We start from the raw sequence: 57,671 nt of genomic DNA, 5'->3' as shown, positions 1-57,671 counted from the left end.
GATTATTTGAGAGTGTTCTTTCTGCTTCATAGTCGAGATAAAGTACTTTTATCCCGAATGCAAGCTTTAATTCAGTTGAACACAGGTCTGGATTTACAGCAAAGCACAACTTATATATCTGGTACTGCGTCAACCTCCATTCGATTATGGTTTTTACCAGGACTTATGAATCAATTGGGGAAAGCAGGTTTGAATGCTTGCCAAGTTAAGCTGGGTAGATGCCAGATCACGAAAACGGGAGTGATGGCGTACTGAAAAATGTTAATAAGCGAACGGTGCGGTTCATCCGGAGTAACAGAATCATGGCACGTGATCAGGGGGGCGGGATTGTGCTGGAGGCTGCACTCGTCCTTCCCTTATTTTTATCTTTTATATTGGTGTTAATTGCTTTTATCCAAATATCTCTTGCCGAGATGGCTTTACAGTCGGCTGTATCCGATACGACCAAAGTTATTGCGGCTAATATGTACCCGGTCGATTTGTTATACAAGCAAGCGAGAAGCAAATGGAATCAAAGTGCACCAAGCGGCTGGATCAATAGTGTGATTGATCAAATAGAGTCTGCCAAGCAGAAAGCTGTGGATACAGAACAGTTTGTCGAGGAATACGAACGATGGATACCAGATCCTGTGGTTCATTTAATCGGTTGGGAACAAACCTACAGAGAACATTTCGAGGCATTGGGTCAAGCCAAAACAGAAGAGGCTAAGCAGAAGCTTGAAGCAGCGTATAAACCACTATTGAACAGCGCTATTACGCCTGTTGTAGCTCTATATGCCAACCAGACCAGGTTGAAAAAGGAGCGATTGAAGGTGACGAATGTCATTTTGCCGGATCTGGAGCATAAAGAGAACGCGTTTATCGGCATTGAGGCCCAGTATGAGGTTCCTCTTGCAATTCCATTTTTCCATAGGGTCATAATTATTCGAAAACAGGCTTATGAGCGTGCATGGGTTGGAGGGATCGGGTGATCTTCACGATTTTAACGATAAGCATCATTATCGCCGCATTTGCGACGGATGTAACACATCGACTAATTCCAAACTGGTTAACTCTTTCAGGTTGGATTGCTGGAATGGCACTTCATATTGTTTATTCCGGTAGCTCGGGCGTTCTTTATGCTCTTATAGGCACGGCTTTAGGATTTATCCCTATGTTTGGACTTTATCTTATTAGAGCAGTAGGCGCTGGAGATGTGAAATTGTTTGGAGCTTTAGGGGCTTTGGCCGGAGGAGAAATTGTGCTTCAATGCATGATGTACTCCTTATTGTATGCAGCATTGGTTGGCTGCCTTATTTTATTATGGCGTCGGCAGTGGAAGCAGACAGGACAGAGGCTGGTGTCGATGCTGTTTCATTTTCTGACTTTGAAGGATGTTGCACAATGGAAGCCTTATATGAAATCCAATCATCATGTACGGTTTCCGTTTATGTGGGCGGTGCTCCCAGCGGTTGTGAGTGTTTATTTTTTTGACTATAAGCTTTTGTAGGGAAAGGGGGAATGAAGTTGAATCAGACAATATACGGTTTACAGGTGGACTATCAAAATCAACAAGGTCATTTTATGGTGCTGTATAAAGAAAATGGTTTGCAAAAAGAGGAACTCTCTCCATTTCAACTGAACATGCTATTAATGAACCGTATTCCCCGGCTCTTGGAGCTCCACGTAGAGGAAGTAGACCAAAATATAAAGCTATATTATACCATTACGGATAAACGAATGCTGTCCCATTGGCTTCGTCTTGGTAGTCTTTCGATCAAACAATTTTTTACTCTTCTGTATACGATAGTGGATGTATTGACGGAAAGTGGCGTTTATATGCTTCAGGAAGGAAGATACCTTCTAAAGGAAGATTATATTTATTGTGGGAGCGATCTAACCGATATAAATATTACATACCTTCCTATGGAAACATTAACGGACAAAAATACGGTTTCCGTCGATCTACAGCATTTGGCCTCCAGACTGGTACATAAGGTTACGGAGCTAAGCGGGAGCGGTTATCAGGAGCTGATGAATTATCTCATGGATGAGTCATTTCATTTGGCTGCACTGAAGCAGCTCCTCCTAAAACATATGAACCAGGTTGGAAATGAAACAAGCGCAGCTATTCCAAAGGAGAAATCATTTTCTCAAGAGGTTGTTCAAGGGAATTCCACTGATGTCCATGAACCACCAATTCATAGAGCATCCGCAGACCTATCGATGAAGGAAACAGCAGCCTCGACGCCATCTTGGAGTCCTTTGATACCGCCTGCGTCTGCTCATGCAATGCAACCGAACAAGGATAGCGTTCAAGGCTCGGTTCGATTGCCGTTTCCTTCGTCCTTTTCTTTGGCAGAAGGTATGGATTCGGAGCATTCCCTATCTCCAAATAAGCTAAAGCTTCCTGTGATGTTAATCGGATTTTTGTTGGTTTGTTTAGTTTGGAAACTGTATTTGGATCATCCAGTGGAACCGTGGGTGTATATATGCACTGGCTTGTCCTTGTTAATTGCCGATCTTGTCTTTGTTATTTTATGGATCTGGAAACCGACAGGTAGAAATCAGTATCACGATAGGAAAGAAGAAGAGGCGGATTTGAAACAGCCATCAGAGCATTCTCTTCCGGAAGCCATAGTTTCCAGACTTTCGTCACAACAGACAAATTTGGAACAGAGCTCGAGATTGGCTGCATTCTTAAAGGGGGAGCAGAAAGCTCCTGAGGGTAGAGAACCCACCTTGCAGCCTTCGGTAACACAAGTCACTTTACAACCGAATACCACTAATGACACGGACAAACATTCCGAGGAATATTATAGGGGATTGGAGCTCCATACTACTCTGCTGCCGAAGTCTGATGCTACGGTGCTGCTTCAGAGCTCTATGAAACCTCCGGCGACTAATTATCCGTACCTGGAAACAAATCATGAGGGCCGTGTATCGAAAATAAGTCTTATTAAGCCTTGCTTTGTTATCGGGCGGGCAGGGGACGGTGTTGATTATGAGCACAAGGAAACGGGTGTTTCGAGGCTGCATGCGGAGATTGTTCGGGAAAATGGCGTACATGGAGTGAAGGACTTGGGTTCGCGCAATGGAACTTATGTGAATGATGAATTATTAGCTCCTTACCGGGTGTATTGTCTGAACGATGGTGATATAGTTAGAATTATTAATACCGAATTTATTTTTAAAATGGGGTTGTAGCGGTTGAGAACAACTTTTGCCGTCCATTGGCACTATGGGGTAGCCACACATTCTGGTTGGTTTCGGATGATGAATGATGATCGGTCTTTGCTTAGGATCGGTACTACCGATCAAGGAGATCCGTATGCAATTGCTGTAATTGCCGACGGTGTTGGTGGAATCGGGGATGGAAGCCGAGCGAGCGATACGGCAATGGAGCATGTAAGAAAATGGCTGGATGTGAAGCTTCCCAAGCTGTTGAAGGTAGAGTCGTTACGATCAGCATTTACGCATTCCACTAGGCTTTTATTTCAAGAAATAAATGAAGCTTTGATACTACAGGGAAAAGATGCAGGCTGTCAGATGAGCACCACTCTGACCCTGCTTTTTCTGCTGAATGAAACCTACTTTCTGTGCCATATCGGGGACTGCCGTATTTATTACTTTAATCGATACCGATTAAAGCAGCTGACCAATGACCATTCATGGGCAGCAGAGCAGGTACGCAAAAGGAAAATGACGCTTCAGCAAGCTCGCAAGCACCCTAATAGGCATGTACTTCTTCACTGTCTTGGCACGCAAAAGGAGCTTCAAATGGAGTTCAAGAGCGGGTTCTATAACCCAAACAGCCTTTTTATCATGTGCAGCGACGGCTTGTACGATCGTTTGCCTAACAAGGGAATTGAGCATGTCTTAATAGAAAATGAGACCGCGGAGAAAAATCTTCAGCAAATCAGTGACCAGTTGGTGGATAAAGCTCTGGATCAGCGTTCACATGACAATATTAGCGTTCTGCTTCTCCGACCTTTAAGCAGGTCTCTCAATCTGCTGCAAAGAGCCAGATACAGGATGAAAAATATACATTACCTATTCCCTGTAGATTGGAGAAAGTGATATAATAAACCGTCATGATGCATTGTAGTTCCGATCATCAACGAATATTATTTACTTAGACAGGAGAAGTTCGAACAACAATGAGCTTGTTGACAGTTGAAGGTTTAAGCCATAGCTTTGGCGGAAGAGTGTTGTTTAAGGATGTCTCATTTAGATTGCTGGCAGGAGAGCATGTTGGTCTGGTGGGAGCAAATGGTGTAGGGAAATCGACCTTGATGAATATACTAACTGGCCAACAGCTGAAGGATGAAGGTCGAGTGGAATGGACGCCCCGTGTTCATTACAGCTACTTGGATCAGCATACAAAGCTGACTCCTGGTAAAACGATCCGTGATGTGTTGAAGGATGCATTTCTTCCTCTTTATGAGCAGGAAAAGGAAATGATGCACATTACAGACCAAATGGCCGATGCAGATCCGGATAAGCTCGAAGTTTTGTTGGAGCAGATGGGTGAGATTCAGGATCGATTGGAAAATAGCGGTTTTTATTTGCTGGATGTGAAAGTTGAAGAGATGGCTAACGGTCTTGGCTTGAATGCCATTGGACTGGATCGGGATGTGTCTCAGTTGAGCGGTGGCCAGCGTACCAAAGTATTATTGGGTAAGCTGCTGCTGGAACAGCCTACCGTTTTGCTGCTGGACGAGCCAACGAACTATTTGGATGTGGAGCATATTGAATGGCTGACGAATTATTTGCAAAATTATCCTTATGCCTTTATGTTAATTTCGCATGATACGGATTTTATGAATCGGGTTGTCAATGTTATATATCATTTGGAGTTTTCTAAGCTGACGAGATACAGCGCTAATTATGAAAAATTTCTGCTTATGGCAGATATCAATAAACAGCAGCATCTGGATGCATATGAGAAGCAGCAGGAGTATATTAAGAAGCAAGAAGACTTCATTCAACGGAACAAAGCCCGTTATTCAACGTCCAGTAGGGCCAAAAGCCGTGAGAAGCAGCTGGAGCGGGTAGAGAGGATTGATCGACCGGAAACGGCTGTCAAGCCCACCTTCAAGTTTAAGGACGCCCGGACGAGCGGGAAAACCGTTTTTGAAGGCAAGGCTATGGTCATCGGCTATGACAGACCTTTGCTGCCTATGATGAATGTGACTATCGAGCGTGGAGACAAAATCGCTATCGTGGGCTGTAACGGCGTAGGGAAATCAACGCTATTGAAATCTATTATGGGAAAAGTTCCTCTCTATAGCGGTACAACCTATTTGGGAGACTTTTTGTATCCTGCTTATTTTGAACAAGAAGTGAAAGCGCCGAACCTGACACCGATTGATGATGTGTGGAATGAATTTTCCGGTATGAATCAGCATGAAGTTAGGGCTGCACTGGCCCGATGCGGACTTACCAACGAGCACATAACAAGACCGATCAGCATGTTAAGCGGCGGTGAGCAGGCCAAAGTACGTTTATGCAAACTATTGATGAGAGAAAGCAATTGGATATTATTCGACGAACCGACGAATCACTTGGATATAGCGGCAAAGGAAGAGCTAAAGCGAGCTCTTAAGGAGTTCAAAGGCACGATCCTGCTGGTATGCCATGAGCCTGATTTTTACGAGGATTGGGTAACGAAAATTTGGGATGTCGAAGAATGGTCCAATCAACAGCTGACTCCACAATCATAATTACTATTACGTGGCCAAGAGAGGGAGTTTATTACTATGCTTACACATATCGTATTTTTTAAATTAAAGGATCGCAGTCCTGAGTCGATTCAAGTAACCGTAAATGTATTGAAAAATATGGAGGGTAAAATTCCAGTGTTAAGATCCATTGAAGTAGGTACGGATGTACTCCACTCGGAAAGATCCTACGATATCGCGCTAATCACGAAGTTGGATTCCCTGGAAGATTTGAATATCTATGACAATCATCCTGTCCATGTTGAAGTCAAAGCACATATGAAACAAGTACTTGATGGTACAAGTGTTTGTGTTGATTTCGTATCCTAATATTATAAGTGAAACTAAAAAACCGGTTCGGGTGAAATACTTCACCACAGAGCCGGTTTCATTATCATAAGCCACAGCATTATGAACAAGACGAACATATAAATGTATAGGGAGCGGGTCAGCTTGTTGACCAGCTTGACTCTATCGTGATCCGGCTGACGCAGTCGGCGAATGGTCGGAGAAAAGGCACGAGCCATAAACAGAAGAGATGCGAATAAAACGACGAAGGTAGCGGCTATGTAAGGAGTAGTCCAGGGCCAGCCGCCAAGCCACAGCAGCAATAGACCAGAAAATACAAGAACATGACCCGAATGCTTAGATAGTCGAACAACAAACAGAAATGAATCAAGATAGGAGGACAATAAAGGTTCTTCGGTCTTGCGAAGTTTACCCAGCATGGGGATGAGAACAAAAAAAGGTCCAATGGAAATCATTGCGCTTACGGCATGGATAAAGACAAGCCAAAGATACAAAGGAAGAGCCTCCAAACTTGAAAAGGTGAATAAAACAGTGTAGCATTCATTTATTGATGTCTACACTGTTTTTGTATGAAAGATTACTTTAAACTATTGAACGGCACGGAATTCGTGAACCCATACCTTCATTTGTGGCAGCCAAGGCATCCCGGCATGCATGGACATAATGTAGTTTTTATATTCTTCTACATTTTTGTATCCTTCGGACTGAACTCCTTCATCCGTGAGTTCTCCAAGGGATTGCTGATATACTTTATATACCTCGAATTTATGGCCATTCAATTCCATAATTTCGCCCGGATCAGCATAACGACCATTACGACGAGTTGCTGTTTTCTCGCCGCGAATTACTTTTTCCACATCATCAGCAACAGTAACTAGGCGTTCGATAGAACAGGTTTTTGGTGGCAGTGTTTCAGACATTAGGTTTATTCCTCCCTGATTTTATTCATTTGTTAGCTTACATGAAAATTTTGCCGATAGCAAATGGTTATCGGAAATTGATACCAAACAAGGAGTTGGATTAGATGAAGTCCAAAATCAATCGTGAATATGTTTTAGAGCTTTTGGAGCGGCTGCTGCTGACACCGAGTCCTAGTGGATTTTGCCAAGGCATTATGAAGCTTGTGGCGGAAGAGGTTGAAAAGCTAGGTTATACCGTTTCTTATACGAAAAAAGGTGGAGGCATCATTACAGTCCCAGGTCAACACAATGATAAAGTAGTTGGTTTGTCGGCGCATGTAGATACCCTGGGGGCTATGGTTCGGTCTATTAAAAAAGATGGAAAGCTTCGTTTTACCTCCGTAGGTGGCTTTATGATGGGAGCCGTGGAAAATGAGTATTGCCGCGTACATACTCGTGACGGAAGAGTCTATGAAGGGACTATTTTGACCACTAGGCCGTCAGTGCACGTGTACCCTGACGCGAGAGATTTTAAGCGGGAAGAAGCTTCAATGGAGATCAGACTCGATGAAGTAGTTCATTCCGATGAAGATGTTAAGAAGCTGGGAATCAGTGTTGGGGATTTCGTATCCTTTGATCCTCGTGCGAGGTTCTTGGATAGTGGCTATATTAAGTCACGTCATCTGGACGATAAAGCGGGTGTAGCCTCCTTATTCGGAATGCTGGAGCTGATGAAACGAGAAAATCTCGTTCCTACGCACACACTTAAGCTTGTTATTAGTACTTACGAAGAAGTGGGGCATGGTGCGGCTTACTTGCCTCCCGAGATTGACGAGCTTCTTGCAGTCGATATGGGTGCAATGGGAGATGATCTATCCTGCACCGAGCATGATGTATCGATCTGCGCCAAGGATTCATCTGGGCCTTACGATTATAATATGACTTCTAAGCTTATTGAACTTGCCAAACGCGAAGGCTTGCAATACGCGGTTGATATATATCCGCAGTACGGATCAGATGCTTCTGCAGCGCTAAGGGGTGGCAGCAACATCCGTGCAGCTTTGATCGGGCCAGGGGTTCATGCATCACATAGCATGGAGAGGACTCATAGTGAGGCCATTTGGAATACTATTGCGCTGTTAACAGGTTATGTGACAGAGGCATAGGAGCTTGTTCGAACCCATACGAAATTCGTATGGATTTATAGGCTTCAGCGCAACCAACGGATGATAGAAGGGGCTGTTTGTATTGAATATTTTAACGGTAGAACATTTAAATAAAAGCTACGGCGAGAAAATATTATTCGATGATATTTCATTTCAAATTAACGAAAAGCAAAGAATTGGGCTTGTAGGTGTCAATGGGACGGGCAAGTCGTCATTACTTAAAGCAATGGCAGGATTGGAGCCGGTCGATTCCGGTAAGCTTATTCATGCCAACCATTTTCGGGTAGAGTATCTGCCGCAAAATCCAGAATTTGATTCTGAATCGACTGTTCTGGAGCAGGTTTTTTATGGAGAAACACCGTTAATGAAGGTGCTTCGGGATTATGAAGCGGCTCTGTCTTCACTACAGGAAGCTCCTGAGGATGAGAAAAGACAAGCACGATTGTTCGCCGTTCAGCAGCAAATGGATAGCTTGAATGCCTGGGAAGCGAGCACCACGGCCAAGACCGTTCTAACCAAGCTTGGGATTCACGATTTCTCTCAAAAAGTTGGTGTTCTATCAGGTGGACAGCGCAAGCGTGTTGCTATGGCACGGGTCCTTATTCAACCAGCCGAGCTGCTTATATTGGATGAGCCTACGAACCATATTGATCATGATACGGTAGAATGGCTGGAGGAATTCCTTGCAAAATGGAAGGGAGCTCTGCTGCTCGTTACCCACGATAGGTATTTCCTTGATCGGGTCACTAATCGAATTATGGAATTGGACCGCGGCAATCTGTACAGCTATGAAGGTAACTATGAAGCGTTTCTGGAGAAAAAAGCAGAGCGTCTCGATCGAGAAGCGGCAGAAGAGGATAAACGGCAAAATATGCTGCGCCGTGAGCTGGCATGGCTGCGCCGCGGAGCTAAGGCTCGGACAACGAAGCAGAAGGCAAGGATCGACCGAGTCGTCGAGCTGCGCGATCGAAAAGTAGATGGTCCTGGTGATAAGCTCGATATGGCGCTCGGTGCAAGCCGATTGGGCAAAAAAGTAATTGAGCTAGAAGAAGTAGGGAAATCTTTCGACGGCCGTAAAATGATCGAGGACTTTAGTTATATCGTACTGCCGGATGATAGAATTGGGATAATTGGACCCAACGGCAGCGGAAAGTCGACTCTGCTTAATATGCTGGCGGGAAGGCTGCAGCCTGACGAAGGAATAATCGATGTCGGAACAACAGTGAAGCTCGCTTATTACACACAAGAAAATGTGGAAATGGATCCTAAGCAGCGTGTAATAGAATACATTAAGGAAGTCGCTGAAGTGATAAGATTGGCTAATGGGGAATCCATAACGGCAGCTCAAATGCTTGAGCGGTTTTTATTTTCTCCATCACTGCAATGGACGCCAATCGGTAAGCTGTCCGGTGGCGAGAAACGCAGGCTATACTTACTCCGGACCTTAATGGGTGAGCCGAACGTTCTATTGCTGGATGAGCCAACCAATGACTTGGATATTCAAACGTTGACGATCTTAGAAGAGTATCTGGATGATTTCCCGGGCGCTGTCATTACCGTTTCTCATGATAGATATTTTTTGGATCGAACATCGGATCATTTGTTTGCTTTTGAAGGAAATGCGCGAATTAACCATTTTTATGGTAATTATACGGAGTACATGGAAGCTGTTCGCCAAGAAGAGCAGGCGGAAGTAAATGACCGCAAAAATCAAAAGGGCTCTAATCCATCCGTTGTTGAAGCCAAGGCAGGGGAGAAAAGGGAAACCGAACGGGCCCGAAAGCTGTCCTTCAAGGAACAAAAAGAATGGGATGAGATTGAGGGCAAAATTGCCTCCCTTGAGGACAAACTGGAAGTTGTGAAGAAGTCGATTGAACAAGCTGGCAGTGACTACGGCAAGGTTCAGGATTTGTATGCGGAAGAGCAGCTGCTTAATCAGCAGCTAGAGCAGGCTATGGATCGATGGGCAGAGCTGTCAGAATTGGTAGAACAAATTGCCACAAACAAATAAAGCTGGGAGTGTAGCACTATGAAGGAAGGCAGGAACCGGGCAGTATGGGGGAAAACGGCTTTGGCATGCATTGCGACGCTATCATTAGGCTATGTGCTGATTAAGGAAGTATCGGCAGTCCATCATCCGACTGTTTCGGCAAATCCGGCAGCCGTACTTCATACTGCTCAGCTAAATTTCGCTAATACAAGCTTCACTACCCATAATGAAGATCAAGAAATGAAAATTCCTGAGGCGAATATAGAGCAATATCCTTTCCGACTGTATCAACAAGACCGGTATGTTCATGCTTATGCAAGCTATTCTGAAGCCGTCAGTGAAGCAAAAGGGTTGTCCAACACCTCTCTATATTTCAAATCAAAGGACAAACTTATATGGGCATCAGACAAGCCTCTTGCGTCGGATGCTCAGGTAGATGCACCTTTGATTTATCAAATGCCAGAGCTGCAGCGTGGATGTGAGGTTACAAGCTTAGCCATGCTGCTGCAATCTGCAGGTGTCGATGTTGATAAAATGACATTAGCTGATGATATTATTAAGGATGCTAGCCCTTTTGAAATTATCGATCATGAAATTCATTTCGGCAATCCGAATGATGGCTTCGTTGGAGATATTGTTTCCTTTGATAACCCTGGATACGGTGTGTACCACGGTCCTATCATGAGCCTTGCTGAGCAATATTTACCTAGAAAAATAATTGATGCCACGGGTGGTAATTTTGATGATATTTTAAGGTTTGTAGAGATGGGGGCTCCGGTCTGGGTCATCACGAATATGGAGTATCAAACTCTTGACGACGATGCTTTTGAGACATGGGAAACCGAAGAGGGTGGAATCGACATCACCTATAAGGAGCACTCCGTTCTTATAACTGGTTTTGATGAAGATACGATTTATATTCATGATCCATTAGGAGAAGAGGAACAAGTGAATAGGGATGATTTTGCTGCTGCTTGGGAGCAGATGGGGCAGCAAGCCATTTCTTATGTTCGTTAATTTTTGATTTTTTACGCAATATTATTGGGAAAGAACCGCTATTTTGTGGTATAATTTGTGATTGGAAGCTTAACGGGCTTTAGAGCACTAATCAAAGAGAGTAGGTACTATGAATGATTACAGTTAATAATGTTACATTACGATACGGTAAAAGAGCGTTGTTTGAGGATGTTAACATCAAGTTCACTCCAGGCAACTGCTACGGTTTGATCGGCGCGAACGGTGCAGGTAAATCGACATTTCTGAAAATATTATCCGGCGAGATGGAACCGAACAAAGGTGAGGTCAGTATCACTCCAGGTGAGCGGATGGCCGTATTGAAACAGAACCATTTCGAATACGACGAAGTGGAAGTATTGAGGACTGTTATGATGGGCCACGCTCGTTTGTTTGAAATTATGGAAGAGAAAAACGCATTGTATGCGAAAGCGGATTTTTCTGAAGAAGATGGCATGCGTGCAGCTGAGCTTGAGGGCGAGTTTCAAGAGCTGGACGGATGGCAGGCAGAGTCTGATGCTGCAGAGCTATTGATCGGTCTTGGCATTTCGAAAGATATGCACGAACAAAAGATGAAGGATTTGAGCGGTAACGAAAAGGTCCGCGTTCTCCTTGCCCAAGCGTTGTTCGGTAATCCGAACATTCTGCTTCTCGATGAGCCTACGAACCATTTGGACATCGAATCCATCAACTGGCTGGAAAACTTCCTTGCTAAATATGAAGGCACTGTTATTGTCGTATCCCATGACCGTCACTTCCTGAACCAAGTGTGTACGCATATTGCGGATATCGATTTCAGCAAAATCCAGTTGTATGTAGGTAACTATGATTTCTGGTATGAATCCAGTCAATTGGCCTTGAAGCTGACTCGCGAGTCTAACAAGAAAGTCGATGAGAAGCGTAAAGAGCTGGAAGCGTTTATTCAACGTTTTAGCGCGAATGCTTCCAAATCCAAGCAAGCTACATCACGTAAAAAGCAGCTGGAGAAGCTGACTTTAGAAGATATCAAGCCTTCGACACGGAAATATCCGTTTATTAAGTTCCAACCGGAGCGCGAAGCGGGCAAACAGCTGTTAACCGTTGAAAAATTGTCCAAAACCATCGATGGAGAAACTGTATTTAACAATGTTAGCTTCACTCTGAATAAAGGGGATAAAGTAGCGTTGGTTGGTCCTAACGGTCATGCCAAAACAACCTTGTTCCAAATCTTGATGGGTGAGCTGGAAGCGGATTCCGGTGAGTACACTTGGGGTGTTACTACATCGCAAGCTTACTTCCCTAAAGAAAACTCGGCTTATTTCAATTCGGATATCAACTTGGTTGATTGGCTGCGCCAATACTCCAAGGATCAGGATGAATCTTATCTCCGTGGCTTCTTAGGACGAATGCTGTTCTCAGGTGAAGAAGCTCTGAAGAAAGCAAGTGTTCTTTCAGGGGGAGAGAAAGTGCGTTGCATGCTTTCCAAAATGATGATGAGTGGCGCCAACGTTTTGATTTTGGATGAGCCTACGAACCATTTGGATTTGGAATCCATTACGGCTCTGAACAACGGAATGGTAGATTTCGACGGTACAATGCTGTTCGTATCCCATGACCATCAGTTCATTCAAACAGTAGCAAACCGTATTATTGAAATTACGCCGAATGGTATGATCGATAAGATGATTACCTACGACGAATATCTTGAGAACGAAGATATTAAGAAGCAGCGCGAGCAGCTGTACGTTTAAGTGTGAGAATGGAAAAAGGATGAGCCTGAATAACAAGCTCATCCTTCTTTTTAACGCAATGAAACTAAATCGATGGAACTAACTTCAGTAGACGGTCGCTTATGATAAACGAAAGTAAGTGATATATTAGCTTCCACCGGTACGACGACGTTGGTTGTTCGGTTTCTTGTTGTTTTGACTTCTCATTACCGCACTGTTACCGCCGCGGAGCTGAGTTCCCGATTTGGCGTCGTTTTGCGCTTGCTTTTTCTGGGCAAGCTTGTTTTTAATAGCGTCAGCAAGGCTGACTTTCTTCGGTTCTTGTCCGGATTCGTTGGTTTGATTCTCGTCCGACATGGTGTACACCTTCCTTGATTTGGATGATATCATTGTACTGATTTGTCCACGAGGAAGCAAGTGAAAAAATAAATATACGAGAAAGAAGATTAGAGGATTATGTTTGACCCTACGATATTTGATAATTTGAAGGTTGTTTTTGAAGGGGCCATGTACGACATGGATTTGGCAGGAGATGTTCAAATACTGAACCGAACCGACCGGGTAGAGCTGTCGACGATGTCCCGAAGTTTTGGAATGGAAGCAATACGACGTCCCCATGGCTTCGTAAAGGGCAGCTTCGAACTGAAAGCATCGCTTGCCGATTTGTCAGCTGAATTGTTGTCCGAGCAAGGGAAGCAGCCAGGTTGCAGCCTTGAGCTTCATTTTGCCTTTCCGGTCAAGGATATGCAGCAGGATTGCGCTATAGCGGAGAAGCTGATGCGTTCTATATGGGGTGAAGGCCCAGCGATAAGCCAAAGAGTACATTGGGTCTACGGTGAAGACCAGACGGTATTGAAAAATGAGCTCACCCTTCAATTCATTCGAAAGCTGGATGAAAGACAAATTGATGATATCCCAAGCTTAATGGATCATCTGGTTTTAAGTATGGAGCGGCTGGATCAGCAGTATTTTCACAAATAATGACATATTGACGCTTGAGAAGCGGTTGTTAAGCAAGTCTTTACTTTGTTCACCGAAAGGGGATTGCCAAGTTGGAGGAATGGTCGGAGAAGCAGATCCAGCAATGGTGTGCTGAATCGGATGATAGCCTGTTTGTTTATTTTTACACTCCGATATGTGGTACCTGCAAAGTGACGGAAAAAATGCTTCAGGTTATTGTCGCGATGGAAAAAGATTTACCGTTGGTCAAATGCAACGTTAACTTTTGTCCGGAACTGGCACAAAGCTGGAAGCTGGAAAGCGTTCCGTGTATTGTAAGCATCGAACAACGGCAGCTTACACGCAAAAGATACCGAATGCAGGCTGTGGATGATCTTTTACGGTGGTTTCAGCATACAGGCTGAACTTATGCCTATGTTCCAATTATTGCAACGCAAATGCCGTATGGGAGGAATATAATATGAATGAAGCACTGGAAATTGGAAGTATTGTCGCAGCTGAATACAAAACCGGAGAGTACATCGGTGAGATTGTTGAAATGTCATCGGCTCCCAAAGCGGCAGTGAAAATATTAGCTGTGGTTAAGCATCCGACTCAAGGCGATTTGCACAACCCGATGAACCCCAATGTGGCTTTCTTTCATCAACGCAGGGCATTGGCTTATCAGGAGATTGCCTTAATGCCACTATACACTGTAAAGCCATACCGCGGCACCGTTCCTGAATATACGGTCTCACTTCAAAGAGCACTCCAATCAGAGCTTCAAACACTGCAGCAAACCGTTCAGTGGGCTCAGCGCTGCATCGAAGAGCTTGAGCAATTAAAGAAGGATTATTCTGTTTAGTCAATACCACAATGGGAAACTGGAGTGTCGGATTCGATGTTGTTTGTACTAATAGGATTATGGACCATCGGCCTGCTGCTTCTTGTTACGGATCCTAAGAGGCTGACTACCCGTTGGATAGCCAGTATAGCTTTTACCGGGGGTTCAGGTGGCTTATCGGCCGTAATTCACGATTACTTCATGCCAAGCTTTTACGAGCAAGGCTGGTTGACTGAATCGGTGGCTGCCTGGATGTTTCATGCTGAGAATACTAGCTCTCTCATTTGTTACTATGGGCTGCCCTACACTTTTTTAATGTTTACAATTGTATATCATCCGAATTACTCGATTTGGCCAAAACGGAAGCAATGGCTCCCTTGGATATTGATTATTCCTGTATTGTTATCCTTTATTTTTGAACCTGCAAGGGCGCTGGATCCAATTCCTTACCAGTACGTTACTCTATGGACAACACCGTTTATTCTGGCGGGTATTGTCATGCTCATTCATGCGACAGTGAAGGAAAGGAATACTTTTCTTCGCAAGCACAGAATGCTTACTACGTTGGCTGCGGCCCCTACATTATTTTTTGCATTATTTACTTTGTACGTACTGCCCACTTATTTCGGATTATATGAATGGTGGCGTTATAATGCATGGGTCATAGGCTTTACACTTGCGGTCATACTGATTTCAAGCTTTCGCTACGGGTTCATGGGCCTGCAAATATCGATTCAGAATCAGAAGCTCGACTATACACTGAGAGCAATTACTTCAGGAACCACTATCTTAAATCATGCGATCAAGAACGATGTCGGCAAAATCCGCTTGTTTAGCGAGAAGATCAAATCAGAAGCTCACGAGTCCGATCCTGCTCAGCTCGTCAACGACGTAGAGGTCATTATGAATGCTTCTCAGCACATTTATGATATGATATATCGTATTCAAGGTCAGACACAGGAAGTGGCCATTCGGCCAGAAGAGCTTCAGCTTGATCAATTGCTTGAACAGTGTGTGGCGATGCTTGAACCAGCTATGAATCATATGGAGATCGTGAAGGATTTGCGTTATAGAGGCAAGCTATGGGGAGACAAAGCGCAGCTGACGGAAGTATTTACGAACGTCATTTCCAATGCTATCGATGCGATGCCACAAGGTGGGACACTTACAGTAAAGCTGATTGAGACTAAGAGAACGATATCTGTTGAAATAAAAGATAGCGGGACCGGCATGGATAAAAAGCAGCTTAAACAGGTTTTTGACCCGTTTTTTACAACAAAAGCAGGAAAGAAGCTGAACTTTGGACTAGGATTGTCCTACTGCTACCATGTTATTCAAAAGCATAAGGGAACCATGGATATGCACAGTAAGCTGGGATTAGGGACTTCGGCATTTATCCATTTTCCTAAAAAGAAGGGAGTCGGACCCTCATGAATCGAATACGTGTCGTTATTGTGGAAGACGATCAAGATTGGCTTAGAGGCTTGACCAGCTACTTGAAGAAAGAAACGGATTTCGATATCATTGGAACCGCTTCTTCAGGTCAAGAGGCAGTAGAGCTGCTGGAGCAAATGGAGGCTGACGTCGTTCTAATGGATATTATGATGTCGGACAGTCCCGATGGGATTTGGGCCGCAGCGGAAATTGTTCAATGTACTGGCTCTCGAGTCATCATGCTGACGTCGATGGAAGAGAAGGAGCTTATTTTTGAAGCTTTCAAAGCCGGAGCGGTTGACTATATGGTGAAGTCCAATTTCACGGAAATTCCGCAATCCATTCGGAATGCGTTCGCAAACCGTAGCTCCATCCATCCAAGTGCTGCAGCTCAAATGCGCGAGGAGTTTAGACGTCTCAAAAAGCTGGAGCATGAGGTAAGAGTGAAGGAACTGCGGAATTTATTGACTCCAACCGAGATTCAAGTTCTGGATATGATCGAAAAAGGACACACCCAAACTCAAATTGCTGATAAGTTCGTCGTATCCATTCGAACTATTAAAGTACATGTGGGTAGCATTTTACGAAAGCTTGGCGGGAAGAGCAGCAAGGAAGCGGCTCAAAAGGCTAAAGATATGGGGATATTGTAACGGCTTTTTTGCTGCTGATCTTGGCAGTATAAGCCGTTTTTTTGCCCCTTCATGCAAGGAAAAACGTTCTTGCTCGGGGGGCTTTTTTCAATAGCGCAAATCATGCGGCATATGTTATATTTAAGTTCAGTTTGATATAGGTGATGGGAGGAACAACGGCAATGAGTTTGAACGGCAAAATTCAAATAGGTGTAATCGGTGCCGGTAATATCGGCAACGTCCATATGAGTGGAATTAAACAAATGACAGAAGCAGCCCTTATTGGGGTTACGGACGTATACTTGCCAATGGCGGAGACACGGGCTAAGGAGCACGGAATTCCCAATGTTTACAGCAGCTATGAGCAAATGCTTCAGGATCCCGCTGTCGATGCGGTCATTGTTGCCGTTCCCAACGAGATGCATGCTGAAATTACTATTCAGGCACTGAAAGCAGGCAAGCACGTGCTGCTAGAGAAGCCAATGGCCCTTAATGGAGCTACTGCTAAAGAAATTATGAAAGCGCATCGCGAGTCCAACAAGACGCTAATGATTGCTCATCAAATGAGGTGGGAATCGATTAACATGCAGCTGAAGGAGCAAATCGATAAAGGTGCGTTAGGACATATTTATAATATTAAGACGGGCTGGATGAGACGTAAAGGAATTCCAGGCTGGGGAACTTGGTTCACCCAAATGGCTAAATCCGGTGGTGGCCCATTGATCGATATTGGTGTTCACATGCTCGATTTATCCCTCCATTTCATGGGCAATGTAAAGCCTGTATCCGTATTTGGAACGACGTATTCCGAATTTGGACCGAAACGTCGCGGGATCGGCAACTGGGGTACACCAGACTGGAATGGCTCTTACGATGTAGAGGATTTGGCGACCGCATTGATCAAGATGGATAACGGAAGCACATTGACTTTGGATGTTTCTTGGGCCGCTCATACAGATATGCTGGACAACCAACCGTATATTTATGTTATGGGCACAGAAGGCGGAGCTTCTTTACGCGGCGGCAAGGGGAAACTGTTCACTGAAATTTATGACCGTACGGCTGATGTCGAACTTGTTGCGCCTAATCAAGATGAGGGTTCGCGTATACGGTTAACCCGGCATTTTCTGGAATGTATCCGCGAAGGCAAAGAACCTTTAACTTCCGGCTTATCAGGTCTTACCAATAATCTGGTTTTGGAAGCGATATATGAATCGTCGCGTACCGGTCAAGTCGTTGCGCTGGATTGGAACTAATACACATCATTCAAAAGACGTTTTCAATAGGGAGTGAGAAAACGATGGTAATGTCATTCACCGATATGAGACGAGTCCCTTCAGATTGGCTGCAAGAACGTCTGGAGACAGTCAAATCATTAACTGACGATAATAATCTCGAAATGTACGAGGTTGCCAAAGATAAAATGACAGGGGAGCATTATTTGCATTATGCATACCTTCATAAACAGATTGCGGCAATTGGCCCTGAAACCAATGGAGAAGAAATCTTTCATCATTTAATGCCGATTGATAGTGATGACGTGTTGGGACTCGTGTTTGGAGAACAATTTTTTACTTATCCGGATCATTGGAACAAAACGTTTTTACGTAACGGACCGGATGGAGATTATGTATGGTTCGACCCTTCCTATACGGAGCAAGAGGTGGAAAGCGACGAGATTGGAGCCAACCTTCAAGAGCAACTGCTGCGCTTCAAGCAGTCCCCTGAAAGAACGGAAGAAGCGGTACGCAAGCTGCTGGAGGAGTTGGACCGAACTCTTGGCAAGGACGACAACAACTAATTGATTTATGAGGAGCCGCTTAAGCGCTCCTTTTTTCTTTCAAGTGTGCTTTAAAATAGGTTTTCTCATGAATCAAGCGCATATTTTCCTGCTCATAACTCATCCTAACCATGAAGAGAACAGTATGAGGAGGGAAATCATGCGCTACGTGCAAATGCGTTCTATCGCATGGAGGATTGGTCTGGTGGGAAGTATCCTGCTGCTCGCGGCCGGCTGTAATCAGAATAAGAATAAAGAACTGGGTGCTGGTCTGGAATCTAAGGATCATCACGCTTTATATGACCGAAGCAGTCTCAATAATGAGAACAGCACATTAGGCGTTAAGCCAAAGTGGGAGAACTCTCAACCGGGACCCAAACCAGATAACCCTGGCGCATTTCAACAGCTGGACATGACCAACTATCACTTGGCCAAAACGTTTCGCTTCGCTCCGGAGATATCAAATCATATCGAACAAATGCCTGGAATTGATAAAGCCACTATCCTTATAACCGAGGCGAATGCTTACGTTGCTGTCGTATTGGATGGACATAATGTGGATGCCGAAGCCCACCCCGAGATGATGGCAAATTCAGTTACCCCGAAGGGGGGAGTAGGTTTGTTCGGAACGGGTAAGGGAGTAGGAAGCATTAATTGGACCGATCCGGGCGGGTTGAGCCACTCCATGGCTTCACGAATCAAAGGCCAAGTTCTTGCCATGGAGCCGAGGCTGCAGCGGGTGTTCGTATCGGCTAACCCTAACTTTGTTCAAAGAATCCGCTTCTATGTTACGGAGTATCAAAAAGGAGTGGATTTATCAACCTATATGAACGAATTTAACACAATGACCCAGCGAGTGTTTCCAACCGATAGCAGCACGAGAAGATAAAAAACAAACTCCTGAAATCATGCACGCTGAAAAAGAAGGCAGCATGCCGTTCAGGAGTTTATTTAGGTCTCGAACTTATATCCAAAACCCCAAACCGTTTTGATGTATTTGGGCTCCTTGGGGTCTTTCTCCATTTTTTTGCGAAGATTTGTAATATGAACATCAACAGAGCGTTCGGTTACGAAGGCATCCATGCCGCGAATTTTATTTAAAAGCTCTTCTCTAGAAAACACTTTGCCGGGATGCAGCCAAAAATGCTTCATCATTTCAAATTCCGAATAGGTCGTTTCCACAACGGAGCCGTGTAAGTAGACGCATCTCTTGTCGATATCTACACGTATCGCTTGAGTTTCGGAGATTTTAGAATCAGGAGAAGTCTTGCTCATAGAAGACCTGCGCAGCAAAGCGCCGGTTCTAGCGGCTAATTCTCTCATGCTAAAGGGCTTGCATAAATAATCGTCTGCACCTATTACAAGTGCTTTTACCCGTTCGGACACTTCACTTTTAGCGGATATCATCATTATAGGTACGGATGATTGCGTCCGAAATTCCCGACAGATCTCCATTCCGTTCGTATCCGGCAGCATAACGTCAAGGATAACGACATCGGGGTTAGTCGTACGGAACAATTCGTTCCCTTGTTGACCGTCCCTCGCAATATGTACTGTATAGTCTTCTTCCGACAAATAAATGGAAATCATATCCGCAATACTTTGATCATCTTCAATCAGCAATACGGTAGCCATGAATTCCTCCTATGCATGAAAAAAATATGATAAGCAGTTGAATCGTAAAAAAGTAATATATAAAATGAAATCGTTTTACTTATACGGGAGATCGTTTCTTACTTTAACTGAAAATCCTTGACAGGACAAGCTTCAGATCTCATAACAATCGTGTCAAATTATTGAACACAAATAAATCAGCTGCCAATCAAGGATGTCATGATAGAGAAGAACCCCCTTTATCATGTCAGCTAAACACTTGATGAGCAGCTGTTTTGTACTTGTGAGTGAAGTGTACCATCCATATCCGAGGAATGCCCATTGGAATCAATAGAGCATTTTATATTTTTAACCAGTTTTCACCCCAAAGGTGTACAGCGGCCATGACGGGTTGCAACGCTTTGCCTTTTTCCGTTAGTTCGTATTCGATACGAACCGGTGTCTCCGGATACACATGACGGTAAATAATGCCGGACGCCTCTAGCTCTTTGAATCGTTCAGCCAGCATCCTGTCGCTCATTCCCGGAATCATTTCCGAGATGTCTTTGAAACGTCGAGGGCCGTTCAGCAGTGACTGAATAATTAAGCCTGTCCAGCGTTTTCCAAGCAACTCAAAAGCCGCTTCAAACTTGGGACATAACTGATGATCATGGTCGGCCATTTATATCATCTCCTTCATATATATAGTTTAACATAAGTTACTTGATAAAAGTAAGCCTTTTTAACCAAAAGTGGCGATAAAAAACAAGTTGGGCTCTCTGAGAGCATTTATTACAGTAATCATTTACTGTTATTATACATTTTTATAAAAGAATTAGCATGCCTTCTCATGGAAAAGAGAACAACCCCTAACTAACGCCTGTCGAGTCCTTAAAAGTTTCGAATGTTTTTCTTAAGGGGTGTTGAAAATTTTCACAGGGTGAAGTATAACAACGATAGGTAATAAATGATCTTCATGAGAGGATAGATATCATGATTGTAACAGAACCGTGGTCGACCTCTAAGCTTCCGGCTCCATTATTAAAAAAAATATTGGAGCGGCGAGAGTTTCTCCGCCATTCTCTAGATGCGGAATCGCAAAGTCTCGTCGGTGAAGATGGGTACAAGCCACCGAATGAGCATTTGCTTGAAGATGCCCTCGTTTCTATGGCGCTAGGAAAAAATGTATTGTTAAAAGGGCCTACCGGTTCCGGAAAAACGCGCCTCGCTGAAACTTTGTCTTATTTGTTCGGACAGCCCGTTCACGCAGTTAATTGCTCTGTAGACTTGGACGCGGAGGGCTTAATCGGATTTAAAACGCTGGAAGTAGAGCAAGGACAATCCGTGGTGAAATTCATTCCTGGCCCTATCATTAAAGCGATGACACAGGGACATTGGCTCTATATTGACGAAGTGAATATGGCGAAACCAGAAACGCTTCCGTTGATCAATGGGGTGCTAGATCATAGAAGGACGATTACGAATCCTTTTACAGGTGAAGTGGTTCATGCGAAAGAGGGCTTTGGCGTTATCGCAGCTGTGAATATCGGTTATGTCGGTACAGTACCTATGAATGAGGCGCTTAAAAATCGTTTTGTCGTTATCGATGTGCCATATTTACAGGGAGATAAGCTTCTTGAGCTTCTAAGAGAGCGTTCCTGTTTAACAGATGGAGATTTGCTTCAACGCTTTGTCAAGCTATCTGCTGATCTTCAGGAGCAAATCAGGTCTGGGCAGCTTTCTGACGAAGCGGCATCCGTTCGTGCATTGTTGGACACCTGTGATCTGGCAGCTTATATTTCGCCGCTTCGCGCGATTCAACGGGCCATTGCAGACAAGCTCGACGATGAGAGGGAGCAGGTGCTCGTCATGAATTTAGCGGAGACCTATTTTGGATGATGCTGCTGTGGATTTACGGTCAGACAATAAGCCAGGAGGAGGAGAGCCCGAATGCGGTTTTTGGAAAATGAAGTGGATGCTTTCCTTCGCATGCAGCTGCTAGACTTGGCTAGAGCATTGTCTGGCTGGGAAGAGATGCAGCTGGAATTATCTTATTTATCTTCATACAATGGCAAGGATAAAATCATGGCAGTCAGTCAATTCTGGAGCTATTATCCTGAGCAAACAAAGCTGATGGGGATGAAGACCGATGTGTACTTGCGATCTATTGGAAGCGCATGGTTTACAGACTCCAAGGTAATAGCCGCTTATTTGGAATGGACGAAGACGTTGAAGCGTCCGCAATTAGCCAGGCAATGGCTAGCCATGTGCGAGGAAGCAAGACTGATGACGATCTGTACAAAGCATAGACCAGGGACAAAGAACAGCTTTGATATGCGTAAAAACGTCATAGGCAAGCATTTTTCAGCAAAGCGAGATAGCCATCTGAATCGTAAAGAAGCAGCTGACGCTTTGATCTGCGGCTTTGCGGCTGCCTTCAATCATGGCGATAACCAGGAGCTATGGATCCCAGAATGGCTTAAACCGGAGCATGAAGATCTTATAGTAGAGCTTTTGGACGGTTTAAGCACGCTGGAGGGCACCGCTGATGTCGCGCGGAAGTGCAGACGGGTCATTGAGCTTCTCGAGCAGTACGAGCCCTTAGAAGGCGATTCTCGAGCTCAATACTTCTCACTGCAGCTGAACAGCGGCACGGAGGATCCACTATCTTGGGAATACATAGGCGAATTGAAGCGTAAGAAGAAGCTCCATAATCATTCGGTGCTTCCTATGGATAAGAAGGAAGAGAAGGCGGAGCAGGGAGAAAGATTGCCGAATTGGCATCGAGAAACGGAAAAGCAAGATGAAAGCATGCTTCGATTCGATATTGAGCAGGGCTCCAAAACCGGTCTTATCAGCGATCACGTTAGAGAGGCGGATAGCGGAGATCAAGCTCTCGGAATCGTTCAGGGCTCATCACAAGCTGCGAGCCGCAATGAGCCGGAACCGCCCAAACCGCAGCCGCTGGAACGGCTGGATACCGGAAATGCAGGGAAAGGCGACCCCTACGGCCAATTAAACCGAAAGGCAGTCCCTGTTTACAGGGTAGCTGAGTCTCCTGATACGGAGGCCGTCGTTCAATATGAAGAGGTGCTTCGGGATATCACGCCAATGGTCAACAAGCTTAAGAAAACGATCCGTATGACGATGGAGCAGAAGAGGGTCGCGCCGCGCAGTGAGCTGCTATCAGGAAGACTAGGAAAAAAACTGGTTCGCGCCGCTTGGGAACCTCTTCCAAGGCTGTTTTATAAGAAAAATAGTCCATCGATTGAGGTCGATGCCGTTTTTTGCCTGCTCGTCGATTGCTCTGCCTCTATGTATGATAAAATGGAGCAGACGCATCGTGGAATCGCCTTATTCCATGAATCTCTTCGTTCCCTACGTGTTCCACATGAAATTATCGGTTTTTGGGAAGATGCTGATGCGGTGACGGAGAAGGAAAGCCCGAATATATTTCATGTCGTGACAGACTTTGCTCACAGCATGACTGATCATTTTGTAGGACCTAAACTACTCCAACTTCAAGCCGAGCAGGATAATAGGGATGGTTACTCAATCCGGATTGCCTCGGAGAGATTGATGAAACGATCGGAGAAGCAGAAGGTACTTCTCGTTTTCTCGGATGGAGAACCGTCCGCTTCGGATTACCACGAGGACGGTATTGTCGATACTTGCGAAGCCGTGCTGCAGGCGAGAAGGATGGGTGTCGAAGTCGTGAGCGTCTTTTTGGGAAGCGGCTTGATCAAAGATACCGAACGGGAAACCATGAGAAACATTTACGGTAGATTCAGCGTGTTAGTTCCGGATGTGACGGAAATTACGGATCAACTGGGACCGCTGCTTCGCAAATTATTGTTGAATCAACTGAAATGATCAAAAAAATTGGATGCTGATGCAAGAATTTCGTCGATGAGAGGAAGGATAACGATGTACGGATCACCTTATTCAGGACAAGCTAGAAAAATGATGCTGCTTGGCTCAGGCGAACTGGGAAAAGAAGTTGTTATCGAGGCGCAAAGACTCGGAGTGGAGACCATTGCTGTTGATCGTTATGACCATGCACCGGCTATGCAGGTTGCTCACCGTTCCTATGTGATTAATATGTTAGATGGGGCACAGCTGCGCGACCTAATTATGAAGGAAAAGCCGGATTTGATTGTTCCAGAGATTGAAGCCATTGCAACGGATGTTCTTGTGGAGCTGGAACAGGAAGGCTTCCGAGTTGTACCTACAGCAACGGCTGCTAGGCTAACGATGGACCGTGAAGGGATTCGAAGATTGGCTGCGGAAACCTTGAAGCTTCCTACTGCAAATTTCGAATTTGCTGACAGCTTGGAAGAACTGAAGGCAGCTGTTGCTAAAATCGGAACACCATGTGTTATTAAACCGATTATGAGCTCTTCAGGTAAAGGTCAAAGCGTTTGTAAGTCCTTAGACGATATTGAGACTTCCTGGAACTATGCTATGGAAGGCGGACGAGCTAAGAAAAGAAGAGTGATCGTAGAGCAGTTTATTCATTTTGAATCGGAGATCACGTTATTAACAGTCCGTTCTGTATCGGGAACCTCCTTCTGCGCTCCAATCGGTCACGTGCAAAAGGATGGGGACTATATTGAATCGTGGCAGCCGCATCAAATGAATGATGAACAGATTGCACAAGCGCAGCACATTGCCAAAACGATCACTGATGCACTTGGCGGCACAGGAATTTATGGGGTTGAGCTGTTCTTGGGTAAAGATCAGGTTTATTTCAGCGAAGTATCGCCAAGACCTCATGATACAGGCATGGTTACCATGGTTACTCAGGACTTGTCCGAGTTCGCCCTGCATGTTCGCGCGATTCTTGGTTTCCCAATCCCTACGATCCGTCTGCTGACACCAGGAGCTTCTCATACGTTAAAAGCTGCTGAAGAGCATCAGGTTTTCAGGGTTGAAGGCATTGAAGAAGCGTTAATGCTACCTAATACCCAAGTTCGTGTATTCGGCAAGCCAGAGACGAAAGTAGGCAGACGGATGGCTGTTGCGTTGAGTTCGGCTGATGATGTTGAAGAAGCTCGCCAATTGGCAGCCGAAGCAGCAGGCAAGCTGAAGCTTAATTACAACTAACTTAACGAATTCCAACTAGCCAACGTCTGGAGGAACAGCTATGAGTGAAGCAAAACCGGCAAGTATGTCAAGGGTTACAATGACAGACATTATTTTTCCATCTGATACGAACTATCACGGCACGATGTTTGGTGGTGTAGTGATGCGCTATATCGATAAGATTGCAACAATAGCCAGCATGCGTCATTCAAGGCGGGGTGTAGTCACGGCTTCGAGCGATAGTCTAGATTTCTTGGCACCTGTTAAGGTAGGAGAGGCTATCATGCTGGAAGCATTCGTATCTTGGACCCATCGTAGCTCCATGGAGGTCTACGTTAAGGTGGAGTCGGAAAATTTGTTTACCGGAGAACGTAAAACGACAGCTACTTCCTTCTTAACATTCGTCGCACTTGACGAACAAGGGAAACCGACGCCGGTACCGGCCGTTGTTCCGGAAAATGATGAGGAACGCCGCTTATTTGCAAGTGCGGAGGAACGCTATCTAGCGAGAAAAAAACGTAAGGAAGAACGCGACAAGAATCTGCAATAATGGTCCCGGTGCGCCGCCCTCTAAGGTATGGTATAGTGTTATGGGAGGGATTGCCACAATGAATGCTCATGAAATTGACTATCAAATAATGGGTTCGGAAATGCAGTATGTCGAGATTGAATTGGATCCGAGCGAAAGTGTCGTTGCAGAAGCAGGAGCCTTAATGATGATGGACGGCAGCATACGAATGCAAACCATTTTCGGCGATGGCAGTGACGAGAATAAAGGCTTTGTAGGGAAGCTCTTCGGTGCCGGGAAGCGGTTGTTAACGGGGGAAAGCCTGTTTATGACTGTGTTTACCAATCACGGATATCAGAAGGAAAAGGTTTCTTTTGCGTCGCCTTACCCTGGGCATATATTACCGATGGATTTGTCGCAGCTGGATGGCAAGCTCATTTGTCAGAAGGATTCGTTTTTATGCGCGGCCAAAGGAGTCTCTATCGGAATCGAGCTGCAGCGCAAGCTGGGCGCCGGATTTTTTGGCGGAGAAGGCTTTATCATGCAGAAGATTGAGGGAGACGGGATGGCGTTCGTCCATGCAGGCGGCGCTATATGTGAGAAAGTACTATCTCCAGGTGAAATAATTCGCGTCGATACTGGTTGTTTGGTTGCCATGACCCAAGACGTCGATTATGATATCGAATTTGTTAAGGGAATCAAAACGGCTGTCTTCGGCGGAGAAGGATTATTCTTCGCAACCCTCAAGGGACCTGGTCGTGTATGGATTCAATCTCTTCCATTCAGCCGTCTGGCAGACAGAATCGTATCGGCTTCCCGAGCCGGAGGACGTAAAGAAGAAGGCAGTATTCTCGGTGGGATAGGCAACCTACTTGACGGGAATAAGTAAAACAAGCTATTATTCAATATACATTACATATAGAGAGGTGCTGAGAGAATGGCATATCAACCACAAGTCGTCGATGCCAAAATTGTCAGCAACAACCCGAAAAACGGATTGTTTGAAATTGTGGTCAATTTGAAGGATCGTACATCCTGCCGTCTTATTTTTGAGAAGGACGCAGCTACAGGGGAAGCTTTTGTAACTCATGTTAACCGTTTGTTAAAAGAGCCTTGCCCAATTTGCCGCAAAGACTTTTTGTGCAATTGCATGATGAGCTACAAGGATACACTATCTGCGCAAGCGCTACAGCTGGCAGGTACTCCGTAACTTAGACTAAACCCGTGGGCTACAGGCTCATGGGTTTTTTTCCAAATTTAAGTACTACCGGGTGAGGATCGAGCATGCTTCGAATTTTAGTGTATATCATGGTCACATGCTGCTTGTTCGTGGCAGGTACGGTGATGCTTTACTCGTATTACTTCTCAACAAATCAAAGGACGGAGATGTCGAGCCAGGTCAGCTTGCTTCACGAACAGACATTACAGAGACTGAAGCAGACGTTCAATCAAATCGATGGTATGGCTCGGAATGTCGGGAATGATAATGTGCTGCAGAGGATGACGGAGGGAGCAATTGCTCGTGACTCGGTGGAAGAACGCGCCCTTCGGGAATATGCCGACCAAGTGATTAAACAACAGACCTCTCAGCTTCCTTATATAACGGATATGTGCTTAACGTTGAACGACAATCGGTTCATACTGTGCACGAACTCGGACGCCGCTTCACCCATGCTTGAATCACAACGTCTGCCGCTACAAAAGCAGGACCGGATGATTGTAAAAAGAGACATGGAAGAAGATAGCGCAAGCTCATCTCAGGTCATCTTTATGGCACCATTAGTGGACCGTAAATCCAATGTGGTTAAAGGGTCTATACAAATGATGGTTGCTATGGATGCGATCATGAAAGATGTGTACGGGAAATGGCCTTTACTTCGAAATGAACTCATGGATTCCGAGGGGACAGTCATATACGGGAGAAAGGCATCCAGTCAAAAGGGGGATGTCAAGGAGCCTGAGTGGAAAACGGCCGAAGCTTCACAGCTCCTCTGGAAGGATGACTCGATATGGTCGCAGCTTAAAGTGGAGCTGCCTGGAACGGTATGGATCTCGAGGATTGAAGCTCAGCAAAGTGTTAATAAAGCGCAGGGACTAGCTGTGCGTCAAACGCTGTTGTTCGTTGTTCTTATGCTGCTGATCGCCGCTGTTCTAAGCGCTTTCTTATTTAGATATTACTTTACAAGACCGATGCAGCAATTGCGCGCTTTGATGAAAAGAGCGGAGCTAGGGGATTTTAAAGCCTATTGGGTGAGAAGGAGCAGCCGTGAATGGAGCGAGCTTGGGGAGAGCTACAATCAAATGCTGAACCGGCTGGAAGAGCTTATTAAGCAGGTAAAAAGGGAAGAATCGCTGAAAAAGGAAGCGGAAATGGAAGCGCTGCAATACCAATTAAATCCACATTTTTTGTATAATACTCTGAATACAATTAAATGGGTAGCGAAGATGCATCGGACGCCTCAAATTGCGGAAGTCGTTACTTCACTGGTTCGTTTATTACAAGCAAGCTTAGGGAAAAAGGGAGACTTCATTACGATTCGAGAGGAAGTCGGCCTGATCCATGATTATATGGAGATTCAGTCATTCCGATATGGAGAACAGGTACGTCTTCAATGTGAAGTGGACCCGATGGCCAATAACTGCCTTGTTCCACGAATGATCCTACAGCCCCTTATCGAAAATGCCATCATTCATGGTATCGAGCCTGGGAAGCAGGAAGGGCTAATTAGGATTCGGATATGGTTGGATGTACCCCGCGACATCTTGTACTGCCAGGTCGAGGATGACGGGGTTGGTATGGATCCAAGAAGCCAGGATGGCGATTCCTCAACAACAGCCATGCGTGAGCGGATGAGTGGCATCGGACTCAGGCATATTCGTGAGAAAATAAAGCTGTATTATGGCGATGGATACAGTATGCATATCAACAGCAAGCCCAAACAAGGTACAACTATAAGATTAACTATGCCCGTGCATCAAAGCGAGGTAGGATAAATAGTGATGAAAGTTCTAATTGTGGATGATGAGCCGATTGTCCGAAAAGTTCTTAAAACGATGATTTGCTGGGAGGACTATGGGCTTCAATGGGGCGGCGAAGCTTATGATGGCTTGGACGCATGGGAAATCCTGCAGAGAGAGCCTATCGATCTGATCGTAACCGATATTTTGATGCCTAGAATGGATGGCCTGGAGTTGGTCAAACGTCTACGGCAGGCTAACGCGGATGCAGCAGTAGTAGTGCTTAGCTGCTTGGACGATTTTTCTTATGTAAAAGAAGCCATGAAGCAAGGTGCGCATGACTACATATTAAAGCCGACGATGGAGCCTGAGCAGTTGGCTGAAATTCTGGTTGAAGCGAAGGAAGCTCTAATGGCGCAGCGTAAGGAGAATGAACATCGGGAACAATTGCAACGCCAGGTTCAACTGTCTCAGCAAGCTCAGTGGGGAATGAGGCTGCAAAAGGTTTGGATTAGTGGACAGTGGGATGCTGATTTGGAGCAAGAATGGTTTCAAGCCGAAAGAGTCCTTTCCAGCTGTATGATCCAATTTACAATGGATTCACATTTGTCGGTATTGGGCTGGCAATGGCCAGATGCATTGGCCTATGTTAGCTTGAACGAGCAGCGGACTTTGTTGATCTATGAGCATAATGGAACCAACAGGGCAGAGCAAGTAGAAGATACGCTGACTGAACAGTTCAGCTTGGGTCGTGAGAGCTTTTGTGTAACTGAAATCAAGGATATTCATAACGAGGAGCAATTGCTTGAGCTTATTCAGCAGCACGAACTGGTCAGGCACGGTCTTTTCTATGAAGGAAATTCCTCGGGTTTGTCACGATGGTCTACCATCGATCCGAGTTCGCTTGAACGGAACGGTATGCTTCCTGTAGAAGAAAAGCAAAATCTTCTACGAGCGATTTCCGGCATGAACGAAGAGGCGATGAACTACTGGTCAAAGCAAATTGCAGCTCAACTCGAACAAAATCGTCCCTCTGTGGATCAAACGTACAGCTTCATATATGAGCTACTAGGATTGGCGGCAGCGTTTGCTCGACAGCAAACGGATGCTGAACTCGAACAATTCGAACGGCAATACGTTTCGTCGTCCTCTGTACAATCTTGTTTAGATATGCAATCATTAGGTGCATGGTTTATCGATGCTGTATCAGAACTAGCGAATTTGCTGCATTCCAACGGGCAGTTGACCTCTCGCAATCCGTTTGTTCAGAAAGCAATGAGCTTTATGCGACAGCAGTATCATTTGCAGATCAGTACTTCGGATATTGCCGAACACGTCAAATTAAGCCGCAGCTACCTGAGTGATTTGTATAGTAAGGAGACGGGGGAATCATTAATTGAAACCTTAACCAATATCCGCATTCAGGAGGCCAAGCGTCTGCTGCGCCAGAGCGAGCAAAAAGTGTATGAGATCGCGGAAGCTGTTGGTTTTATCGATCCTAAAACTTTCGCCAAAACATTTAAGAAAATTGTCGGATGTTCACCTAAAGAGTATGAAGAACAGAACAAATAGACACCAATTCCTAACAAATTGGTGTCTATTTTTATTGTCTGGAAAAGTTTACATTTATTATAGAGAACGCTTTCATTAAAGGGGTGACGAAATTTTCATGAATTTTCCGTTAATCAAGCATGAGCCGGGTGAGCCGATCATTCAGGCAGTTAGCGTCACGAGATCGTTCGGTAAGGGGACTGCAGCCGTTCACGCACTTCGCGGAGCTAATCTGAGCATCCCGTCAGGGCGCCTTGTTGCTTTAAGAGGTCGTTCCGGTTCTGGTAAGACAACACTTTTAAACATGCTTGGGGCGTTGGATCGTCCGACAGAAGGCGCCATTTATTTTATGGGGCAGGATGTCACCGTCATGTCGGATAAAAAGCGGAATGAGCTTCGACGAACTCAGTTGGGACTCATCTTTCAGTCGTTTGCGCTGGTTCCTTACATGTCTGCTTATGAAAATGTCGAATTTGGTTTGCGCATAGCAGGCGTGTCATCCTCCAAGCACAGGGAGTACTCTGAACAGGCGCTTGAATTCGTCGGCTTGAAGTCCAGGATGAAGCACCGTCCTTATGAGATGTCAGGAGGAGAGCAGCAGCGGGTGGCGATTGCTAGAGCCATTGCACATAGACCCAGGCTGCTATTAGCGGATGAACCGACAGCGGAATTGGATAGCCGGATGGGTTTGCAAGTCATGAAAGTATTTAAGGATTTGGTTCAACTCGAAGGAATGACCATTATTTTAACTACTCACGATCCGGCAATTATGGAAATTGTCGATCAAGTGTATGCATTGGAGGATGGACACATTGTGGAAGAAAGCTAACAACCGCCCGAGCTCTGTATTCATCGCAATTCTGGCGGCATCCGTACTTGCTGCATTACCGGGATGCAGTTTGCTTCCAAAGGAAGAGCAAGCGCTTCAACCCCCGTTAGTAAAGCCGGTTAAAGAAAATTTTGAGCTGTATGAGGTCAAACGCGGAAATATTAAGAAGCAGGTGAGCGGTGTTGGAACGTTTGCTTCTGATAAGCTGCAGTATCTGTACTATCCGGAATCCGGCGGAAGGCTGAATGCAATCAATGTCTCGCTAGGATCCAATGTGGCTAAGGGAGATGTCGTAGCGCAGCTGGAGAAAGGCGAAGTCGAAGGGAAAATACGTCAGCAGGAGCTTGTGGTGGAGAAGGCACAAATTGCCCTTGAACAAGCCAAGGATGAGAAGCGGGGCGACGCTCTGACTATACGCTCCAAGGTGCTTGACGTACAAAAAGAACAAATTCAGCTGGACATGCTCAGGCAGCAATTGAGCCGGACGAAGCTGGTTTCGGACGTGGACGGAATAGTTACGTTCATTGATACAATTAAGCAGGGCGATGCAGTGACGGCTTACAAAACCCTTTTGACGGTCTCCGATCCCAAATCGATGAAGCTTGCTTACGAATCGTCGAACTCAGCCGATTTAACCGGCATTCAGGTAGGCATGGTTGCCGACTTGAAAATTAAAAATAAGCCGCTCACAGGCAAAGTGGTTCAAATCCCTGCGACTGCACCTCAGTCCGATGTGAAAGCGATTGCAGATAAAAATGCCAAGTCTATTATCATCGTACCGGATGAGCTTCCAGCAGAAGTTACGATCGGAACGAACGCGGATATTACGATTGTTACGGAAAGCAGAGATAACGTGTTGATTATTCCTAAAGTAGGATTGCGCTCTTACATGGGCCGCGACTATGTACAAGTGCTCGAGGGCGAAAGCCGTAAGGAAGTCGATGTAGAAAAAGGGATCGTGTCTGCCACGGAGGTCGAAATCCGTAAAGGATTGAAAGAAGGACAAAAGGTGATTTTAAACAATTGAGGTGACGCTTGGTGGCAATCATTGTGATGATCATGCGAAAGATGGTCAAAAACAAATGGCTAGAACTCAGCCTGCTGCTGGGCTTGATCATCTCGGTCGGGCTTGTTAGCAGCATGCCTATTTATACAAACGCGATTTTACAGCGTCTATTGATCAAAGATTTGGAGCTTTTACAGGACGGAAGCCAGCAGTATCCAGGTATATTCTGGACGTCGGTGTTTTTGACAGGGGATATGACGCCTGAGCAATCTAAGCAGGCTATTCAAGAAGCGGACGATTACATGGTAAAGACCGCACAGCCACGGTTCAAGCTTCCGATAAAGTCTTATGTGACGGAAAGAGCTACCGACAAATACAATATGGTGCCGACCAATGCGGATAAGATAGATAGCTCCGTTAAACGGATGGCGGACATCACATCGCTTAGCAGCCTCGAAGATCACGTTAGGATGATAGACGGTAAATTCCCTTCAGCTGAGCCTGTTAACGGTGTTATCGAAGTAGCGGTTGTTGACCAAACATTAACGAATTTGAAGATGGTTGTTGGTCAGGAGTATACGATTGAAGATGAATCGGTTACAGGAAAATTCACATTCAAAATCGTAGGAGTAATTGATCGCAAGTCATACGATGATGTGTACTGGTACAATGCTTTATCCAGCTATAATTCGAGTTTGTTAGTTGCCTATCCATGGTTTGAGAAGAATGTAACCCAGGAAAGGCAGCTTATGCTTCGCTCCAGCATTTGGTATACCGCGGTAGACTATAACCAGATGAAACTGGACTCCATTAATCGGTTTATTACGACATATTCGCATACGGAAGATTTTCTGAGCGAGAGGTTTCCGAATTATTCAATGAAAGCACCAGCATTGCAAACGATGAGCACTTACTTTGTGAAAGAAGATAAACTTCGAACAATGCTATGGTCTTTGAACGTACCCGTAATGATTATGCTGGCCTATTATTTATTTATGGTTTCGAATCTGATTACGGATCGCCAGAAAACGGAAATCGCTGTATTGCGCAGCCGTGGGGCTAGCCGCCTTCAAATTATTATGAGCTATGTTGTGGAAGGACTGCTCCTCGGTGGAATTGCTATTCTCGTAGGTCCATTTTGCGGATTAATGCTGACGAGGATGCTTGGGGCTTCGAACGGATTTTTAGAATTCGTACAGCGCGCTGCTCTGGATGTTCAGTTGAATAACGAAGCCTTTCAATATGGTTTGATTGCAGTATTATGCTCTCTAGTTATGACTATTCTTCCAGTGCTTTTTGCAACTAGAACGAGCATTGTCGGTCACAAGCAGCAAATGGCTCGGCAAACGAAGCTTTCTTTTTGGCATAAATATTTTGTCGATGTCGTTCTGTTGGGTGTATCGCTCTATGGTTTACAAACGTTTAAGAGACGGATGTCCGATATGCAGGCCTTAGGTCTCGAAGCAAGCGATTTGCAAATGGACCCGCTTCTGTTCCTTGTTCCTGCTTTGTTTATTCTGGGCTTAAGCTTCTTGCTGCTTCGAATTTATCCTTGGATCATTCGATTAATTTACCAGGCTGGACGTCGCTGGTGGTCTCCTTCCTTGTACTCGACCTTGCTGCAAGTCGGCAGATCCATTACGCAGTATCAGGCTATTATGGTTTTCTTAAGCGTGACGCTAGCAACAGGATTGTTCAGTGCGAGTGCCGCCCGTACCATTAACAAGAACACTGGTGAAAAGATTATGTACGGCAACGGAGCCGACATATCGATGCAAATTAAATGGGAAGATGACGCTCCTCCACCTGGGATGGACATGGAAGATTCTGCGAGCTCTGATGATAGTGATAGCACCTCGGCAGCTGCGCCCGTTGTGCCGGTTGTTAAGAAAAAGGTGCAATATTCCGAGCCGCCTTTTTTACCAATGACTCAGCTTCCTGGTGTTGATCAGGCAGCTAAAGTGTTTACTAAGAAGGAAGCCAACTTTACGATAGGCAAGGAAAAGGGAAATGCAACTTTGATGGGCATCGATACGGACGACTTTGGACGTACCGCATGGCTTCGCAATGGACTGCTTGATCACTCCTTTAATGACTATTTAAACCTATTGGCATCTAATCCTTCTGCTGTCTTAATATCACGAACGCTTGCGGATCAGTTTAACCTGAAAGTAGGGGACCACATCTACGTGGGCTGGAATGGTGTAGAGAATACGATGTTTAACGTATTTGGCATCGTGGACTATTGGCCATCCTGGAATCCGAATCCTAAATATGCGGATAAGAATACCGCTGCAAGCAGTGGAACCGGAGCCAATGCGAAAGCAAAGAAAGTATTAGCTCCGATGTTGATCGTAGGGCACTTGTCATATATTCAGAATAATATGGCACTGGAGCCTTATGACGTTTGGCTGAAGCTGAAGCCGTCGGCTTCAAGTCAGGAGCTGTATGATGCTTTGGAAGAGAAGAACATTCCAGTAACGAAGATGAGTGACGCCAAGCAAGAGCTCATTCGTTCGAAGAACGATCCATTCCAGTTAGCCATCAATGGCGTGATGACGTTAGGGTTCATTATTTCCATTGTTATCAGCTTCTGCGGGTTCTTACTATATTGGATATTATCTCTATCCAGCAGGGTGCTCCAGTTAGGGATATTAAGAGCTATGGGGATATCGTTCCGGCAATTAATCTTTATGCTGATCGGCGAGCAGCTCCTCACCTCCGGGGCCGCAATAGGGATCGGTTTATTAACCGGGGGGCTCACCAGCAGATTTTTCGTTCCGATGTTCCAATTGTCCCTGCAATCGACGAGTCAAGTGCCGCCGTTCCAAGTTACGTTTGACCCACGGGATGAGCTTCAGTTGTATATTATTGTGAGCATTATGTTGGTCATTGGTCTGTTCATTCTAGGAACAATGCTATCTAGAATCAAAATACATCAAGCTGTGAAGCTCGGGGAGGACTAACGATGATTCATTGTGATAACCTCGTCAAAATATATAAAGTAGTGGATCTGGAAGTTGTGGCTCTGCAAGGGCTAGACCTTCACGTTGAGCCAGGTGAGCTTATGGCCATTATCGGAAACAGCGGCAGCGGTAAATCGACACTGCTTAATATGCTGGGGGGGTTGGATCGCCCCTCCGCAGGGCAGCTGTTGGTAGACGGCAAAGATCTGTTGAAATTTACCGAGAAGGATCTTGTCAAATATAAACGGGAAACCGTCGGATTCGTCTGGCAAAATAATGCGAGGAACTTGATCCCTTATTTAACCGCCCTTGAAAATGTGGAGCTTCCGATTCTTCTCCAAGGAAAACGAAAACGGGAGAGAGCCTTGGAGCTGCTTGAGGCGGTGGGGTTGAGTCATCGCATCAAAAATCGCTTGAATCAGCTTTCAGGTGGGGAGCAGCAGCGGGTTGCGATTGCGATTGCGTTAGCCAACAATCCGAAAATGCTGCTTGCCGATGAACCAACAGGGTCCGTAGACACCAAGATGGCGAATCAAATACTCGATTTGTTCCGTGACTTGAATCGGAGAATGGGACTGACGGTCGTTATTGTTACCCATGACCCGTTGCTAGCTAAGAAAGTCGATCGTGTCGTTGCGATTCGCGATGGGAAAACCTCATCCGAAATTATTCGACGGAAATCCTATGCGGACGAAATGGCGGAGCTGGAGCAGGGTATGCAAGCTGAAGAAGAAGATTCACATGTAGAATATGCCGTTCTGGATAGATCCGGTCGTTTGCAAATTCCTGGAGATATGCTGCAATCTATCGGTATTCAATCATCTAACAAGGTCAGGGTCCAGGTGGAGGATGGTCGTATTGTTCTGCTGCCTCCTGAGCAAGAGAAAGGGGAAAAGGTACATGAAATTGTCGGCAAAAAGTAGAATCTTGTTACTTTTAATAGCAACAATGACAGCAACGCTCGGAGCCGTTCCAAATCAAGTCATATTAGCGCAAGGAGAGAGCTACAAGAAGGATGAGATCGATGAGTCGATGCGCTTATCCTCTGTTTCTATAGCACCGCACAGTAAAATCGAACTAAAAAATGCAACAGTCATGCCAACCGATAACGGCAATATGTTGTTTTTCACACTGACCGTAACTAACGGAGAGAATACTACGATTTCTTTCTTGGATTATTGGGTCAAGGTATACAATAAATCGGGTGCGGAGTTTACTCCGGACCTGCTTCCTCTGGATAAGCAGAAAAAAGATATTCCAGCTGGTCAGCAGGTGGATTATACCTTTTATGCCCCAGTAAATGACGCAACTTTGCTTCAGGACTTATGGTTCCGTATTACCCGCTGGGATTATAACAGTGCAGATCTGGAGAAGGCTATCGGTGATATCCGGTTCCCTGAACAAGCATCCGATGTATTTGCTCCAGAAGCAGGGAATAAGATAGTGCAGATCGGCAATGTGCCCGTATCGATGGAAATAACCAAATGGAGCGCACTTCAGAACGATGCTTACATTACACCGAAGCTTACGTTGAAAGTAACGAACAAAGGACAGGCTAGTACCAAACTGACAGGCTATCAATATGCGCTCAAAGCATCCAATGGAGCTATGTATCCGCTGGAGATCACAGTTAACGGAGATAAGCAGCAGCTGCAGCCCGATGTACCTTTAGATCTTCAATTGAAAGCATCTCAGCTTCCAGCCTCAGCTATTGGGGAGCGTTGGGACGTAGTGATTTCACAATCCATTACGGTTACAAGTGACTTGAAGCTGAACGTACCAGTTACTACGCTTAAAGTATCAACAGAGCAGCAAACCTCGCCAGCGTTAGGCTCCGTAGTCGAGTACGCCAATAAAGACGGAGTATATCAGCTGAAGGTAGAGAAGCTCGATCGCTTGCCTTGGGATGATCAGGATGTTTTAAGCGCGGATCTATCGATCTCTCATAATCAAGCTGATGCGCTTCCTTTTCCAGACATAAAGGCTTACTATGAGCTGGACGGCGGAGTAAAAGTAGAAGCTAAAGCGGTTAAAACAGATAGAGCTGTCGGTGTTCCTCCAGGACAAACCGTTCATTTTCAGCTTGTTGGTAAAATTCCTTATACCTATCCATTTGCAGCAACGAAGCTGGTTTTACAAGATAAATTAAGCGATAGCGCGGCAGAAGATATGGCCCAGTTCATGCTTCCGCCTACCGAGATTAAGCTTCCTTTAGTTGCGTTCGGGGAACAGCAATCGATAACTGGAGCTGGCAGAAGTACACAGTATGCGCCACGTGAAATTAATACTTACACCGATGGCAAAAGTGATTTGTTAGAGGTTCAGCTTGAAGTATCGAATCAAGAGAAGCGTTCGAATGCCGTTCCGAGGCTGACCGCTTTCTTAAAAACGCCAGACGATGCTTTGTATCCGACAAAAATTCGTGAAGTGAAGCAAAAATTGAATCCGCAAGGAAAAGCGTTGGTCTCTTTCGCAGCGAAACTACCTAAGGGGTTTGATACGAAAGGCTTGCGGTTAGTGGTAGGTGAATCTGTAACAGAACAGAGACTCAGTCTAACCGATGATAAGGCCGATGCGTATATTAATGCCGTTGAAATGGAGCTCCCTGTCGAAAAACCAGCTGTGAGTACAGGGTTAAAAGATGTTGCGTTTGACCAGTACTCCATTTCTTTGAGCAAGATGAGCACTTGGTTGGATAGCACGCAATTGCGCGTCAATTTCCAATACGACTTGAAGAAAGATAGTTTTTTTGAAACAAATAATGATGGAAGTAAGCTGATCATCCAGTTTGCAGATATGAACGGCAATATGACCTATGAACAAAAGTATTATTTGGAATCGGCGCCCGACAAGGATGACGTCCGAATGGAGCTAGGAGAGCATAATTATAAAATGACGATTAAAGATAGTGATTTATTAGGCAAAATCCAATCGTTAAAACAATATAAGCTTTCGATCTTCCATGAATTCCAAGGTATGCGTAAGCTGCTTGCGTCGCAAACGATGGATTGGTTCGCTATTACGGATTAAGGACATGCATTAAAGTAGAGCACACTTTGGGGTGTTGAGCCTGTCGTGAAATTTGTTGCTTCGAGAAATATGCTTTATAGGTAGGTGGGGTATGCCTCGGAGGAGTTTACGTCCGCCTTTGAAATCCGTGAAAATACAACTAATTCTAATCAAATTCACGGGTTTCAACAGCGGCTGGAGGGGCATACCCCACTGGAGTATAATGCAATATTTCAAGTTTTACAGGCTTCTCGACACGCTGGCACCCTTTGGGGTGCTTTTTTCTTTTATGCAAGTTATGGTAGAATGGAGGAATGAGCGACACATGAAAGGGGGGAAACGGGATGCGCATTGGCGTTGTTTCCGATACGCACATGTTCGGCCGTGCCAAGCAGCTGCCACAGACCTTATTAGAGGGGCTGAAGGGAGTAGATCTGATCCTACATGCCGGAGATTGGATTGACCCCAGAGTTGTTGGTTTATTTGAAGAAATTGCTCCAACAGATGGGGTAGCGGGGAACAATGACGGGATGGATATCATCGAAAGATTTGGCCGCCAGAAGGTGCTGAATTTATCTGGTTATAGAATCGGTATAGTTCATGGGGACGGCGGACGTAAGTCGACACTGGATCGTGCCGTGGATATGTTCCGCGACATGAGTGTGGATGTCATCGTATTCGGGCATTCCCATGTTCCTTATCGTGGTATGCACAACGGAATGCTATTGTTTAATCCCGGCTCTCCTACGGATAAACGGCGCCAGCCGCAGTATTCTTACGGCATCATGGAGTTAGGCTCAACGATAGAAGCAGCTTTGTACTTTTACGATTAATTTGTTTGCAACCATATTATATATTTGGAGGGAACCCACATGACACAATGGAAAGAGATTACAACAGAAGAACAATGGAATGAGCAGTTTGAATCCACATCAAATAAGCCAATCGTAGTATTAAAGCACAGCACGGCTTGTCCTGTAAGCTTCAATGCTTTGAAGGAATATGAGGCTTACCTTCAAAATAAGCCGAGCACGGCAGTAGACTACGTATTGGTTAAAGTTATTGAGTCCCGTCCCGTGTCTAATCAGATTGCCGAAGATACAGGAGTTAAACATGCTTCTCCGCAAATCCTGTATATCAAAAATAAAGAAACCATATGGAATACGTCTCACTGGGCTATTACAGAAGAGCACATTACCGCTGTGCTTGATTAGGACTAACGAGTATGAGCATTAGACCCCATCCGTTTTTCTCTGGCGCGCTGTTTGCACGTAAATCGTGTTTTGTTTATTTACCGGAAGGCTATGAGACAAGCGAGCAGCATTACCCTGTGATTTATTTGCTTCACGGCATGCATGGAAGCGAATCCCACTGGATCCTCAAGGGGGGGGGCTGAATCTACACTGGACCGTCTAATGATGGAAGGTTCTCTGCGGAAAAGCATCGTTGTTTTCCCGAATGATGGTGGATATGGGCTCGGTACTTTTTATATGAATTGGTATGATGGTACAGGGAATTTTGAGGATTATTTTATGTATGACCTGCTGCCTGAAATCGATAAGCATTATAGGACTATTCCTGATAGGGCCCATCGTGTCATTAGCGGTTTGTCCATGGGAGGCTTTGGCGCCTTTGTACTGTCATTACGTCACCCAGAGCTATTCGGCGCTGCTGCAAGCTTGTCGGGTGCAATGACTTCTAGTGAATTCATCGCAGCTCAATTTACACGCTCGGATGTCGCTCGAATGATTGGACCACTACACGGCCCCTATGCGCAACAATATGATCTTCAAAAACTTGCTGATATTCAATTGACTAATGATCAACGTCCTGCGTTATACTTCAATTGTGGGACTGAAGATTATTTATATTCCATGAATGCAGCTTATCACGAGCATTTGGAACAGATTGGATACCAGCATGAGTATCAAGAATTTCCTGGAGAACACACATGGGATTATTGGACGAAGCATCTCCCCGAAGCTCTCGGTTTCCTGGAAGCTTCTTTTAAACAATTGATAGGCGATTGATGTCGGCTAAAACAAGAAACCCCTTAGGACCCAAAGTCTTAAGGGGTTTTTGCTGCCACCATTGCGACAGGACTCTTTTTCTTCATGTATACAGTAAAGGTTGTTCCAACGCCTTCTTCTGATGAACATTCAATGGAGCCCTCGTGATGATGTAAATAGTTCTGGACAATATGCAGGCCCAATCCAGAGTTAGTCGATTCGGACTTTGTTGAGAAACCTTTTTCGAATATTTTCGTACGGTTTGATTCTGACACAAAGGATCCGCTGTTGAAAATCATCAGCTTATAGCGATCTTCCTGTTCCTCGATATTCAGACGAAGCGTCCGAAGGGGGTCCTCCTCAGGGATAGCCTCAATAGCATTCTTCAGCAGATTATGCACAATACTGGAGAAATAGCTGATGGGTAGGGTGATTCCATCGAAGGTACAGTCCAGCTGCCCGCTGACCTGAAGATCAATTTTGTTAGAAATACAAGGAAGACTGATGTTGTTCAACACAACACCCAGTACAGGGAATTTTACCGAATTGACAACGGATTGCTGGACGATTTCTTTACACCATACAGAAATATAATCCTTTGCCATATCGTACTTGTTCATCATTAGAAGCGCATGAACGGTCTGTACGTTGTTGATTAACTCATGCTGCGCTTTGCGAATATTTAACATGGTTGCCTCAGAGGATTGGACCCATCGTTCTTTCTCATCTAATTGTAGCCGGACATTCTTCTCCTGCTCCTCCAAAAGCTGGAGTTTGTAATCCTTATGCTCTAGATTGGTATACAGCTTGGCATTTTCGATAGTTACGGCAATTTCTGAAGTTAAAAGCTTTAATGTATCCAAACGCTGCTCCTGAAAAACGTGGCTTGCCAGGTTGTTCTCCAGGTACAGTACACCGATCATTTTACCAAGTTTTATTATCGGCATAATGAGTATCGACTTGGGTAAATGCGTTTGGATGTACGCATCCTTAGGGAACATGTCGGAGCTCGCTGCATCATGTAGAAGTAGAGGTTCCTCTTTACGCGCTGCAAACTGGATGGCGGATATCGCTGCAAATTCATACTCTTCAATAGGTACGGAATGTAACGCCATGAACGGTTTGTTTGGCATTTTTTCTACTTCAATATAAAGCTGGTGATCACGTTCAAGAATGAGCAGTCCTTTTTCCGCACCTGCATTTTCTATCACGATATGCATGAAGCTTTCTAAGAGCTTGTGGAACACAGCCTCGTTGGACAGCACATGAGATGCTTTTGCCATGGTAGACACATCGATAACGGATTGGGAGGGAGAACTACGGCTAACCAAATAAGGATGCTGGTCCTCCAACTGAGCCACTTTACGAACAGCTCCCCATTTGCTGTATAAAGATTTCGCTTCTGTCCAATAAGCGCGGGCTATTTTGAGCTTGCCCGATTCGGTGTAGAACTTAGCTGCGCATTCGTTAGCCATAGCCTCTAACTGAATAAACTTCTGCTTACTAGCGTGAAAAATCGCTTGCTCATACAATTCTGCTGCCAAGACCGTGTTGCCCGTAATACGGTTCATTTCCGCTTCAATAAGCAGCTTTTGATGCACGAAATTATCTGGCGAGTGGACACTCCACTTTTTTATAACCGATAAGTTCTTCCTAAGCTTGCGCAAGTAACGCTTCTGTTCTTTTAATGATGCCTCCGGATAGAGCGCACAAAGAACGAGCGAGCTCATAAAATAGTACATTTGAACATGAATTAATCCAAAGACGGATTGGATGCTTTCCTCCATTAACTTCATCGTTTGCTTGGCTTCTGCAAACCGGTCCAGCATATAGTAGGTTTGCAGCTGAAGCGCATAGAACGTGTGCACGGTTGCTTTGTTGGTGAAGCTTTGAAGCTGCCGGCACTCCTCCAAACTCATAAATGGCTCCATCATCTCGATAGCATGCGGATTGGCTTGAGGCATTGGCTCCTCAATCATAAACATCATGAAGCGCTGAAGTACCATGAAGATATGAATGGTATCTTGGTCCTGCGCTCTGTGAATGAACGGATGATAAAGCTCGGTTTCATTAAAGACATCGGTCAGCTGATCTCCTTTAAATAAGCGTAGGAAGAAGCTGAAGGCGATGGAATATCCCCCATAGACGAGATCGCCAGACTCAACGCCGAACTGGTATGCCTTTTTTAAATAGTAAATATTCGTTTCGATATGCTGCGTCATATTGTTTGTGAATGCACCGTACCCGAAATACACTTTACATTTAATTGGCAAATGATCAAATGCATCGCACAGCATGAGTCCCGCCTTTCCAAACTTGGCGCCATTTTTCAAATCTCCGAAGATGGAGCTGATGATAACGCCGTAAGTGGAATAGGCTAGAGCAGAGCCTTCCGAATTGCCGTTGCGCAGCGAGTAGTTAAACATTTTGAGCATCAGATATATATATAATTCCGAATTTAAATAATACGTAGGGGCGATCAGATTTACCATCAAATTCATGACAGCTTTATGATCCCGGTCCACCATTTGGGGAAGATCGAATAAATCGCCAGGATGTTTGGCCATCATATTCCATTTGGTTTTCGCTAATTCCAGCAGAATCGATGCTCGCTTCACAGTTGGCTGCAAAGGAATGTTGAACAATCGCAGTCCCTCAAGCCCCATAGCCATTGCTTCTTCATGCAGCCCTAGGTTGGTATATAGCACCATCATCAGGTTGTACGCATCGGCTTTTTCGGATTTCGTTCGAGCGTGGCTCAGAATGAGCTGGAAGGAGCGCTTCGCCTCCTCAAAGTGTCCACATAAATACTCAAGCTCCGCAAGCTCAATATGAATCATAAAAGATAATTCATATTGACTGTCCCAAGGATTGGACTCCAGAAGCTGAACGCCATGCGTTACATATTTCAGAGCGGTCTCATAAGCCGTGTTGGATTTGGCCTTACGGCTTGCCGTTATATTGAGATGCGCGACTTTCTCTTTGTCTTGAATTGAAGGTAAGGACTGCTTACCAAGATTTAACTGGTTGGTGACCTCGAATACTTGCTCATCCAGCTCTTCTGATGTCAACGCTTGCAGCATCATTTGACCTATATGATAATGCAGCTCTTTCTTTTGCTCCTTAGGGACTAGCGAATAGACAGCTTGATGGACACGGTCATGCAAAAATGAATACTTGGTTGAGCTCTGCGAATAAGTATCGCGTTTTAAAGCAACGATTAATCCTTCATCAATCGCGCAGTGAAGCTCCTGATTAATTACAGATATATCTTGTGAAGAAGATAGTGCCAGCAATTCCGGGCGGAAGACATGACCGATACAAGCCGCTTGCATTAATAACTGTTGGACATTGTCAGGAAGTCTGCGAATTTTACCGATCATAAAATCGACGACGTTGTCCGTAATGTGCAGCTCATTGATTTGCTCAAGATCCCACTGCCAGAGACTCAAATCATAATCGAAATGCAGCAGCTGAAGATCGTAAAGCGATCTTAAAAATTGCTTGGTGAAGAAAGGATTTCCCTTTGTTTTGTTAACCACCATACGGGCTAAGCCGTCCAGTGCTTCATCAGAAATGACCTGCAGCGTATCTTTAATCAGGCTTCGCACTGCTTGATGAGGTAGTGCCTCCAGCTCAATATTAGAGATGCGGATATGCTGCATTCGTTCCAATTTATCCAGCATGTATTGAAGGGGATTATTATCTGAAATTTCGTTGTTTCTATAAGTCCCTATAAGCAGCCAATAATTAAAAGAAGGCTGAGCGGCCAACTCCTGGATTAACTGCAAGGAAGCGGGATCTGCCCACTGCATATCATCGATGAATATAACTAACGGATGCTCTTTGGTTGCAAACACAGATAGAAACTGATGTACCGTCAGTAATAAGCGGTTATGTGTTTCAGCAGGAGGCAGCTTGGAAAGCGACGGTTGACTGCCCAGTACTTTTTCCATTTCCGGGATCATATCAATCAACACTTGTCCGTTAGGGCCTACAGCTTCAACAATTTTGGATTTCCATATTTGAAACGTAGAATCACTTAGAGTCAGTAGAAATTGAATAATTTGAAGACCTGCTTGAATGATGGCTTGAAATGGCATGTCTCTTTTAAATTGCTCGAATTTACCAAAGACGAAGAGACCGTTTTCCTTCTGTATCGATTTTTGAAATTCTTGAATCAAGAATGATTTGCCCACTCCGGATAGTCCGGAAACGAAGATCGTTTCTTTGCTTCCAAGCATCACTCTATGATAGGCATTGCGGATATCCTGAAACTCCTGGTCCCTACCGTAAAGGGAATCAGGAATCTTGAAAATATCGGAGGCCAGTCGATGCTCTATCTTCATATTATCGATAGCGCCATCTTGGAGGAGGAGTGCTAAACATGCCTCCAGATCCTGTTTTAAAGCAAAGGCGCTCTGATAACGCTGCTCTGGGTGTTTGGCCAAGCATTTCATTATAATGTCTGAAACAGGCTTCGGAATGCTCGGCATCACCTCGACTGGTGTGAGAGGCTGCAAAGCCATATGCTTATGAATCAGCTCGCTCGTATCATTTCCCTTGAAGGGGAGTTCACCAGTCAGCAGCTCGTAGAAAACGACACCTAATGCATAGATATCGCTCCGATATTCTGCACTGCGTTCCATGCGGCCGAACTGTTCAGGTGCCATATAGGGGAGTCGTATGCTTAAAAAACCGTCTTCCGGTTCAACCGTATTCATCACGGAAGAAAATGAAGCGGCTGAATGCAGGTTCGTCAATCGAATCGCCTGGGCATCAGGTTCCACAATAAATGCGTGAGTCGAAATATTTAAATGGGCATACTTCGTTTGGTGCAATTTGCGTACCGTTTCGGTCATTTCCGCAGATAAATGCAAAAAGAGCTTCAATTCCATAGGACCCGAAGCTGCATGTTGGAAAAGCGGACGACCATCCGAATGCTCCATTAATAGGATGGTTGTATTGTTAAAGGATTCCAAACGGATCGGCTTAATAAGCTCACCCAGAGGGATTTTTTTTCCGTTTTCATATTCATTTGTTAGCCACTGGATCTCCTGCTTGGTCGGATATTCCGACTGGAGCGTTTTCATCCAATATTTTTCCTGAGTGGAAGGATTGAAGCCGCGGTATAAGGTGAACGGCTCGTGATCGTACCATTTTTCCATTTGTAGATCGTTTATGGTCAATGACAAGCGAGTAACCTCCGATTACTTCCAATTAATTTTATTTTACTTTTTCCCCCAGTAGGAAGCAACAGGAAAATGCCAAAAAAGACAATAAGATTCAAAAAACGACTCATTTCGCAAGGGGAATAGCGAGCATAGAAAAAGGGCTCGCTGTTCCCGGCCGTGAATCCAAGACGCCTTGCTCTGCTTAGTTTCGCATATTTTTATTCAGCTGCTCGGTAAGTCGCTCCATATAGCTGATCAATTCCGTTTGCTCTTGCTTGGTAAACTGGTCGAAGGAATCATGGAGTGCTTCCAACCATAGAGCTTCGGTACGTTTAATCAAGTCCTTGCCTTCCTCGGTTAGAGACACATTTTTTACCCGGGCATCGGGTTGGCTGCTCTCACGGTAGACGAGTCTTGATTTTTCAAGACGATCAATCATTTGAGACATCGTGCTGGGGCGGACATCCAGATGGATCGCCAGCTGCCCGATTGTGCGTGTACCATTGCGATTTAAATGTCGAAGTAAAAGCCATTGAACGCGTGTCAAGGAATCCGGCTGTTGATCGAAAACCTTGGAGCGTAGATGGCGATTGATAGTTTGCATATGAGTAATAAATTGCTCGAGCGCTTCATTGTTTTTCATAGAATAGCCTCCATTTAGTAATATTATATAGTGTTACTAAATATGCTGACAACAGCAAAAAGAGGCAACTCTAGATTGCCTCCCGAGGTTTGGCGTTTATTGATCTTTTTTTGCAGGTGTAAGCTGTTCCCTGGACATGAAAGGAATGTTGCTGCCATCAAGATTGGCCAATGCTTGAACTGGTCCAAAGTGATGAAATTATAATTCTTGCTGATCAAATATTTGTAAATCGACACTTTTTTGAGCGGATTCGCGACACTTTCTCTATGAAAATGTTAACTTTACCACATATCGATGGAAAGAGATTGTAGACTACGAAAATCTTGTAATATAATGTCGATGCGCAATGAAATACATATTTTGTCAAGGGATGGGTGAACATGCAGTTGAAAAGAATGTTGGCTTCCGCACTTATTTGCTGTCTTACTGTAGGTTCCGGTTTGGCAGCAGCAGGCGCAGAAGGGACAGGGAAATCGTTTGCTGATATTTCGGGCCACTGGTCCAAGGCAGAGATCGAGTACTTGTCTGGAAAAGGAATCATCGACGGTGTGGAGAAGGACGGGAAGCTCTGGATATTACCAGATAAAACAATTACCCGAGCCGAGTACGTCAAAATTTTGGTCGGCGCTTTGAACAAGAACAACGCTGATACAGCAGCAGCTTCCTTCCGTGATGTAAGTCCTAGTCATTGGGCATACAAGTATGTCGAAGCGGCTAAAAAAGAAGGACTTGTGGATGGATACGAGGATGGCGCATTTAAACCTGATGCCGAGATAACCCGTGCTGAGCTGGCAACCTTGTTAGTCCGGGCTTACAAGTTGAAGGAGAAAACGGATCATCAAGTCGAGTTCGAAGATGTAGCAGCAAGCAATTGGGCATTCAGCGCGATTAAAACGGCAGCATCGAATCAATTGTTTGAAGGTACAATGGAGAACGGCAAGACATGGTTTAAGCCAGCCGCGGCAGCAACTCGTGCAGAGTCCATGACTGTAATCGCGAGATATATGAAGCAGTTGGAAGCTTCTACATCCAATCCGAATGGAACGGACGAGAAGAAAGACCCTTCTACGCCGACCGAGACAACAACGCCAGGTTCAACAGGCGCTTCGGGCTCCAGTTCTAGCGGAAGAGGATCAAGTTCGAATAGCGGAGGGGTTAACATCGCTCTAAGCGGATCGGATTTGATTGCTTCGGTTGGAAAAGGGAACCCCATTTCCGGTACGGATGGTCAAGGCAATTCGGTTGAGCTGACGGGGTTAAATATCACCGGGTTTAGAGGAGATGCTAGCAGTATTAATGTGGAAGCTCTGGCACAGGGCAAAGTATTTAAAACACCTAATACGGTAGTACCGGGTATTGTAGGGCCTGTCATTGAATTTAATACAAATGGTATTCCGTTCAACAACGCTACATTAACTTTTAATGTGAATTCCACCGGGAACATTCAAAATTTGGTCGCTGCCTATTTCAATGAAACGACCAACAAATTTGAGTTTCTAAATACAAGCACTCCTGGTGACGGAACACTCAGCTTTGCTACGAATCATAACAGTAAATATGTGCTGATTGATAAGCTGGCGTGGGAGCAAGCATGGAAGAACAACTTGTCCGTAACATCAGAGGTGTACAAGCCTTATGTAGATTATGCATTCATCATTGATAGTTCAGGCAGCATGAGCTGGAATGATCCTAGCGATCTCCGTAAAAAAGCAGTGACAGATCTTGTGTACAAGCTGAACTATAACCCTAATTCATCTATGGTTACAGAAACGGTAACGGTTCTAGGCAATGTATATACGAATTCGGTACATTCTGAGTCCGATCGTGCCGCTATTATCGACTTCGATAGCTGGGCGCAGCTGTATTCTACATTTTCCGCTGATGGGGCAACGGTTGCCAGTGCGGTATATCATATCGATAGCTCCGGTGGTACGAACATCTTTGCCGGTCTAAAATTAGCTTACGAGCAATTTGATAAGAATGGGGACCCTAATCATCGTTTTGTTGCCGTTCTTTTGACAGATGGTCAAGATCAAGATCCGAATGGCATTAAAGATTGGAACATGATTCAAACCGCTTATGGTAAGGGTGTTATGTTGGTTACAATGGGATTAAGTAAAGAAGTTGACAGGCTCTATTTAGAAAAGATGGCGCTTCTTGGAGGCGGACAATACTTCCAGGTGCTCACATCCGATGAACTTGAAGCTTCATTCAAAACAGTAGTTGAAACAACTCGTCACAACGAATTCATTGATGCGGATCAGGATGGGTTAGACGATTATTATGAAGTAACCGGTATGCTGTTGGAAAATGGTATGTTGGTGAAAACAAGCATCGATCCTGTGTCCGGTAAAGATACAGACGGTGACGGTTTTACGGACGGCGAAGAAATGGGGCAGCCTGAAGATGTAGTTATTACAGCTGATATGGTACCTGCTGGAAGTGACTTGGTTGGTAAAACGGTAAAAATGTTTAAAAACTTTAAAAGCTCTCCTACAGATCCTAACGATAAGCCATAAGAATACCGGATCATATTATTGATAAAATGAAAGGCACAAACCTAACTTTTACGGTTTGTGCTTTTTATTTATTAGAATTTATGTTATATAATGTTTTATAAATTATTTATTTATTGAAAGTGAGAAGTCATTCAATGAAAATAGCCATTGCAGGTGGTTCAGGCTTTGTAGGTCGACATTTGACAGAGTATTTCCTCAAAAAAAATATTCGATTATCCTGATCTCGCGGACACGTCAAACTCCTAAGCATGCGTTAATAAGGAACGCTACCTGGGAGGAATTGAGTAAAGATGTCAAGCTGTTGGAGGGTGTCGATGCGATCGTTAACTTGGCTGGGGAGTCCATTAATCAACGTTGGACAAGTGCAGCCAAAGAACGTATATTGCAATCGCGTCTGGATACCGTGAATCAGATTGCGAGCATTGTTTCTCGATTGGATACCAAGCCGGCCGTTGTGGTAAACGCTTCAGGCATTTCGATATATGGAACCTCGGAGACAGAATCATTCGTTGAACACAGCGAACCCAACGTGAAGGACTTCCTGTCGGGAGTGGTTGAGCAATGGGAGCAAGCTATGGACCAAATTCAGGATACTCGTCTTGTTAAGCTGCGCCTCGGTATCGTACTTGGGACTGATGGAGGGGCTTTTCCGAAAATGATGCTTCCTTATAAGTATGGAATCGGAGGAAGAATCGGGAGCGGCAAGCAAGTCCTGTCGTGGATTCACGTTGAAGATTTGTGCCGATTAATTGATTTTTGTATTGAAAACGAAGACATTATCGAGCAGGTGAATGCTACGGCACCACAGCCAGCTACTAATGATGAGTTTGGCCGTACATTGGCGAAGGTTATGAGGACTTCACACCGCATACCTGTACCGGCTTTTATCATGAAGTTAATGTTCGGTGAATTGTCGACATTGCTGTTGGAGGGCCAGAGAGTATTTCCTTATCTAGCCATCGAATACGAATTTGATTTTAAATACCCGACATTGACTATGGCGTTGCAAGATTTGGTTGGAGCTAAGGATCAGTTGAAATAATGTTATTAGGATTGTAATTGAAAGAGGTTAGCGCATGATACAATATGGATCTGTAGAAGTAAAAGATTTGAAATTTATTCATATGAAGTCTACGATCGAATTGCGGGATGAGCAGTGGATTGACATTGAGGTACGTTTCGGATTGGGGGAAGGCAGCGAGCTGCCTAATGATATTACTGACTTAAGTGCTCTATTAATATGCTCTTATTCAGGCGGGATCGCGCAGATTGTTCCACAAGACGAGGGACGCGATTGCGAATATCAATTTACCGAATCGGAGAAAGAACAACTTCGAACCTATTATGAGAATGAAGTTAAACCGAAGCTTCTGAGTAAGGTAGGTTTATAAAAAAGATAAAAAAAGAAGATTGGGCTTGAGGCCTCAATCTTCTTTTTGTTTTTGCAGCGCAGCCTTTAATGCGTCTCCTAGACTTGCTCCAAGATTGGTGTTATCGCTGTATTGATTAATCAGTTTAGTCGTATTGCGTTTGGCAGCTTTACCCGACATTCGATTATCGTCATTTAGCATTTCAATTACATTGCAGTGACGGCACTGGGCATACTTGCCTGCTTTACCTGTATGAATTTCCATTTTTTTATGGCATTGCGGACAACGTTTATTCGAAAGCATGGGCTCTGAAGCTCGTTTGTATCCACATTCACGGTCGATGCAAACGAGCATTTTTCCGCGTTTACCCTTAATTTCCTGCAGTGAGTTGCCGCAGTCTGGGCACTTGGAGCTTGTAAGATTATGAGGTTTATACTCGGTGGTACTATTTTTGACTTCACGGACCATCGATACAGTCTGCTCACGGATGCCTTGAAGAAAAGCTTTCATATTTCCTTTTCCTTTAGCAATCTGCTCAAGCTCTTGCTCCCAACGAGCCGTTAGTTCAGGTGAACGAAGCGCCGGTGCAACAATCTCGATTAATTGTGCTCCTTTGCCGGTAGGTTGTAGGGTGTTCATTTTACGTTCAATTGTATCCGTTGAGATCAACTTCTCGATAATATCCGCACGAGTTGCCGGTGTTCCAAGATTATGCTTTTCCATAATCGATAGAAGGGAGGCTTCCGTGTAGCGAGCAGGCGGTTTGGTGGAGTGCTTCTCCAGGCTGCAGCGAGCTTCCTTTAGCACATCTCCTATTTGAAGCAAAGGCAGCGTTTGCTGCTGAGCGCCATGATCTTCATCCTCGTTATCATCCGCAGCACCTGATGGAGCTGACCCTCCGTCTTGTCCGTATACGGCTTTCCAGCCGGCATCTTTAGTGACTCTGCCCTTTGCATGGAAGCTCTCCCCAGCAAGCTCTACAGTTACAACGGTTTCATCATAACGGTATACAGGATAAAACAAAGCTATAAAACGACGGACAATCAAATCGTACAGCCTGCGCTCATCGGCCAATAGCGTATGCAGAAGCGGCGCTTGCTCTGTAGGAATGATCGCATGGTGATCTGACACTTTACTATCGTCAACAATCCGTTTGGTAATGGGAAGCGGCTTGCGAAGCAGCGGCTTTACAAGCGGTGCGTAAGGCTGGACACTTAAGCTCTCCAGACGGCTCGGCAAGGTTGAAACCATGTCTGACGTCAAATGACGCGAGTCTGTTCTAGGATAGGTTACAAGCTTATGCTGCTCGTACAGCTTTTGCAGTACATTTGAGGTTTGTTTTGCCGAAAATCCGTATTTTCGGTTCGCATCCCTTTGAAGCTCGGTCAAATCATAAGCAAGCGGCTGAGGCTCGTTCTTTTCAACAACCTTCAATTGTGCTACTTTGGCTTTGCCTCCTTGCAAGCGGCTTAACAGGGCATCCGCTGCCGCTTTATCGAACTGACGGCCGTCCGGCTGAGCTTTGCTGCGCCATATGGCATGAAAGCCGCCAAACTGGGCTTTGACCATCCAGTAATCTTTGGATTGAAAGCTCCGTATTTCACGCTCTCTATCCATCATCATGGAAAGGGTAGGCGTCTGTACGCGGCCAGCAGCTAACTGAGCATTAAACTTGCAAGTAAGTGCACGGGTAACGTTAAGTCCGATTAGCCAGTCTGCTTCAGCTCGGCATACCGCCGATTGGAAAAGCGGATCATAATCGCGACCGGGTCTAAGCTTGGCGAATCCATCCTTGATGGCTTTATCGGTTTGGGAGGAAATCCATAGGCGTTGAAAAGGTTTACGCCAGCGGATCAATTCCATAATCCAACGGGCAACGAGTTCACCTTCTCGTCCGGCATCTGTCGCTATGATAAGCTGCTCCAAATCACCGCGCTGAGCTAATTGAGAGATGGCACGAAACTGTGGTGTCGTCTCTTTGATAAGCTTTAGCTTCATCTTTTCGGGAAGCAGTGGTAAATCTTCGAGATTCCAAGCTTTATATTTGGTGTCATAATCCTCTGGCTCAGCTAAGGTGACCAAATGACCTAGTGCCCAAGTAACGACGTGCTTGGGGCCTTCCATATAATGCTTGTGCTTTGTATTGCAACCGAGTACGCGGGCAATTTCTTTGGCTACACTCGGTTTTTCGGCTAGAACTAATGATTTCATAATTTCTCCTTATGCAGTATGCAAAATGTTCAAATTAATTGGAATGTTTTAAGCATCATGATCGATCTTATAATCTACATTACTGTAAAAAAGGATGGATGTCCATTTACGGCTAGGGAAGAAGAGGCGCTATTTGTTCCAATAGAGCTCTCGATATTCCATGGGGGTCATGCCTTCCTGTTCAAGAAACTTTTTGTTGAAATAGCTGGTGCTCGGATACCCTGCATCCAGAGCAATTTGTCTGACGGTCAGATCGCTCTTCTCCAGCAGCCACTGTTTGCTCATTTGAAGACGGCTTAACGTGATAAACGTCATTGGCGTCATTTGGGTTACCTTCTTAAACAGCTTACAAAAATAGTAGGTACTAACACCGGCTTTATTTGCCCAATAATCGAGCTCGAACGGTTTACAGGCTTCTTGTTGAAGAAGCGGCAGAAGCTGGACAATACGATCGGTCGTTTCCGCATTTTTATTAGTGCTTAAGGGTACAGCCTGATTTACAAATTCAGCTATGACGGCATAAGTTAAAGTGGACAGCTTGGTAAGCTGGAGAAATGTGTTTTCCTCTGCTTCAACCAGTAAGTCGTGAAGAGCCTGCTCCAGTGGCCTGGTCTGCCGAATAGACCATAAATGCGAACGGTGGAGACCTCTCTCTAATAAGTAATCTTTTACTTTGGAACCGTAAAAATGAACCCATCTTACATCCCACGGGTCATCGCTGCTGGAGTAGTAGCGCTGCTGCTGAAGCGGGAAATACAGAAAGGAATCGCCGGCTTGCAGTGTGTGCAGCTCATGGTCGGCGTAGACGTAGCCTTTGCCGCTAATAACCAAATGAATACTGAAATTGTTTAAAGCACCTTCCTGACGGTCAACCGTATGCTCTGAATCATTCTGATACCATCCGACCGACTCAGGTAAACAAAAATAAGCATTCTCTGTTAAAGTAGGAAGAGAGCGCTGACGCCTCATAAATACATCCCCCATGAAGACAATATTGTTGTATCAAAGTGCAATAAGTTGTCATTTTCATTTTAAATATTGTTAATTATAATAGCAATATAGTATTACATTATTCTTTATTTATGAAAAGGAGCTGGAGTAGCAATGAGTCAAAGTAAGCTTCGCTGGGGAGTTCTGGGCTGTGCCGGAATTGCCAAGCGTGCAGTAATACCGGGCATTCAGCAATCACAGACAGGGGTTGTTGCTGCCATTGCCAGCCGTGGAGAAGACAAAGCTAAAGAAACGGCTGCCCAATTGAATATTCCGACCTATTATGGAAGCTATGAGGCGCTGTTAGCGGATGATCAAATTGATGCCGTTTACATACCGCTTCCTAACCATCTACATAAAGAATGGACCATTCGCGCTGCAGAAGCAGGAAAGCATGTGTTGTGCGAGAAACCGTTTGCTTTGAACGCTGAGGAAGCAGAGGAAATGAAAGCTGCTTGCGCCAAAGCAGGAGTCAAGCTTGCCGAGGCATTCATGTATCGTCATCATCCCCGCTATGCGATGATCAAGGACATTATGCAGTCGGGTGAAATTGGTACGATCCGCGGTATCCGAGGTGCTTTTACATTTAATAATGCCAAGGATGCAAACAATGTCCGCTATAAACAATTCATGGGCGGAGGTTCATTATACGATGTAGGCGTGTATCCTATCAGCGCTGCGCGCTTTTTGTTGGAGCAAGAGCCGCAAGCTGCGACCGTTCACGCGTTCTTCTCTCCAGAGCATGACCATGTTGATATGATGGCATCGGGTTTGCTTGAATTTGCCGACGGCGTTGCATTAACATTCGACTGCGGCATGTGGGCGGCTGGACGCAATGTGTTGGAGGTTCTCGGAACGGAAGGACGTATTGAGGTCCCTAGTGCCTATGTCGTCCGTCAAAATGAGGATGATCATTTCTTTGTCACTGTTAAAGGAGAACGCAGAGAGGTCACCGTTCCTTATGTGAATCAATACGCGCTTCAAGCTGATGATATGGGACGTAGCGTTCTCGAAGGAAAACAACAGCGCTTTGAGCCTTCTGATGCCGTACTTAATATGCGCGTAATCGATGCTTGTATGAAATCTGCACAAGAACGCATTCGCGTTGTCTTGTAGAATAAGGAGCTGAATTCCATGGAAACGATCCGTATTGAAGGATTACAGAAACCGATATCCAATTTAATTCAGGGCTCAGATTTTTTTAAGCATGATGTCTACGATAAGGTATGTGATGTACTGGACAATTACTTTGCTATTGGCGGAAATACGATAGATACAGCTCATATTTACTGTGGCGGTCAAAGTGAAGAAACGATTGGCAGATGGCTGCAAGAACGGGGAAACCGGCAGGATGTAGTGATTCTAACTAAGGGAGCACATCACAATGCGGACGGTCCTCGTGTGAATCCTGAAGCTATTCGGAGTGATTTGGACAAAAGCTTGGAACGTCTGGGTACCGATTATATTGATCTCTACGCTTTGCATCGCGATGATGAGAATATTCCGGTCAGCATCATTATGGATGCTTTGAATGAACAAATCCGCGATGGACGTATCCATGCGATAGGAGCTTCGAATTGGTCATACCAAAGACTCCAGGAAGCCAACGATTACGCCGCGGCCAACGGATTGGTAGGTTTTACTTTCAGTAGTCCGAACTTGAGCCTGGCTAAACCGAATGAACCTCATTGGTTTGGCTGCGTATCTGCAGATGAGGAAACATGCAAATGGCATGAAAAAACACAGCTTCCACTTCTATCATGGTCGTCCCAGGCGAGAGGGTTCTTTACTGGCCGATTTGCACCTGATAAATTGGATGATAAAGAAATCGTTCGTATTTATTATAGTGATGCTAACTGGGAGCGCTTGCGCAGAGCGCAGGAGCTGGCTTCCCAAAAAGGTGTCAGCATGATTCAGATTGCTTTGGCTTATGTAATGAATCAATCATTTCCAACAGCAGCTTTAATCGGGGCTAGAGATATGACGGAGTTAACGTCTTGCCGAGACGGGGCGAGAATTCGCTTGACAGAGGAAGAAATGAATTGGTTAGAGCACGTCGATACGGTTGAAGCCTAAGTCAACATCTTCATACACATGGAAAAAGCACCTGTTAAGGGTGCTTTTTGTTTTGTTAGTTGCCGTTACGATGCTGTTTTCCAGGCAGGGACTTGTCTGGGTGGCCATCACCTTGATGCTTACGGTTTTTTTTATCTTTGGCCTGAGTATCGTGAACCTTCTCAATCCAGCTCTCCGTATCTCCAGTTAAGTTATCCTTCATTATCGATATTCCCCTCCTTTCATTGTACCGTAGTATGCCCATGAGCCGTGGTTTTCTTGTATTATTGATGATATAATGTCTGAACAAAATAGTTATGATCTGGAAGCGAGCTGATACAGTGCATGAACCCTCGCGAACTTTTCGGCGATATGGATATTTATTTATTTGATCAGTTATTAAAAGGCCGAATTACAGAAGAGATGCGAATTCTTGACGCAGGCTGTGGCACGGGTAGAAACCTTACTTATTTTTTGCGAAGCGGCTATCATGTTTTCGCAGTAGATAGATCGGAAGAAGCGGTTCAAAGCGTCAGGAAGCTAGGGCGATCATTAGCTCCAGAATGGTCGGATGAGCAAGCTCGTGTAGAGCCCGTTGAAAAAATGAGCTTTGCCAACGATAGCTTTGATGTCGTAATAAGCTGCGCTGTTCTTCATTTTGCAGTGCATGATGCTCATTTCCAGCAGATGGTTCAAGAACTGTGGAGGGTACTGCGACCAGGCGGATTGCTGTTCGCGAGACTGGCTTCGAGCATCGGAATAGAGGACCGGGTGCTTCAATTAGAGAACGATCAATATAAGCTACCAGATGGAAGTACGCGCTTTCTTGTAGATGAGCAGCGATTGATGAAAATGACGGAGAAGCTGCAGGGCATTTTGCTAGAGCCTATCAAAACGGTCAATGTGGCAAATCAGCGTTGCATGACGACCTGGTGTGTGAAGAAGCCGCATATCTTATTTTTTGATCCGATAGAAGAAAGTGTTCAAGAAAAAGACTACTTAGTTAGCAAAGAGTAAGGAGAGATTATAGAACTATGAAACTTAGAGTATCTGCTGTGCAATATCATTTGCATACGATTGGAAGCTTTGAAGAGTTCGCTGCTCAAGTAACTCATTACGTAAAAACAGCCGAGGAATTCGAAGCCGATTTCGTCCTATTCCCGGAACTGTTTACTACGCAGCTAATGTCCATTGGAGGAGGCAAACGACATCCCGAATCCCTGACAATCGACGAACTTCCTGCTTTTACGGATTCGTACAAGCAGCTCTTTGTGTCCCTTGCGAAGCAAACCGGGATGCATATCATCGGTGGAACACATATTATTGAGGAACAAGGGCGTCTGTATAATACCGCATTTCTTTTTTATCCGGATGGACGAATTGGAGAACAGCGCAAGCTCCATATTACCCCGCCGGAGGTAAAAGAATGGAATATGGAAGCCGGTGATGCGCTGCAAATTTTTGATACGGATAAAGGCAGAATCGCTGTACTAATTTGTTACGACATTGAATTCCCAGAGATCGTAAGAATGGCAAGGGCTCGCGGCGCCGATGTCGTGTTTTGCCCGTCATGTACAGATGATCGACACGGATTCCATCGCGTTCGCTATACTTGCCATGCAAGAACAATAGAGAATCAAATCTATGTTGTAACCACGGGAACGATCGGCTCCCTGCCTACCGTTGATTTTATGAGAGGGAACTATGGTCAAGCGGCTGTGATTACACCGAATGATGTACCTTTTCCTCCTGGTGGTTTACTGGCCGTAGGGGAAATTAACCATGATATGGTCATTACGGCAGATTTGGATTTAAGCCTGCTGCAGCAGGTGCGTGAGAAGGGTTCAGTAACGACATGGCGAGACCGCAGAACGGATCTGTACACGGATTGGAGTTAGAGAGGGGAGTAGGTTTCATGTATCGTAAAGAACTGTTCGTCTTTGATAACGACAGACCCGTTCCCGCCTGTGTCCGGTCATATACCCAAGCTGATTTCGCTGATTTGATCCGTATTCAGGAGGAAAGCTTTCCTCCGCCTTTTCCTTCAGAGCTTTGGTGGAATGAGGAGCAGCTCAACCAGCACATTACGCTTTTTCCTCAAGGGGCGTTATGTGTAGAACTGGAGGGCAGGGCTGTCGCGTCCATTACCGGACTGTTGATTGATTTTGATCCGGACCACGCACATCATACCTGGGAAGAAGTCACGGACGGCGGGTACATACGCAATCATAATGACAACGGCAACACTTTATATATTGTAGATATATGCGCGCTGCCAGCTTATCGTAAGCTCGGTCTTGGCAAGCTTCTCATGCAGTCGATGTACGAAGTAGTCATTCAATTAGGAGTGAAGAGGCTGCTCGGAGGCGGACGTATTCCTGGTTATCATCTTCATGCATCATCTATGACAGCTGAGCAGTATGTTGAAGCCGTTATTGAAGGAAAGCTGAGAGATCCGGTGCTTACTTTCTTAATGCGCTGCGGAAGGACACCAGTTAAATTGATCAGCGGTTATTTGGATGATGAGGATTCTCATCACTATGCGATGCTTATGGAATGGAGGAATCCATTTCTTCCACTTCAGTAGCGGTTGTTGTTCCATCTGAATTTAATGTTTATTTATTCTCCATTAGGTAAAGAATGATAGAGGAACATTTTTGAACCAATGGAGGATAAGAGCATGAGAAAATGGGTTAACCGCGGAGCGGTAATGTTAAGCTTCGCACTGGTGCTTACTTCAGGATGCGAGTGGAAGTCAGTGTCTACTACGGCAACGGCAG

55 protein-coding genes (2 of these 55 running past the window's edge) are annotated in these 57,671 nt (G+C 45.0%); 45 read left to right on the top strand and 10 right to left on the bottom strand.

Features of this window, described 5'->3' with window-relative positions; all coding sequences use genetic code 11:
• The 7 genes from QMA13_RS19620 to QMA13_RS19590 all read left to right on the top strand — a co-directional run.
• Positions 1-255, top strand: the final stretch of a protein-coding gene (locus QMA13_RS19620) for a hypothetical protein (RefSeq protein ID WP_282935445.1). The gene continues 2,031 nt to the left of window position 1, outside the view; only the last 255 of its 2,286 coding nucleotides appear in the window; the start codon falls outside the window, past its left edge; it ends in the stop codon at positions 253-255.
• 47 nt (positions 256-302) lie between these two features.
• On the top strand, positions 303-971 hold the full coding sequence (locus QMA13_RS19615; RefSeq protein WP_282935444.1) for a TadE/TadG family type IV pilus assembly protein: 669 nt from the start codon (positions 303-305) through the stop codon (positions 969-971).
• Complete coding sequence (locus tag QMA13_RS19610; protein ID WP_282935443.1) at positions 968-1,489, top strand: A24 family peptidase; 522 nt, start codon at positions 968-970, stop codon at positions 1,487-1,489. Before QMA13_RS19615 ends, QMA13_RS19610 begins: the two co-directional genes overlap by 4 nt.
• 17 nt (positions 1,490-1,506) lie before the next feature.
• Positions 1,507-3,186: a DUF6382 and FHA domain-containing protein gene (locus QMA13_RS19605; protein WP_282935442.1), complete on the top strand. Its 1,680-nt coding sequence runs from the start codon at positions 1,507-1,509 to the stop codon at positions 3,184-3,186.
• 3 nt (positions 3,187-3,189) lie between these two features.
• Entirely contained in the window at positions 3,190-4,059 is an 870-nt protein-coding gene (locus QMA13_RS19600; protein WP_282935441.1) for a PP2C family protein-serine/threonine phosphatase, read from the top strand.
• A gap of 80 nt (positions 4,060-4,139) precedes the next feature.
• Positions 4,140-5,705 carry an ABC-F family ATP-binding cassette domain-containing protein gene (locus QMA13_RS19595; protein WP_282935440.1) on the top strand — a complete coding sequence of 522 codons (1,566 nt, stop codon included), beginning with the start codon at positions 4,140-4,142 and terminating at the stop codon, positions 5,703-5,705.
• 36 nt (positions 5,706-5,741) lie between these two features.
• Entirely contained in the window at positions 5,742-6,032 is a 291-nt protein-coding gene (locus QMA13_RS19590; RefSeq protein WP_282935439.1) for a Dabb family protein, read from the top strand.
• A 41-nt stretch (positions 6,033-6,073) separates the two neighbouring features.
• Here the strand turns inward: QMA13_RS19590 and QMA13_RS19585 are convergent, their stop codons facing one another.
• Both QMA13_RS19585 and QMA13_RS19580 read right to left on the bottom strand, forming a co-directional pair.
• Positions 6,074-6,466, bottom strand: coding sequence for a hypothetical protein (locus QMA13_RS19585; RefSeq protein ID WP_282943446.1), 393 nt, complete (start codon positions 6,464-6,466; stop codon positions 6,074-6,076).
• A 132-nt stretch (positions 6,467-6,598) separates the two neighbouring features.
• Entirely contained in the window at positions 6,599-6,931 is a 333-nt protein-coding gene (locus QMA13_RS19580) for an ASCH domain-containing protein (protein WP_282935438.1), read from the bottom strand.
• Between the two features lie 104 nt (positions 6,932-7,035).
• On the opposite strand from QMA13_RS19580, the gene QMA13_RS19575 reads away from it, so the two are divergent.
• The 4 genes from QMA13_RS19575 to QMA13_RS19560 all read left to right on the top strand — a co-directional run bounded on the left by QMA13_RS19575 (position 7,036) and on the right by QMA13_RS19560 (position 12,810).
• Complete coding sequence (locus QMA13_RS19575) at positions 7,036-8,076, top strand: M42 family metallopeptidase (RefSeq protein ID WP_282935437.1); 1,041 nt, start codon at positions 7,036-7,038, stop codon at positions 8,074-8,076.
• Positions 8,077-8,158: 82 nt separating this feature from the next.
• Positions 8,159-10,087, top strand: coding sequence for an ABC-F family ATP-binding cassette domain-containing protein (locus QMA13_RS19570; RefSeq protein WP_282935436.1), 1,929 nt, complete (start codon positions 8,159-8,161; stop codon positions 10,085-10,087).
• Positions 10,088-10,105: 18 nt separating this feature from the next.
• Positions 10,106-11,083: a C39 family peptidase gene (locus QMA13_RS19565; protein ID WP_282935435.1), complete on the top strand. Its 978-nt coding sequence runs from the start codon at positions 10,106-10,108 to the stop codon at positions 11,081-11,083.
• A 113-nt stretch (positions 11,084-11,196) separates the two neighbouring features.
• Positions 11,197-12,810 carry an ABC-F family ATP-binding cassette domain-containing protein gene (locus QMA13_RS19560; protein ID WP_282935434.1) on the top strand — a complete coding sequence of 538 codons (1,614 nt, stop codon included), beginning with the start codon at positions 11,197-11,199 and terminating at the stop codon, positions 12,808-12,810.
• A gap of 126 nt (positions 12,811-12,936) precedes the next feature.
• On the opposite strand, the gene QMA13_RS19555 is transcribed toward QMA13_RS19560, so the two are convergent.
• Positions 12,937-13,146: a hypothetical protein gene (locus QMA13_RS19555; RefSeq protein WP_028548230.1), complete on the bottom strand. Its 210-nt coding sequence runs from the start codon at positions 13,144-13,146 to the stop codon at positions 12,937-12,939.
• 99 nt (positions 13,147-13,245) lie between these two features.
• On the opposite strand from QMA13_RS19555, the gene QMA13_RS19550 reads away from it, so the two are divergent.
• The 8 genes from QMA13_RS19550 to QMA13_RS19515 all read left to right on the top strand — a co-directional run bounded on the left by QMA13_RS19550 (position 13,246) and on the right by QMA13_RS19515 (position 19,304).
• On the top strand, positions 13,246-13,770 hold the full coding sequence (locus QMA13_RS19550; RefSeq protein ID WP_282935433.1) for a hypothetical protein: 525 nt from the start codon (positions 13,246-13,248) through the stop codon (positions 13,768-13,770).
• Between the two features lie 71 nt (positions 13,771-13,841).
• On the top strand, positions 13,842-14,153 hold the full coding sequence (locus QMA13_RS19545) for a thioredoxin family protein (protein WP_282935432.1): 312 nt from the start codon (positions 13,842-13,844) through the stop codon (positions 14,151-14,153).
• A gap of 56 nt (positions 14,154-14,209) precedes the next feature.
• Positions 14,210-14,593: a kinase-associated lipoprotein KapB gene (gene kapB, locus QMA13_RS19540; RefSeq protein ID WP_282935431.1), complete on the top strand. Its 384-nt coding sequence runs from the start codon at positions 14,210-14,212 to the stop codon at positions 14,591-14,593.
• 36 nt (positions 14,594-14,629) lie between these two features.
• Positions 14,630-16,006, top strand: a complete 1,377-nt coding sequence (locus QMA13_RS19535; protein WP_282935430.1) for a sensor histidine kinase — start codon at positions 14,630-14,632, stop codon at positions 16,004-16,006.
• Positions 16,003-16,656 (top strand): response regulator transcription factor, encoded by a 654-nt coding sequence (locus tag QMA13_RS19530; protein ID WP_282935429.1) that lies wholly within the window; start codon positions 16,003-16,005, stop codon positions 16,654-16,656. The genes QMA13_RS19535 and QMA13_RS19530 overlap by 4 nt, the downstream gene beginning before the upstream one ends.
• Before the next feature lie 161 nt (positions 16,657-16,817).
• A complete protein-coding gene (locus QMA13_RS19525; RefSeq protein WP_282935428.1) occupies positions 16,818-17,891 on the top strand; it encodes a Gfo/Idh/MocA family protein in 1,074 nt (357 codons plus the stop codon).
• Positions 17,892-17,935: 44 nt separating this feature from the next.
• Complete coding sequence (locus QMA13_RS19520; protein ID WP_282935427.1) at positions 17,936-18,436, top strand: hypothetical protein; 501 nt, start codon at positions 17,936-17,938, stop codon at positions 18,434-18,436.
• Positions 18,437-18,575: 139 nt separating this feature from the next.
• Positions 18,576-19,304, top strand: a complete 729-nt coding sequence (locus QMA13_RS19515) for a YhcN/YlaJ family sporulation lipoprotein (protein WP_282935426.1) — start codon at positions 18,576-18,578, stop codon at positions 19,302-19,304.
• Positions 19,305-19,366: 62 nt separating this feature from the next.
• Here QMA13_RS19515 and QMA13_RS19510 read toward each other — a convergent pair whose 3' ends face one another.
• Both QMA13_RS19510 and QMA13_RS19505 read right to left on the bottom strand, forming a co-directional pair.
• On the bottom strand, positions 19,367-20,050 hold the full coding sequence (locus QMA13_RS19510; RefSeq protein WP_282935425.1) for a response regulator transcription factor: 684 nt from the start codon (positions 20,048-20,050) through the stop codon (positions 19,367-19,369).
• A gap of 319 nt (positions 20,051-20,369) precedes the next feature.
• Positions 20,370-20,690 carry a winged helix-turn-helix transcriptional regulator gene (locus QMA13_RS19505; protein WP_282935424.1) on the bottom strand — a complete coding sequence of 107 codons (321 nt, stop codon included), beginning with the start codon at positions 20,688-20,690 and terminating at the stop codon, positions 20,370-20,372.
• 311 nt (positions 20,691-21,001) lie between these two features.
• On the opposite strand from QMA13_RS19505, the gene QMA13_RS19500 reads away from it, so the two are divergent.
• The 17 genes from QMA13_RS19500 (at position 21,002) to QMA13_RS19420 (ending at position 39,950) form a co-directional block, all read left to right on the top strand.
• Complete coding sequence (locus QMA13_RS19500; RefSeq protein ID WP_282935423.1) at positions 21,002-21,907, top strand: AAA family ATPase; 906 nt, start codon at positions 21,002-21,004, stop codon at positions 21,905-21,907.
• Between the two features lie 51 nt (positions 21,908-21,958).
• Positions 21,959-23,881, top strand: a complete 1,923-nt coding sequence (locus QMA13_RS19495) for a nitric oxide reductase activation protein NorD (protein ID WP_282935422.1) — start codon at positions 21,959-21,961, stop codon at positions 23,879-23,881.
• Positions 23,882-23,935: 54 nt separating this feature from the next.
• Positions 23,936-25,114, top strand: a complete 1,179-nt coding sequence (gene purT / locus QMA13_RS19490) for a formate-dependent phosphoribosylglycinamide formyltransferase (protein ID WP_282935421.1) — start codon at positions 23,936-23,938, stop codon at positions 25,112-25,114.
• 40 nt (positions 25,115-25,154) lie between these two features.
• Positions 25,155-25,643: an acyl-CoA thioesterase gene (locus QMA13_RS19485; RefSeq protein WP_282935420.1), complete on the top strand. Its 489-nt coding sequence runs from the start codon at positions 25,155-25,157 to the stop codon at positions 25,641-25,643.
• A gap of 58 nt (positions 25,644-25,701) precedes the next feature.
• Positions 25,702-26,490 (top strand): TIGR00266 family protein, encoded by a 789-nt coding sequence (locus QMA13_RS19480; protein ID WP_282935419.1) that lies wholly within the window; start codon positions 25,702-25,704, stop codon positions 26,488-26,490.
• 48 nt (positions 26,491-26,538) lie between these two features.
• A complete protein-coding gene (locus QMA13_RS19475; protein WP_282935418.1) occupies positions 26,539-26,811 on the top strand; it encodes a hypothetical protein in 273 nt (90 codons plus the stop codon).
• A 74-nt stretch (positions 26,812-26,885) separates the two neighbouring features.
• Positions 26,886-28,595: a sensor histidine kinase gene (locus tag QMA13_RS19470; RefSeq protein WP_282935417.1), complete on the top strand. Its 1,710-nt coding sequence runs from the start codon at positions 26,886-26,888 to the stop codon at positions 28,593-28,595.
• A gap of 6 nt (positions 28,596-28,601) precedes the next feature.
• Positions 28,602-30,131, top strand: coding sequence for a response regulator transcription factor (locus QMA13_RS19465; protein ID WP_282935416.1), 1,530 nt, complete (start codon positions 28,602-28,604; stop codon positions 30,129-30,131).
• Between the two features lie 97 nt (positions 30,132-30,228).
• Positions 30,229-30,939: an ABC transporter ATP-binding protein gene (locus tag QMA13_RS19460; RefSeq protein WP_282935415.1), complete on the top strand. Its 711-nt coding sequence runs from the start codon at positions 30,229-30,231 to the stop codon at positions 30,937-30,939.
• Entirely contained in the window at positions 30,923-31,966 is a 1,044-nt protein-coding gene (locus QMA13_RS19455) for an efflux RND transporter periplasmic adaptor subunit (protein WP_282935414.1), read from the top strand. The genes QMA13_RS19460 and QMA13_RS19455 overlap by 17 nt, the downstream gene beginning before the upstream one ends.
• Before the next feature lie 26 nt (positions 31,967-31,992).
• A complete protein-coding gene (locus QMA13_RS19450) occupies positions 31,993-34,911 on the top strand; it encodes an ABC transporter permease (RefSeq protein ID WP_282943445.1) in 2,919 nt (972 codons plus the stop codon).
• Positions 34,912-34,913: 2 nt separating this feature from the next.
• Entirely contained in the window at positions 34,914-35,834 is a 921-nt protein-coding gene (locus QMA13_RS19445) for an ABC transporter ATP-binding protein (RefSeq protein WP_282935413.1), read from the top strand.
• A 25-nt stretch (positions 35,835-35,859) separates the two neighbouring features.
• Positions 35,860-37,941 carry a hypothetical protein gene (locus QMA13_RS19440; protein WP_282935412.1) on the top strand — a complete coding sequence of 694 codons (2,082 nt, stop codon included), beginning with the start codon at positions 35,860-35,862 and terminating at the stop codon, positions 37,939-37,941.
• 323 nt (positions 37,942-38,264) lie between these two features.
• The gene (locus tag QMA13_RS19435; RefSeq protein WP_282935411.1) at positions 38,265-38,753 is read left to right on the top strand and encodes a metallophosphoesterase family protein; all 489 of its coding nucleotides are present in this window, start codon (positions 38,265-38,267) and stop codon (positions 38,751-38,753) included.
• A 39-nt stretch (positions 38,754-38,792) separates the two neighbouring features.
• A complete protein-coding gene (gene ytxJ, locus QMA13_RS19430; RefSeq protein WP_282935410.1) occupies positions 38,793-39,134 on the top strand; it encodes a bacillithiol system redox-active protein YtxJ in 342 nt (113 codons plus the stop codon).
• Positions 39,135-39,145: 11 nt separating this feature from the next.
• On the top strand, positions 39,146-39,316 hold the full coding sequence (locus tag QMA13_RS19425; RefSeq protein WP_282935409.1) for an alpha/beta hydrolase-fold protein: 171 nt from the start codon (positions 39,146-39,148) through the stop codon (positions 39,314-39,316).
• Positions 39,317-39,335: 19 nt separating this feature from the next.
• Positions 39,336-39,950: an alpha/beta hydrolase gene (locus QMA13_RS19420; RefSeq protein WP_282935408.1), complete on the top strand. Its 615-nt coding sequence runs from the start codon at positions 39,336-39,338 to the stop codon at positions 39,948-39,950.
• A 38-nt stretch (positions 39,951-39,988) separates the two neighbouring features.
• Here QMA13_RS19420 and QMA13_RS19415 read toward each other — a convergent pair whose 3' ends face one another.
• A complete protein-coding gene (locus QMA13_RS19415; RefSeq protein WP_282935407.1) occupies positions 39,989-45,124 on the bottom strand; it encodes an AAA family ATPase in 5,136 nt (1,711 codons plus the stop codon).
• Between the two features lie 181 nt (positions 45,125-45,305).
• Positions 45,306-45,746 (bottom strand): MarR family winged helix-turn-helix transcriptional regulator, encoded by a 441-nt coding sequence (locus QMA13_RS19410; protein ID WP_282935406.1) that lies wholly within the window; start codon positions 45,744-45,746, stop codon positions 45,306-45,308.
• Between the two features lie 380 nt (positions 45,747-46,126).
• Between QMA13_RS19410 and QMA13_RS19405 the strand changes: the two genes are divergently transcribed.
• The 3 genes from QMA13_RS19405 to QMA13_RS19395 all read left to right on the top strand — a co-directional run bounded on the left by QMA13_RS19405 (position 46,127) and on the right by QMA13_RS19395 (position 49,656).
• Positions 46,127-48,265: an S-layer homology domain-containing protein gene (locus QMA13_RS19405; protein ID WP_282935405.1), complete on the top strand. Its 2,139-nt coding sequence runs from the start codon at positions 46,127-46,129 to the stop codon at positions 48,263-48,265.
• Between the two features lie 97 nt (positions 48,266-48,362).
• Complete coding sequence (locus QMA13_RS19400) at positions 48,363-49,307, top strand: TIGR01777 family oxidoreductase (protein ID WP_349254232.1); 945 nt, start codon at positions 48,363-48,365, stop codon at positions 49,305-49,307.
• Positions 49,308-49,341: 34 nt separating this feature from the next.
• Positions 49,342-49,656, top strand: coding sequence for a hypothetical protein (locus tag QMA13_RS19395; protein ID WP_282935404.1), 315 nt, complete (start codon positions 49,342-49,344; stop codon positions 49,654-49,656).
• 33 nt (positions 49,657-49,689) lie between these two features.
• Here QMA13_RS19395 and QMA13_RS19390 read toward each other — a convergent pair whose 3' ends face one another.
• Together QMA13_RS19390 and QMA13_RS19385 are read right to left on the bottom strand one after the other, a co-directional pair.
• Positions 49,690-51,846 (bottom strand): DNA topoisomerase III, encoded by a 2,157-nt coding sequence (locus QMA13_RS19390; RefSeq protein WP_282935403.1) that lies wholly within the window; start codon positions 51,844-51,846, stop codon positions 49,690-49,692.
• A gap of 129 nt (positions 51,847-51,975) precedes the next feature.
• Positions 51,976-52,815 (bottom strand): AraC family transcriptional regulator, encoded by an 840-nt coding sequence (locus tag QMA13_RS19385; RefSeq protein WP_282935402.1) that lies wholly within the window; start codon positions 52,813-52,815, stop codon positions 51,976-51,978.
• A gap of 135 nt (positions 52,816-52,950) precedes the next feature.
• On the opposite strand from QMA13_RS19385, the gene QMA13_RS19380 reads away from it, so the two are divergent.
• Positions 52,951-53,952, top strand: coding sequence for a Gfo/Idh/MocA family protein (locus QMA13_RS19380; protein WP_282935401.1), 1,002 nt, complete (start codon positions 52,951-52,953; stop codon positions 53,950-53,952).
• 18 nt (positions 53,953-53,970) lie between these two features.
• Complete coding sequence (locus QMA13_RS19375; RefSeq protein WP_282935400.1) at positions 53,971-54,912, top strand: aldo/keto reductase; 942 nt, start codon at positions 53,971-53,973, stop codon at positions 54,910-54,912.
• A gap of 55 nt (positions 54,913-54,967) precedes the next feature.
• Here the strand turns inward: QMA13_RS19375 and QMA13_RS19370 are convergent, their stop codons facing one another.
• Positions 54,968-55,114 carry a DUF4023 domain-containing protein gene (locus tag QMA13_RS19370; protein WP_282935399.1) on the bottom strand — a complete coding sequence of 49 codons (147 nt, stop codon included), beginning with the start codon at positions 55,112-55,114 and terminating at the stop codon, positions 54,968-54,970.
• 122 nt (positions 55,115-55,236) lie between these two features.
• On the opposite strand from QMA13_RS19370, the gene QMA13_RS19365 reads away from it, so the two are divergent.
• The 4 genes from QMA13_RS19365 to QMA13_RS19350 form a co-directional block, all read left to right on the top strand.
• On the top strand, positions 55,237-55,908 hold the full coding sequence (locus QMA13_RS19365) for a class I SAM-dependent methyltransferase (RefSeq protein WP_282935398.1): 672 nt from the start codon (positions 55,237-55,239) through the stop codon (positions 55,906-55,908).
• Positions 55,909-55,925: 17 nt separating this feature from the next.
• Positions 55,926-56,789, top strand: a complete 864-nt coding sequence (locus tag QMA13_RS19360) for a carbon-nitrogen hydrolase family protein (RefSeq protein ID WP_282935397.1) — start codon at positions 55,926-55,928, stop codon at positions 56,787-56,789.
• 17 nt (positions 56,790-56,806) lie between these two features.
• Entirely contained in the window at positions 56,807-57,478 is a 672-nt protein-coding gene (locus tag QMA13_RS19355) for a GNAT family N-acetyltransferase (RefSeq protein ID WP_282935396.1), read from the top strand.
• A 93-nt stretch (positions 57,479-57,571) separates the two neighbouring features.
• Positions 57,572-57,671 carry the start of a superoxide dismutase family protein gene (locus QMA13_RS19350; RefSeq protein WP_282935395.1) on the top strand. It continues 539 nt past the right edge of the window, so 100 of the gene's 639 nt are visible here — the first part of the coding sequence; the start codon lies at positions 57,572-57,574; the stop codon falls past the right edge of the window.

The organism is Paenibacillus sp. RC67 (assembly GCF_030020805.1).
In the GTDB taxonomy this organism is placed as follows: Bacteria; Bacillota; Bacilli; order Paenibacillales; family NBRC-103111; genus Paenibacillus_S.
This window is presented reverse-complemented; position numbering and strand designations above follow the sequence as displayed.

Excerpts from the sequence above, each read along its gene's own strand:
- QMA13_RS19615 (WP_282935444.1), top strand. The coding sequence starts at position 303 with ATGGCACGTGATCAGGGGGGCGGGATTGTGCTGGAGGCTGCACTCGTC.
- QMA13_RS19595 (WP_282935440.1), top strand. The coding sequence starts at position 4,140 with ATGAGCTTGTTGACAGTTGAAGGTTTAAGCCATAGCTTTGGCGGAAGA.
- QMA13_RS19590 (WP_282935439.1), top strand. The coding sequence starts at position 5,742 with ATGCTTACACATATCGTATTTTTTAAATTAAAGGATCGCAGTCCTGAG.
- QMA13_RS19585 (WP_282943446.1), bottom strand. The coding sequence starts at position 6,466 with ATGATTTCCATTGGACCTTTTTTTGTTCTCATCCCCATGCTGGGTAAA.
- QMA13_RS19580 (WP_282935438.1), bottom strand. The coding sequence starts at position 6,931 with ATGTCTGAAACACTGCCACCAAAAACCTGTTCTATCGAACGCCTAGTT.
- QMA13_RS19575 (WP_282935437.1), top strand. The coding sequence starts at position 7,036 with ATGAAGTCCAAAATCAATCGTGAATATGTTTTAGAGCTTTTGGAGCGG.
- QMA13_RS19565 (WP_282935435.1), top strand. The coding sequence starts at position 10,106 with ATGAAGGAAGGCAGGAACCGGGCAGTATGGGGGAAAACGGCTTTGGCA.
- QMA13_RS19560 (WP_282935434.1), top strand. The coding sequence starts at position 11,197 with ATGATTACAGTTAATAATGTTACATTACGATACGGTAAAAGAGCGTTG.
- QMA13_RS19555 (WP_028548230.1), bottom strand. The coding sequence starts at position 13,146 with ATGTCGGACGAGAATCAAACCAACGAATCCGGACAAGAACCGAAGAAA.
- QMA13_RS19550 (WP_282935433.1), top strand. The coding sequence starts at position 13,246 with ATGTTTGACCCTACGATATTTGATAATTTGAAGGTTGTTTTTGAAGGG.
- kapB (WP_282935431.1), top strand. The coding sequence starts at position 14,210 with ATGAATGAAGCACTGGAAATTGGAAGTATTGTCGCAGCTGAATACAAA.
- QMA13_RS19535 (WP_282935430.1), top strand. The coding sequence starts at position 14,630 with ATGTTGTTTGTACTAATAGGATTATGGACCATCGGCCTGCTGCTTCTT.
- QMA13_RS19530 (WP_282935429.1), top strand. The coding sequence starts at position 16,003 with ATGAATCGAATACGTGTCGTTATTGTGGAAGACGATCAAGATTGGCTT.
- QMA13_RS19525 (WP_282935428.1), top strand. The coding sequence starts at position 16,818 with ATGAGTTTGAACGGCAAAATTCAAATAGGTGTAATCGGTGCCGGTAAT.
- QMA13_RS19520 (WP_282935427.1), top strand. The coding sequence starts at position 17,936 with ATGGTAATGTCATTCACCGATATGAGACGAGTCCCTTCAGATTGGCTG.
- QMA13_RS19515 (WP_282935426.1), top strand. The coding sequence starts at position 18,576 with ATGCGCTACGTGCAAATGCGTTCTATCGCATGGAGGATTGGTCTGGTG.
- QMA13_RS19510 (WP_282935425.1), bottom strand. The coding sequence starts at position 20,050 with ATGGCTACCGTATTGCTGATTGAAGATGATCAAAGTATTGCGGATATG.
- QMA13_RS19505 (WP_282935424.1), bottom strand. The coding sequence starts at position 20,690 with ATGGCCGACCATGATCATCAGTTATGTCCCAAGTTTGAAGCGGCTTTT.
- QMA13_RS19500 (WP_282935423.1), top strand. The coding sequence starts at position 21,002 with ATGATTGTAACAGAACCGTGGTCGACCTCTAAGCTTCCGGCTCCATTA.
- QMA13_RS19495 (WP_282935422.1), top strand. The coding sequence starts at position 21,959 with ATGCGGTTTTTGGAAAATGAAGTGGATGCTTTCCTTCGCATGCAGCTG.
- purT (WP_282935421.1), top strand. The coding sequence starts at position 23,936 with ATGTACGGATCACCTTATTCAGGACAAGCTAGAAAAATGATGCTGCTT.
- QMA13_RS19485 (WP_282935420.1), top strand. The coding sequence starts at position 25,155 with ATGAGTGAAGCAAAACCGGCAAGTATGTCAAGGGTTACAATGACAGAC.
- QMA13_RS19480 (WP_282935419.1), top strand. The coding sequence starts at position 25,702 with ATGAATGCTCATGAAATTGACTATCAAATAATGGGTTCGGAAATGCAG.
- QMA13_RS19475 (WP_282935418.1), top strand. The coding sequence starts at position 26,539 with ATGGCATATCAACCACAAGTCGTCGATGCCAAAATTGTCAGCAACAAC.
- QMA13_RS19470 (WP_282935417.1), top strand. The coding sequence starts at position 26,886 with ATGCTTCGAATTTTAGTGTATATCATGGTCACATGCTGCTTGTTCGTG.
- QMA13_RS19465 (WP_282935416.1), top strand. The coding sequence starts at position 28,602 with ATGAAAGTTCTAATTGTGGATGATGAGCCGATTGTCCGAAAAGTTCTT.
- QMA13_RS19460 (WP_282935415.1), top strand. The coding sequence starts at position 30,229 with ATGAATTTTCCGTTAATCAAGCATGAGCCGGGTGAGCCGATCATTCAG.
- QMA13_RS19450 (WP_282943445.1), top strand. The coding sequence starts at position 31,993 with ATGATCATGCGAAAGATGGTCAAAAACAAATGGCTAGAACTCAGCCTG.
- QMA13_RS19445 (WP_282935413.1), top strand. The coding sequence starts at position 34,914 with ATGATTCATTGTGATAACCTCGTCAAAATATATAAAGTAGTGGATCTG.
- QMA13_RS19440 (WP_282935412.1), top strand. The coding sequence starts at position 35,860 with ATGACAGCAACGCTCGGAGCCGTTCCAAATCAAGTCATATTAGCGCAA.
- QMA13_RS19435 (WP_282935411.1), top strand. The coding sequence starts at position 38,265 with ATGCGCATTGGCGTTGTTTCCGATACGCACATGTTCGGCCGTGCCAAG.
- ytxJ (WP_282935410.1), top strand. The coding sequence starts at position 38,793 with ATGACACAATGGAAAGAGATTACAACAGAAGAACAATGGAATGAGCAG.
- QMA13_RS19425 (WP_282935409.1), top strand. The coding sequence starts at position 39,146 with ATGAGCATTAGACCCCATCCGTTTTTCTCTGGCGCGCTGTTTGCACGT.
- QMA13_RS19420 (WP_282935408.1), top strand. The coding sequence starts at position 39,336 with ATGATGGAAGGTTCTCTGCGGAAAAGCATCGTTGTTTTCCCGAATGAT.
- QMA13_RS19410 (WP_282935406.1), bottom strand. The coding sequence starts at position 45,746 with ATGAAAAACAATGAAGCGCTCGAGCAATTTATTACTCATATGCAAACT.
- QMA13_RS19405 (WP_282935405.1), top strand. The coding sequence starts at position 46,127 with ATGCAGTTGAAAAGAATGTTGGCTTCCGCACTTATTTGCTGTCTTACT.
- QMA13_RS19395 (WP_282935404.1), top strand. The coding sequence starts at position 49,342 with ATGATACAATATGGATCTGTAGAAGTAAAAGATTTGAAATTTATTCAT.
- QMA13_RS19390 (WP_282935403.1), bottom strand. The coding sequence starts at position 51,846 with ATGAAATCATTAGTTCTAGCCGAAAAACCGAGTGTAGCCAAAGAAATT.
- QMA13_RS19385 (WP_282935402.1), bottom strand. The coding sequence starts at position 52,815 with ATGAGGCGTCAGCGCTCTCTTCCTACTTTAACAGAGAATGCTTATTTT.
- QMA13_RS19380 (WP_282935401.1), top strand. The coding sequence starts at position 52,951 with ATGAGTCAAAGTAAGCTTCGCTGGGGAGTTCTGGGCTGTGCCGGAATT.
- QMA13_RS19375 (WP_282935400.1), top strand. The coding sequence starts at position 53,971 with ATGGAAACGATCCGTATTGAAGGATTACAGAAACCGATATCCAATTTA.
- QMA13_RS19370 (WP_282935399.1), bottom strand. The coding sequence starts at position 55,114 with ATGAAGGATAACTTAACTGGAGATACGGAGAGCTGGATTGAGAAGGTT.
- QMA13_RS19365 (WP_282935398.1), top strand. The coding sequence starts at position 55,237 with ATGAACCCTCGCGAACTTTTCGGCGATATGGATATTTATTTATTTGAT.
- QMA13_RS19360 (WP_282935397.1), top strand. The coding sequence starts at position 55,926 with ATGAAACTTAGAGTATCTGCTGTGCAATATCATTTGCATACGATTGGA.
- QMA13_RS19355 (WP_282935396.1), top strand. The coding sequence starts at position 56,807 with ATGTATCGTAAAGAACTGTTCGTCTTTGATAACGACAGACCCGTTCCC.